This window comes from Sphingopyxis italica, from assembly GCF_011926545.1.
Classification (GTDB): domain Bacteria; phylum Pseudomonadota; class Alphaproteobacteria; order Sphingomonadales; family Sphingomonadaceae; genus Sphingopyxis; species Sphingopyxis italica.
The window spans coordinates 56,704-114,374 of the sequence record NZ_JAATIT010000004.1; the positions used below are offsets into that span (position 1 = coordinate 56,704).

Consider the following 57,671-nt stretch of genomic DNA (forward strand, 5'->3'; position numbering starts at 1 on the left):
CTGCTCTTCGAAGCCGTCGGCGACTTCGATGGCGACGACCGAGGGCCGGCCTTCGGTCAGCGTCCCGGTCTTGTCGACGACGAGCGTGTCAACCTTTTCCATCCGTTCAAGCGCCTCGGCATTCTTGATCAGCACGCCGGCTTCGGCGCCGCGCCCCACGCCGACCATGATCGACATCGGCGTCGCAAGGCCGAGCGCGCACGGGCAGGCGATGATGAGCACCGAGACGGCGGCGATGAGGCCATAGGCCATGGCGGGCGAGGGGCCGAGAAGCGACCAGACGATGAAAGCGACAATAGCAACCACTATGACGCCGGGCACGAACCAGCCCGAAACGGTATCAGCGAGACGCTGGATCGGCGCGCGGCTGCGCTGCGCATCGGCGACCATCTGTACGATCCGCGCGAGCATCGTGTCGCGCCCGACCTTCTCGCTGCGCATGAGCAGGCCGCCCGTCTGGTTGATCGTTCCGCCGATCAGCGCCGCGCCGGCCTCCTTGGTGACTGGCATCGATTCGCCCGTAACCATCGATTCGTCGACCGTGCCGCGGCCTTCTACGACGATGCCATCGACCGGGACTTTTTCGCCCGGACGGATGCGCAGCATGTCGCCGACCGCGACTTCCTCGAGCGCTACCTCCTCGTCGCTTCCATCGCTGCGGACGCGGCGGGCAAGCTTGGGCGTGAGGTCCAGAAGCGCACGGATCGCGCCGCTCGTCGTCTCGCGCGCCCTGAGTTCGAGCACCTGCCCGAGCAGCACCAGCACCGTGATGACCGCGGCGGCCTCGAAATAGACCGCGACGGAGCCGTCGGCGGCGCGGAAGGCGGCCGGAAAGATTTGCGGGGCGATCGCCGCGATCATGCTGTAGCCCCACGCGACCCCCGTCCCCATCGCAATGAGAGTGAACATGTTGAGGCTCTTGTTGCGGACCGAGAGCCAGGCGCGCTCGAAGAAGGGCCAGCCCGCCCATAGAACGACGGGGGTCGCGAGCAGCATCTGGATCCAGTTGCTCGTCTGGCGACCGACATATTGGTGGAGACCCGTCAGATGGCCGCCCATTTCGAGCGCGACCACGGGAAGGGCGAGAAGGAGTCCGATCCAGAAGCGCCGCCGCATGTCGCGATATTCTTCGCTTGGGCCGTCCGATGCGGCTGGCATGATGGGCTCGAGTGCCATGCCGCAGATCGGGCAGCTTCCAGGGCCGGGGCGCTGGATTTCGGGATGCATCGGGCAGGTCCAGATGGCGCCTTCGGGTGCATCGGCTGCGGCGGGCTCGCGTTTTGCGGCATAAAGATCGGGATCGGCCTCGAATTTGGCGAGGCAGTCCGCGCTGCAGAAATAGTGATGCTTGCCGCTATGCGTCGCGGTGTGAGGTGTGGTGGCCGGATCGACCATCATGCCGCAAACGGGATCGGTCGTGCTCCCGCTGCCTTTTTCTGCGCCCTGATGATCGTGCATCGCCGCCGCTCCCGTATGTGTCGGATGCCCGCCTCGCCGCGGGGCGGTCCAAACGCTACCGGTCGAGTTCGCCGCTGGCGTCGTTCCCGGCGGTTCCAGAATGGAGCCGCTTCTATCGATACGCAAGAAGAGCGGTTATCCCTTGGATTTTCTTTGCCCCGTACCGTCAGGTCCCAGGCTTTCGGGCCTCGATGATCGCGATCGCACCGGTTGGCGTGCGGAACGTCTCAAGTTCGCGAACATCGCAGAAGCCTGCCTCTCTCATCAGCACCGGGAGCAATCCATCGGCGTTGGGTTGGGTGTCCTGGACGCCGTCGAGCTGCTGGATCGTCAGGCGGAACAGCAACCGCATGAGGCGGCCGCGCTGTTCCCCATAGTCGGCGACATAGAGTTTGCCGCCCGGCGCGAGCACCTGCCGGGCCTCGCGTAGCAGACGTGCCTTTTCCTTAAGCCCGACCTGATGAAGGACGAGGCAGATCGCAATCTTGGAAGGCGAGGGCCAGTCATCGATCGCCGAAGCCGCGAAAAAGCCAACTCGAAACTCCGGCGGTGGAACAATCTGCGCGGTCTTCGTTCGGGCAATTCGCGTCGCGGCCTCGTCGGGGTCGAAACCAAGATAGCGGACGTCCCGGCTATGGCGAGCGATCGCCAGCGCGAGATTTCCCGTACCCGAGCCGATATCGAGAATGACGTCACCCTCGCCGAGCGCCATATAGCGAACGAGACGGTCGCGCCACACGCGCTCACGCGTCGTCACCGCGACGCCGAAATCATAAAGGGGCGTCAGGATGTGATAGCCTGCCGCTGGCGTATAGGATCTGGCTACGGGTGTCGGGTCGGGCATGACCGTCTCCTTTCGACGCTTTGGCTTGCCGCCGGATTGCGGCCGCAATCGCCGGTCTCGACGAGACGCTTAAGGGCAAACAGGCGCGGCGGTCTTGAATGTTTCGCCGGGGCGACGCGGTGCGAGGCGCATCCGGCTCAGGGCACGATTTCGAACGCGAAGGCGCTGAGGCCAGCCGAAGGCGTCACTCCGAGCCATTGGGCGCAGCGGCGCGTGAAGTGCGACTGATCGGCAAAGCCTCCTGCCGCCGCGGCGTCGGCGAGACCTCCGCCGCCGACCAGCGCCCGCACTGCGCGTTGAAGCTGGAGCCATTGCAGCAATTTGGCCGGAGGCACGCCGAAGTCGCGGCTGACGATTTCGCGCAGGCGCGAGGGTGAGAGGCAGGCAACGTCGGCCAAGGCGCGGGCACTCGACAAATCATCAGGGGCCGCGAGCGCCTCGGACAGGCGTGCATCCACCGGACGCGCCTGCGACCGGTCGAGATAGTCGGACGCCCAGCGCTTCGCGTCCGCGCCGCTTGCGATCCCATCGAGGCCGGCCAACTCCGCCGGCGTCAACAGGACAGGCACCGATCCAACGGACAGGCGCGCATCGGCACGAAAAAGCGGATCGAGATAGAATGACCGCACGAGGGCGCCCGGCGGCCCCAAGCGGTGCCGGACATGCGACGCTATGGCGACGCCTTGCCCGGCAGGGACTATCATGTCGACGTCGCCGGAAATTTTGAGGTCGCGTTCGACGGCGAGGCTGATCTGATGCGCCACATGGCTATGGGGACGGCTGATCCCGATGCGCGCATCGATCAATGCCCAGCCGGTCCCGAGCATGATCGAACCCGACCAGGAGGCGGTGTTGGGCGTCAAACCGGATCGGCGACGACGAACGGCTCGAGCGTCCCGAACCAGGCAACCAGCGCGAGTATGGCGAGCGCGGCCGATGCTTCGATGATCAGGCTCCTGCGCATAGCCGCGAGCGCTGCATCTGGATCGGAATCGACGCTTTCTGCATCGTCGCCTGCGGCGGCCGCCGCGAGCGCAGGCGTCAGTCGCCAACGATTGGCGGCCGCGAGCGCAAGCATCAGTCCAAACAGCGCGAGCTTGGCAAGGAGCAATTGTCCATAAGGTGACCCGAGAGACCGGCCGAGATTCTCGGCGCCGACGATCATCTGGCTATTGATGAGACCGGTGGCGGCAATAACGAGGACGCAGATCGTGCCGACGCGCGAAAATTGATCGAGGCTTCGCGCCCCAATTTGGAGTCCGCCCGGCCATTCGCGGACGCGACGTGGTGAGATCAGGATCAGGAAGGCGCCGATCGCGCCGATCCAGACCGCGGCTGCGATTAGGTGCAAGATGTCGCTGATCCGGTGCACGGTGCCTGCGGCGCCTTCGGTCGCGCCGGCGTGGCCGGACCAGACCAGACTCGCGACGGCCACCGAGCCTGCGGCCGCGAGCACGGCGGCCGAAGTTGTCGGCCAGCGGACCATCCAGATCGCGACTGCCAGCGCGAGCAGCAGCGCTGCGCTCCGGTAGACCCAAGCTGTGCCGACGTCGGTCTCGCGCACAAGGTCCCAGAAAGGCTGGAGTTCCAGGGAGAGGAGCCCCACACCCTGCATCGAAGCCGCGAGCACGCCCATCCCCAAGATGGAGAGTAGCAGTCCGGCGGCGCAGAGCCATCGCTCTGCGCGCCAGATCGAGGCCATCATCGACTGCGGCGCAAGGCGTTCGCTTCGTGTCAGCGCATAGAGCGGGAACGCAGCAAGGCCAGCGATGAGCATCAGGTCCGCATAAAGTGCGAACCTGATGCCGATCAGGACGGGGTCCCCCACCGCTTTACTTAACGGTGAAGCTGAATTCGCTACCCATGCGATGGGTATCGGCGCCGGCCGCCGACCATTTGACCTTGTAGGTTCCGGGCGTCAGCGGCCGCTTGAGCATCAGCATCGCCGACTTGCCCTCTTTGCCCATCATCGACGAGTAGGGCACCTTCATCGGTGCATGATTGGCCATGTCGGGCATGCCGGTCATGACCAGCTCGGTCTTGAGGGTCGAGGCGACGATCTTTTCGTTGAACTGCAGATTGACCGACGTGACCTTCGAAACGGTCGAATTGGCGGCCGGCGTCGAGCTGACGAGCTTGGTGTGAGCGCTCGCTGCGACCGGCGTGATAAGCAGTGCGAAAGCCGCCGCTGCAGAGGGGAGAAGAGACTTGAACATGAACACCTCCAAATGCGTGTCTGTCCTGCTAATACGCAGGATATCGGCATGGCCCTCAAATATTCCGGTATAATATTCCGGTATGAGGGGTGAAGCGCTTCGGCGCGTATGTACAATGATGGAAAGGTTTGAAGAGACGATCGATGGATGAGGAGCTTCGCATTTTGAACAGGATCGATCTGCCCGCAGCGCTCGACGCGCTCGACGATCGCATCATGGGTGCATTGGCGATCCGCCGGCGCGAAGCGGTAGCGACGCGCCGCCTGATGGCGCTCGCGGCCTTTGTCTCGCTTGGCGGCGGTTTTTTTGCGGGGAGCGCGATTTCCCAGCCGGCGGTCGCGGCAAGTCCCCTTACCCCGTTCGGTCCGCCTAGCGCATTGGCGCCTTCCACCTTGCTGGGCGTGCAGTAACGATGCCGTCGCGCCGTCTTCTTCTCGTGGGGCTCATTGCTTTCGCCGCGGCGATTGCCGGCGTGTTCGTCGGCCGTCTGGTGGCTGATGCGCCCAGAGCCAGCGAAACCGAACTTCATGCGCTTCTTCACGGTCAACTTGACCTGACCCCGGAGCAGGAAACGAAACTCGAGCGGATCGAAGCCGACTTCGCCGGTCGCCGCCAGGCGCTTGAACTCGAGATGCGCGCCGCCAACGTTCGGCTCGCGCAGGCGATCGAAGCCGAGCATGGCTATGGACCGCGCGTCACCGAGGCGATCGACGAGACGCATGAGGTGATGGGGACATTGCAGAAGGAAACGCTCCAGCATCTCTTCGCGATGCGCGGGGTTCTCAACCCCGATCAAGCGGAGATGTTCGACAAGAGCGTGGTCAAGGCGCTGACCGCCGATGCGCGGTGAGCGCCGACCTATCGCAATGTAGCGACCAGGATCTGGCGGGGTTTGCGCGCGCGCACCGCGAGGACGCCTATCGCGAGTTGCTGCGCCGTTATAAAACGGGTGTCTACCGGCTCATCGTAAAGCAGATCGGCGATGCCGACGAGGCGATGGATTTGACGCAGGAGACGTTCGTCTCCGGTTTTTCGGCGCTCGATCGCTATGATGGCGATCGTCCCTTCCGCACATGGATCGCCCGTATCGCGCTCAACAAATGTCGCGACTGGGCACGACGGCGAAAGGTGCGGGCCTTTTTCTCCCGCGCGCTCCCGCTCGAAAATGCGCATCACGTAGCAAGCGATGGTCCTGCGCCCGATTCCGCGGCGACCGACAGGCGAGAGCTCGCCAAGGTTCGCGGGGCGATCGATCAACTGCCGCAGAATTTGCGCGAAGTCTTGCTCCTGCGCGGTGTCGACGAGGTCAGTCAGGCCGAAACCGCGGTCATTTTGCGCGTCAGCGAGAAGACGGTCGAAACTCGCCTCTACCGAGCGCGGACCAGGCTCCGGGAATTACTCGCGGGAACATCCGCGAGTACGGAGGGTTGACGGTTCGACCGCTCGTTCAGGCGGCATCTCCTCATCGTCCGGCATTTTTGTTGAGGGGCAGCCGTGCCGCCTGCGTATAGCTTTAGGAACAGTCAGTAACGGTCGGAAAGAATATGCAGATGGAAAGGCGTCGGTTCGTCAGTGGAGCTTTGGGCGGAGGGGCGGCTGCGGCGATGGCCGCATGGTTCCCGGCCTGGGCCCAGCCGGTGTCGTCCGGCATTACCGCGCCCCTCCCGACTGTATCCGGTAACGACATCACGCTGCGCATCGCGCGCCAGACGATGCGCATTGATGGCAAGGTCAGCCGCGCAATCGGGATCAACGGCACCGTGCCCGCGCCGCTCGTCCGGCTGAAGGAAGGCCAGACAGCGCGCCTGACCGTCGTCAACGATCTCGACGAGGAAAGCTCGATCCACTGGCACGGCCTGATCCTGCCGTTCCAGATGGACGGCGTGCCCGGCGTCAGCTTCCCGGGCATCAAGCCGCGCTCGACCTTTGTCTATGAATTCCCGGTCGTTCAGTCGGGGACCTATTGGTATCACAGCCATTCGGGATTGCAGGAGCAACTCGGCCACTATGGCCCGATCGTCATCGATCCCGCGGGCGCCGACCCGATCGGCTATGATCGCGAGCATGTCGTTGTACTCTCCGACCACAGCCAGATTTCGCCCGAGGCGATCTTCCGCAAGCTCAAAGTCAATCCCGGCCATTTCAACATGCAGCGCCAGACGCTGAGCGGTCTCCTTGCTGGCAAGGACCAGTCGCTGAAGGAACGGATCGAGTGGGGTGCCATGCGGATGGACCCGACCGACGTCGCTGACGTCAATGGTTCGACCTACACTTTCCTCGTCAACGGCCACGGCCCGCGCGACAACTGGACCGCGCTCTTCAGCCCGGGCGAGCGGGTGCGCCTGCGTATCGTCAATGCGTCGGCGATGACGATCTTCAACGTCCGCATCCCGGGCCTCAGGATGACCGTCGTCCAGGCTGACGGGCTCAATGTCGTGCCGACCGAGATCGACGAGTTCCAGATCGCGGTTGCCGAGACCTACGACGTCATCGTGACCCCGGTCGAGGACCGTGCTTATACGCTCGTTGCCGAGGCCAATGACCGCTCGGGCATGGGACGCGCGACGCTCGCGCCGCGCGCCGGCATGGTCGCCGAGGTGCCGCCGCTCCGCGAGCGGCCACTCGCGACGATGAAGGACATGGGCATGGGCGACATGTCGGGCGGCTCGATGGCGGGTATGGACCATTCGGGTGGCGATATGGGCGCCATGCCCATGCCGGCGAGCGATCCTTCCTGTCCCCCTGAACATGCCAAGATGGGCCATTGCACGCCAGCGGGAGAAAGCGGCGCGATGGCGGGCATGGATCATGGATCGGGCGGAGGCATGCAGCACAGCATGCGCGACTTCAGTGTCGCGCCGCAGGTCAAGCGCGACCCGAGCGTCCAGACGATCTCGCCGATGCCGATGGATCGCATGGGCGAGCCAGGGCAGGGACTTGAAGACGTCGGGCACAAGGTGCTGACGTACCACGATCTGGTGGCGCTCGAGCGCAACCCTGACGTGCGCGCTGCCTCGCGCTCTCTCGACATCCATCTGACAGGCAACATGGAACGCTTCATGTGGTCGTTCGACGGCGTGAAGATGTCCGACCATCACGAACCCATCCCCTTCATCGAGGGCGAGCGGGTGCGTGTGAACCTCATCAACGATTCGATGATGAGCCACCCGATCCACCTCCACGGCCATTTTTTCGAGCTGGTTACGGGCAAGGGCGATCGCTCGCCGCGCAAGCATACGGTGCTCGTCCAGCCGGGCGGGGTCGCGAGCTTCGATTTCACCGCCGACGCGCTCGGCGACTGGGCGTTCCATTGCCACCTTCTCTATCACATGCACGCGGGGATGATGCGCGTCGTCAGCGTCCGTCCGAAGGGAGACGGCGAATGAGCCGGATCGCGCTTCTCCTCGCGGGTATCGCCCCGCTGACCTTTGCTGTGCCCGCCGCGGCGCAGTCGATGGATCATTCGATGCATGGTGCGGTGCCCGCGCCGACACCCGCTCCCTCGCCAACGCCAACGCCAACGCCAGCGCCCGCGCCGGTAGCGCAGCCCGCGCCCGAAGCGCCGGCCGAAGGGTCGATGGAGCAGATGAACCATGGAAGCATGCAGGGCATGGACATGGAGCCCGAAGCTTCAAGCTGCCTACCCGAACATGCCGCGATGGGTCATTGTACGCCGGAGGCGAAGGCTTCTGACAAGAGCGCTTCTGACATGGGTGCGATGGATCATGGCGCACCGCCGCCGTCCGATCCCGATTGTCCGCCGGAACATGCCAAAATGGGCCATTGCGCCCCGAAGGGCGGGTCTCCGGATCCCATGGCCGGAATGGAAGCTATGGCGACGACGAGCGGCGCCAGCGGCACCGACTTGCCGCCAGGCGATGCCGCCGCACCCGCGCCTCCTGGCGACTGGTATGCCGATCGCATCTACCCCAAAGCCGAAATGGAGCATTCGCGCCACGATATGATGAAAGAGAATGGCGCGCAGACCATCGCTTTCATCAGCTTCAATCTTGCCGAATATCAGGCGCGCAAGGGCCGCGACGGGTTCCGCTGGGACGGTGAGGCTTGGTACGGCGGCGACATCAACCGGCTGACGATCAAGAGCGAAGGCGAGGGCGTGTTCGGTGAAGGCATCGAAGGCGCGGAGGTACAGGCGCTCTACAGCCGGGCGATCGGACCCTATTTCAACGCGCAGGCGGGTATCAGGCAGGACCTCGGACCCGGTCCCGATCGCACTTATGCGACGATCGGTTTCGAGGGGCTCGCGCCCTATTGGTTCGAAGTCGAAGGCGCGCTGTTTCTTTCGAACAAGGGTGACTTGCTCGCCCGGCTCGAAGGTTATTACGACCAGCGCATCACGCAGAAGCTGATCCTCCAGCCGATGGCGGAGGTCAATTTCGCGCTGCAGGACGTGCCCGAGACCGGCGTCGGTTCGGGGCTTTCGGATCTCGAGCTCGGGCTTCGCCTGCGTTACGAGGTCGTGAAGGAATTCGCGCCTTATGTGGGCGTCGAATGGGCACGCAAGGTCGGCGATACCGCGCGTTTCGCCCGCGCGGCGGGCGAGGATGCGAGCGGAGTTAATTTCGTGATGGGGGTGCGGGCCTGGTTCTAGAAGTTTCGCGGGGTGGCGACACGTCGAGGAGAAATGCCGTGAAACCAGCCTATCGCAGCCTCGGGCTGCAGACAATCGTCAGCGGCGTCATCATGTATCTGGTGATGTTCGTCATGATCGACCGCCTCTCGAGCTTCTACAATAATCTCAACATGCTCTACATGACGCTGATGATGGTTTCGCCGATGGTCGTGCTGATGATCGTCGCGATGCCGGGCATGTTCCCGTCGAAACGCCTTAACACGCTCCTGCTGCTGGGATCGGTAGTCGCCTTCTTCGGGAGCTTCGCGCTCATCCGGACGCAGACGACGATCGGCGACACGGCCTTCTTGCGTTCGATGATCCCGCATCATTCGGGCGCGATCCTCATGTGCGAACAGGCGTCCCTCAAGGATGCCGAAATACGCCAGCTTTGCCGTGGCATCATCGCGGGACAGGCGGCCGAAATCGAACAGATGAAAACCATTCTTGCCAGGAAATGACATGAAAAGTCCGATGACGCGCCGTCACCTTCTCGGTCTGATTGCCGTCGGCTCGGGGATGGGGCTTGCGGCATGCAATTCTTCCTCGGGACCGGCGGCAACCAGCGACAAAGACGGCGGGGCTCGCGAGCCCCGCGCCGATGCCGCGAACATCCGGCAGATGCTCGTCTATCGCGATCCCGAATGCGGATGCTGTGAAGCCTGGGCGGATATTGCGCGCGCGGCGGGCTATACGGTGACCGTTGAGAACCGTTCCGACATGCCTGCCGTAAAGGCGCAATATGGTGTGCCCGACGAGCTTGCTTCGTGTCACACCGCGATCGTCGGTGGCTATGCCATCGAAGGTCATGTGCCGATGCCACATGTCGCGAAGCTGCTTCGCGACAAGCCGCGCGACATTCGCGGGATCGCCGTCCCTGGCATGCCGCGCGGATCTCCGGGCATGGAAATGCCGGATGGAAGCACCGACGCCTTCGAAGTGATGGCGTTCGCCGGCGACGGCAAGGTTGCGCAATTTCGCGCATGAGCTGTCGGAACGACAAGTGGAGATTGATATGACGAGATATATTCCCCTCGCGAGCGCCGCAGCGCTGATGGTCGCACTGGCGGGATGCGGCGCCGAGCCTACGCAGAAGAGCGACACGGCGCCGGAACAAAGCGAAGTCCCTGCCGGTGAGGCCCCGGCAATGGTCGAGACCACGCCGGCTGCCGACAAGACGCCAACAGCCCCTGAAGCGGCACCGACAGAAGCAGCAAGGCCGGCGGAGAATTCCAAACCTGCCGCAAAACCTGCTGTTCCGCCGCGAGCGAAGGCCGCGCAGGAAGCGCCGAAGCCCGTAGAACCCGAACCCGATCCGCACGCCGGGCACGATATGGATAAAAAGTAAGAGATCATTTGCCGATGAGGCTTGTCGGCCGGCCGCCCAAGGACAGCCGGCATGAAGCGCCCGCCGGGACTGGAAATCACCGGCGGGACCGGTCGCCTGTTCGTCGCCATGGCGGGCGGCACCCGAAGATCATGCTGTTTGCGCCGGAACCCGTCCGGAAGAATGGAACGGCGAGGCCGCGGATTGGGCGCGGCGCGACGCCGTCCGGCACGGAGCGAGGGATATAACCATACGGAATAACCATCTCGTTTGTAGCGATGAGTCGTGATTATTTCTGGTCATGCCACGGTCGCAAAGATAGCTCGGTGGCGAAGCCGAGAGCTTTCGTAAATGGGAGGGGACCATGAGAAAATTGCTTCGCACCAGTGGCTCGATTATTGCCGTTCTGGTCGCCACGTCGGCCGTCGCCGCTTTCGCACAAGATACCGCCGAAGAGGCGCCGAAGCCGGGAATGACGCAGAGCGAAATCATCGTGACGGGCACGCGGCGAAACGATCTCAAGGCGGCCGATTCCGCTCAGCCGATCGACATCATCACCGGCGCCGAGCTGCTCGAAAAGGGCACGGCCGACATGAACGACCTCCTCCGCACCGAGGTCCCGTCGCTCAACGTCCAGCGCCTCGTCAGCAACGACGGCGCCGTCTTCACCCGACCTTTCTCGCTGCGCGGCCTGCCGCCGGACCAGACGCTGGTGCTCGTGAACGGCAAGCGGCGCCATCGCGGCGCGACGGTCCAGTTCACCAATGTTCCCTATATCCGGGGATCGCAGGGACCCGATCTTTCGGCGATCCCGTCGATCGCGATCGGCCAGCTAGAGGTTCTGCGCGACGGCGCGTCGGCGCTCTATGGATCGGATGCGATCGCCGGCGTCCTTAATTTCGGTCTGCGCCGCGACCGCGAGGGCGGGTTGCTGATCGCTCGCTACGGCCAATTCTACAAGGGCGATGGTGAGGATTTTCTCGTCCAGGGCAATGTCGGGCTTCCCTTCACCGACGCCGGTTTCGTCAACATCAGCGGCGAATATGTGAACGCCAGCACGACGTCGCGCGGCATCCAGCGTCCCGACGCACAGGCGCTCATCGATGCCGGCGTTCAGGATGTTCCGGTCCCGGCGCAGCGCTGGGGAAATCCCGAATCCGAGGCGGCGCGCATTTTCGTCAATGCGGGCATCGATCTGTCGGAGGAGATGGAATTCTACACCTTCGGCAACTACAGCTGGAGCCGCGGCACGACGGCCTTCTTCTACCGCAATCCCAATGCCAGCTTCATTTCCACCTCGATTCCGCTCACCAATACGCCCGGAGGACAGCGGTTCAGCTTCCGCCAGCTCTTTCCCGGCGGCTTTACCCCGGATTTCGGCGCGACGGTGACCGACGCCGCGCTTGCGGCCGGCCTCAAGGGCGAATTCTCCTCGGGCCTGACCTATGACGTCAGCGCTTCCTATGGTCAGAACCATGCTTCCTACCGGATCGACAATACGGTCAATCCGTCGCTTGGCCTCGCGTCGCCAACGTCCTTCAAGCCGGGACAGCTCGAGCAGCGCGAACTCGCTTTCAATCTCGATCTCACTTACCCCATTGCGATCGGCACCTCCGATCCGCTGACGCTTGCCGGCGGTCTCGAGTATCGGCGCGAGACATATGAGATCACAGCCGGCGACATCGCGTCATGGCAGGTTGGGCCTTTCGCGTCGGTTATCGATCCCGATACCGGGAACCGCGTCGGACTGCCGGTCGGCTCGAACGGCTTCCCGGGCTTCAGTCCCATCCAGGCGGGTGAGTTCGCGCGCAGCAACTGGGCCGCCTATACGTCGCTTGAAGGCAATCTCACCGACTCGCTCCAGTTCGGCCTTGCCGGCCGCTACGAGAATTATTCGGACTTCGGCTCGAAATTCACCTGGAAGGTCAATGGGCGATATGATTTCTCGGACGTCTTCGCGGTGCGCGCATCGGTCAACACCGGCTTTCGTGCGCCGACGCCTGGCCAGTCGAACGCCTCGCAGGTCCAGACCAACATCGACTCGATAACCGGGGCGCCGCTGACCGCGGGCATTATTGCGCCCAACAATCCGGTGGCGCAATTCTTTGGCGCGACGCCGCTTCGGCCCGAGAATTCGTTCAACTTCGCGGGCGGCCTCGTCGTGAAGCCCTCCAATCGCATCACCTTCACGCTCGACTATTTCAACATCAAGGTCGAAGACCGGATCGCCGTATCGGGCAATTTCAATCTCACCCCGGCGCAGCGCGCGCAGCTCGCGGCGCTCGGTATTCCCGGCGGGGACTCCTTCCAGCAGGTGAGCTTCTTCACCAACTCCTTCGACAGCCGTACCCAGGGCGTCGATGCGGTGCTCACCGTGGGCTTCGACCTCGGCGGCGGCAAGGCCACGCTCGGTCTCAACGGCAATTATACCAAAACCGATGTCATCAAGGCCTCGCCGGTGATCACTGCGGACCGCGAGCGTCTGCTCGAGCTTGAGGGCTTCGTTCCGAAGTGGAAGGGCAATGCGTCCTTCACCTACGCGGGTGAGCGCTTCGGCTTCGTCGCACGTGCAAATTATTACGACAAATGGACCGACTATGGCGCGGCGCCGGCTGCCGACCAGACGGGCGGTGCCGAACTATTAGTCGATCTCGAGCTGTCCTACAAGGTCAGCGACATGCTCAAGCTTGCGGTCGGCGGCGAGAATATCTTCGACAATTATCCTGACGTCGAGGCGCGGCAATCCCAGATCAACAACGGGATTCGATATCTCCGCTTCGCGCCGACCGGGTTCAACGGGGGCTTCTGGTACGTCCGCGCGACCGCCTCCTTCTGATCGGTGGCCGTGAGGCCCGTGCGGCGACCTGTGTCTTCAGCTGGCGTCGGAGCCGAACATCGCGTCGCGGTGGGATTCGAGCACCGCGATAAAGGCCGCAGCGACTTGGGACATCGGCCTCAACTTCGGCGTGAAGAGCATATATTCGAAATAGACCTCCGGCGCGAAATCACGGACCGTAAGGCCCCGCTCGGCATAATCCGCTGCGGTCACGGGGTTGAGAATCGAACATCCGACCCCCTGCATGACAAGCGCGCAGATGGTCATCGCATATTGGGTTTCGATGACCATCTCGCGGTGGACGCCCGCGTCTTCGAAAATGCGGTCGATGCGGTGACGCACGCCGTCCTCGAGCGCGAGCGAAATGAAGGGCTCACCTTCGAGATCGGCCGGCCTGATGACGTCCTTGGCCGCGAGTCGGTGACCGGCAGGGAGAACGCAGGCGCCAGGGCAGCGCAGGAAGCGCTCCATCCTTATGCCGGGCAGTTCGCGCGCCGGCGTTGCGAGCCCGATGTCGAACTGCTGGTTCGCCATCCATTGCCGCACCGTCGAGGAGCTGCGGGTCTGGAGCTGAACGGTGACGCCGGGATGTGTCTCGCGAAAGTCCGCGATCACGCGCGGCAGGAAACTGACCGCGAGCGCCGGGAGGGCGGCGATCCGGAGCGTACCGGTCGCCATGTTGCGAATGTCTTCCGCTACCCGCTTCAGGGCCGCAATACCCGAGAAACTTCGCTCGACTTCGTAGAAAAAGGCGTCGGCTTCGGGCGTCACGGTGAGCGCGCTGCCGCGCGAGCGCAGGAAGAGCTGAAAGCCCAGCTGATGCTCGAGCTCGGCAAGCATCTTGCTCACCGCGGGTTGCGACAGGTTGAGCGACTGCGCGGCCTGGGTGACCGATCCGGAGAGCATTACGGCTCTGAAGGCTTCGAGGTGACGCAGGTTCATTGGACATCGCTCCCTATAGCTATTTCTTATGGCGCTAGCATCGAAAGTCTCGATTATGAATAGGTCGCACGCACCGCGCCGCTGGCTTCCGGCGCTGCTCGCCGCCGGCGCCCTGCTTCTTGGCGGCTGCGACCGCGAGCCGGCCGGCACTGGCGGATATGAGATTGCCGCGGCGAAGGGATCTACGCTCGCGCGGATTCGCGCGCGCGGAACGCTCAATTGCGCCATTCATACGGGGCAGCTCGGTATGTCCTATCTCGACAAGCGCGGGCGCTGGCAGGGGTTCTTCGTCGATTATTGCCGGGCGCTCGCCGCCGCGGTCCTCGGCGATGCCCGCAAGGTCCGGTTCATGCCGGTCGCCTCGAACAAGCGCTTCACGATCGTGCAGACGGGCGAGGCCGACGTCCTGTCGCGGACGACGACATGGACGCTGACGCGCGATACCGACCTCGGGGTGAATTTCGTCGGCACCATGTATTACGACGGGCAGAGTTTTCTGGTGCCGCGTCGGTCGGGCGTGCGGCTGCCCGCAGATCTTGACGGCGCGTCGATCTGCATCACCAAGGGAACGACCTCTGAACTCAACACCGCCGAATATTTCGAGCGCAAGGGGCTGCGCTTCCAGTCGGTCGTGTTCGAGAATCCCGAGGAAGCCAAGCTCGCCTTCTTTGCCGGGCGGTGCGACGCGATGACCACAGATGCCTTCACGCTGACGGTGATCCGTCTCGCCGATACCACGCATCCGGACGATTATGTTGTGCTGCCCGAACGACTCACCAAGGAGCCGGTAGGCCCCGTCGTGCGCAGCGACGACGAGCAATGGTATGAGATCAACAAATGGGTGCTGAACGCGCTCTTTGCTGCCGAGGAAATGGGGGTCACCCGCGCGAATGCAGCGCGCATGCGCGTGACCTCGCGTGACCCCGAAGTGCGCAAGATGCTCGGCGGCCTGCCCGGATTCGGCAAGTCGCTCGGACTCGACGATGACTGGGCGTATCGGGCGATCGAAGCGACGGGCAATTATGGCGAAATCTTCGACCGGCACATTACGCCGCTCGGCGTCGAGCGCGGGCAAAATAAGCTCTATCGGGACGGCGGGCTGATCTACCCGTTGCCGATGCGATGACCCATACGCAGAGGCGCCTTGTAATCGCTGCGTTGCCCTGGCTGCTTTTGGCGGGCGGAGTTGTGGCCGCCTACGGCCTGTTTGCGACATTGGCTGACAATCTTGCGGACCGAAACATCCGGACGGGGTTCGGTTTCCTGTTCGACCGGGCGGGCTTCGCGATCGGTGAAACGCTGATCGCCTACGCGCCGGGCGATTCCTATGCCGCGGCGCTGGCGGTGGGTCTTCTCAACACGCTTCTGATATCGGCGCTCGGTATTATCTTCTCGACCTTGCTCGGCCTTGCAGTTTGTATGGCGCGCCTGTCGACGAACTGGCTGCTTGCTCGGCTCTCCGGCCTCTATATCGAGCTGGTTCGCAACATCCCGCTGCTGCTCCAGATGTTTGTCTGGTACGCCGCATTGTTGTTCGGTCTCCCTGCTCCCGGCCAGGGTGATGTCGGTGCGGTCGATCTCGACAACCGCGGACTGCACCTCCCGGCGCTCACGCTCGCCGATCCAGTAACGCCGCTATTGCTGATCGCGCTTGCGGCTTGCGCTTTTCTGTTTGTTGCCTATCGGCGCAAATATGTTGGAGCCGGGACCGCGCTAGCCCTGACCGGCATTGTCATCCTTCCGTTTTTGCTGTGGGGCGCGATCGATCTGCCGCGGGCGGGGCGTTTCGGAACCATAGGCGGCCTCTCGCTCTCCACCGAATTTCTGACGCTGGTCGCCGGCCTTTCCGTCTATGCCTCGGCCTATCTGGCCGAGATATTCCGCGGCGCGATCCTCGCGGTTCCCGCGGGGCAGCGCGAAGCCGCGAAGGCGCTCGGGCTGTCGCCGGCTCAGGCGATGGGACGGATCGTGGTTCCGCAAGCGCTGCGCATCGCGATACCGCCGATGACGAGCTGGCATCTCAACACGATCAAGAACAGCTCATTGGGCGTGGCGATCGGATATCCCGAGTTTGTTTCGGTCGTCGACACCGTCATCAGCCAGACGGGCCAGGCGATCGAGGGCGTCGGCCTGATCGTTCTGACCTTCCTCCTGCTTTCGCTGTCCTTGTCACTCGTCACCGGCCTCTACGCGCGCCGGATGGGGTGGAGCGTTACCGGACAGCCCGGCCGGAGCATCCAGACGGCGACCCTCGAACCGTTTCCGCTGCGCTCGATCGCCGCCTGGCCGTCGTGGATCCGGCGCAACCTGTTTAGGGGAGGGCGCCAATCGATCCTGACGGTCTTAATCCTCGCCCTCGCCGCGCTGGCTGCCGGCAAGGGCCTGTCCTGGCTGTTGATCGACGCGACCTATTCCGGGGGCGCGGCCGAGTGCCGCTTGGCCAGCGGCGCTTGCTGGCCTTTCCTCCGCGAAAATGCGCGGCTCATATTGTTCGGAACCTATCCCGAAGCCGAGCAGTGGCGCTCTGCGGCGGCGGCGGCCATACTGCTTTCCTGCCTCGCGCTCTCCTTCGTCCCGCGATTCTGGAGCAGCCGCCTCGGTCTTGCCTGGCTCGGCGCGATCGCGATCGCCATGCTCCTGCTGCGCGGTGGGGTCGCGGGCCTCGCTTATGTGCCGATGGAGAAGTGGAGCGGCCTGCCGGTCACATTGCTGCTCGCGAGCATCGCAGTGGTCGGCGCTTTCCCTCTCGCCATCCTTCTCGCATTCGGCCGCAGGTCGGCGCGGCGCGGCATTCGCTGGCCGAGCGTCGCGTTCATCGAGCTGGTTCGTGGAACGCCCCTCATCGGCGTGCTCTTTCTCGCTGCGGTCCTGTTCCCGCTGTTCGTGCCCTCCTACCTCTCGATCGATAGCCTGCCGCGCGTCCAGCTCGCGCTCATCCTCTTCACCGCTGCCTATATGGCGGAGGTCATCCGGGGCGGCTTGCTGGCGGTTCCCGGCGGGCAGGCCGAGGCCGCGCAGGCCCTGGGTCTCGCCAAGTGGCAGGCGCGGCGCCACATTCAGTTGCCGCAGGCGCTGAAAGTGAGCGTGCCGGGTCTGGTCAACACCTCGATCAGCGAAGTGAAGAACACGACGCTTGTCCTCATCGTCGGCGTCTTCGACTTGTTGCAGACGACGCGCCTTTCCTACGTCGAGGCGCAATGGCGGCCCTATTTCGCCGAAGCCTATCTTTTCACCGGGGCAATCTTCTTCCTCCTCTGTTTCTCGCTGTCCCGGCTCAGCATGAAGATCGAACGGAAATTATACCATGCAGGATAATCACGACCGAGAATGGCCCGCCGGGCCGACGAACCCGAACGGGCGCGCCTGGCAGGATCCGACCCGTGCCGTTCATGCCGGTCCCCGACCGCGCGATCAGCGTGGCCTCATCAATCCGCCCGTCGATCGGGCGTCGACCATCATCTACGATAGCGTCGAAGCCTATATGGACCGGCACCAAGGTCTCTATGACGAGGTCATCTACGGCCTTTACGGAACGCGCACGACTTTCGCGCTCGCCGAGGCCGTGAGCGAACTCGAGGCCGGCTACGCGACGGTCATCACCTCGTCGGGAACGAGCGCGATCGCGCTTGCCCTCACGGCATTCGTCGGCGGGGATGACCATCTGCTCGTCGCGGACTGCGTCTATGGGCCGACCCGCAAATTCCTGACCGATGTGCTCGCGCGCTTCGGAGTCGAGGTGGAATATTTCCGGCCCGATATCGGCTCGGACATCGCCGCGCTGTGCCGTAGCAATACCCGGCTCATCTATATGGAGACCCCGGGCTCGCAGACGTTCGATATGATCGACGTGCCCGCGATAACGGCGGTTGCGCGCAGCCGGGGAATTGTGACCGCCATCGACAACACCTGGGCGACGCCGCTTTTCTTCAAGCCCCTCGCTCATGGCGTCGATGTCTCGGTCGCGTCGGCGACCAAATATCTCTCGGGACACTCCGATTGCCTGCTCGGAACGATGACGGCCGCAAGCGAGACCATCTACCGCCAGCTCAAGGACGCTGCGGCGCGTTGGGGGAATTGCGCGAGCCCCGACAATTGCTATCTGGTCCACCGGGGAATTCGAACTCTCGACACGCGCCTTGAGCGTCATCAGCGCACCGCGATGACGCTGATCGACTGGTTTCTCGAGCAGCCCGAGGTGGTCGCAGTCCGCTATCCGGCCCACCCCGCCGATCCGGGTCATGCGATCTGGAAGAGAGATTTCACCGGTGCGTCCGGATTGTTCGGCGTCCAGCTCGATCGCCTGACTCCAGCTGAAACAAGCAGCTTTTTCGACAATTTCTCGCTTTTCCAGCTCGGCTCCAGCTGGGGCGGCTTCGAAAGCCTCGCGGTCCCGGCATGGCCCGCGCCGATACGCGATTTTCCCAACGGCGAGGCCGACGGCGCGCTGATCCGCATTCACGCGGGGCTCGAGGCGCCGCAGGATTTGATCGTCGACCTCGATGCGGCCTTCGGGCGGGTGCGGGCCATGCGCGGCGGACGGAAGACATCATGACGGATGCTTCGTCTCCAGCGGCTGTCAGCCTTCGGCAAGTCGAGAAATATTACGGCCCCTATCACGCGCTCCGCACAATCGACCTCGAAGTTGCGCCGCGCGAGCGGGTTGTCGTTTGCGGACCTTCAGGCTCGGGCAAGTCGACGCTCATCCGCTGCATGAACATGCTCGAAGTGCCCGATTCCGGCGCGGTCCTGATCGAGGGCACCAAGGTGACGGACGCCTCGCGCGACGCCGCCGCGGCGCTTCGCTCGGTCGGCATGGTCTTTCAGCAGTTCAATCTGTTTCCGCACAAGACGGTGCTCGAAAATTGTACCCTCGCGCCCGTCCTTGTCGGCGGCGTCGCCCTTCCGGAGGCCGAGGCGCGGGCTATGTCCTATCTCGAAAAAGTGAGGATTGCGGATCAGGCGAACAAATATCCGGGGCAGCTTTCGGGCGGGCAGCAGCAGCGGGCAGCCATCGCGCGCGCGCTGGCGATGGAACCCCGGATTCTTCTCTTCGACGAGCCGACATCGGCGCTCGATCCCGAGATGATCAAGGAAGTGCTCGACGTCATGACCGCCCTTGCTGGCGAGGGGCGGACGATGGTGTGCGTGACGCACGAGATGGGATTCGCGCGCGAGGCGGCCGACCGAATATTGTTCATGGACCAGGGGCAGATCATCGAGGATGCAAAGCCTGTCGATTTTTTTGCCGCTCCGAAAAGTGAACGTGCGCGGACGTTCCTGGAACAGATACTGTCGCATTAGGCGGCCCCGTGCCAGCCGCACCGCGTTGCGCCGGCCTACTTATCCTGTCATTTCATAAGTAAGGTGAAGGAAGGGGCAGGTGGCTCCTTGCGCGAAAAGGCTCAGGCCTGGAAAAAAATTTCAAAATCGATGAGGGGTAACGCTTTGGCATGCGTATTTAATGCGTGTCTTGCGCCCCCATTTTCTTGTATAACTAATTGAGATAATTCAAGAAATTCCTATTGACCTGTATATACATTTGATGCTCTCTGAGGGGAATCAGCCAACCATCAGGGGGTTTCGCTATGACCAAGACATTTTTGCTCGCCAGCGCCGCAGTGGTCGCTACCTTTGCGACGCCGGCTTTTGCGCAGAGCGACGCTCCGGCGCAGCCGCCCGCCGCCGAGGATGCCCCGAACGGCTCGGACATCGTCGTAACCGGCTCGCGCATCCGCCGGCAGGATCTGGCGGGGGTTGGTCCGGCAACGGTCGTGTCGGCCGAGCAGATCGAAAATACCGGTGTCGTCAATATCGAGACGGTGCTGCAGCGCTTGCCCGCCAACGCCGGCTTCGCGGGCAACCAGACTTCGGCCTATTGGGCGAACAATGGATATGGCACGGCGCAGGTGAACCTGCGCGGTCTCGGCATCAAGCGCACCCTCGTCCTGCTCAACGGCCGCCGCCTCGTCGCGGGCGGCACCGGGGCGAACTCCTCGCCCGACCTCAACATGATTCCCGTCGCGGCGCTCGCACGCACCGATGTGCTCAAGGACGGCGCCTCGGCAATCTACGGTGCCGACGCGATGGCGGGCGTCGTCAACCTCGTGACCCGCACCGACTATGAAGGTCTTGGCCTCAGCGTGCGTCAGGGCATCACCGAAAAGGGCGACGGGTCGGACTTTACCGCCGACCTCCTCTGGGGCGTCCGCAATGATCGCGGCGGCTTCATGGCGGCCGTCACCTATCAGAAGACCAAGGCGGTCAACATGGCGAGCCGCGCGCCCTGCTCGCTGGCGGAAACCACGCCCGGCATGCTGAGCTGCGTCAACAGCGCCTCGACGATCGGCGGCCGCGCGGTGCTGCCGAACGGCCAGCAGATCAACTTCAATCAGGTGCTGGGCGGCAACGGCAATTTCTTCGAGCCGTACAGCGCGGCGAAGCACAATTTCAACTCGAACCCGTTCCTCAACGCGGTTAGTCCCGTCGAGCGCGTCAGCACGGCCTTCTTCGCCGACTATGATTTGACCGACAATATCGAGGCGTTCGGCGAATTCCTTTACACCTTCCGCAAGTCGAACCAGATCGCGACGCCCGGAACGCTTCGTAACCTCTCGATCGCGGCGAGCAATCCCACCAATCCGACGGGGCAGAATATCGTCCTCGTCCAGCGCCGCCTCGCCGAGCCCGGCCCGCGCCAATTCTTCCAGGAAACCGACACCTGGCAGGGCACTTTCGGCCTCCGCGGCAAGCTCTCGAACAATTGGGGATGGGAAATCGCCGGCGCGTTCGGCCGCAACACCGCGGTCGACGGCTCCACCAACATCGCCAATCTTGAGCGAGTGGCGAATTCCCTCGATACGACCAAGTGCAGCCTCGCGGCGGGGGCTTCGATCCCCTGCGCCGACTATCTGGGTTTCGGCGACCTGACCCCCGAAGTGCTCGACTATATCCTGTTCACGTCGCGCGACCGCGGTGGCAATGAGCTCGCGACGGTGACGGCCGATATCAACGGCGATCTCTTCAAGCTGCCCGCGGGACCCGTCTCCTTCGCGGCCGGTGTCGTCTATCGTAAGGAAAAGGGTTGGCGCGATCCGGACCCGCTGACGGTGCTTGGTATCGCGAACACGAACCAGCAGGATCCGATCTCCGGAACGAGCACGGCGAAGGAAGCCTATCTCGAACTGTCGGTGCCCGTTCTGGCCGACACACCCTTCTTCCAGTCGCTTACTCTCGATGGCGCGGTTCGCTACTCGAACTACGACCTGTTCGGCAGCGACTGGAACTACAAGGGGAGCGTCGACTGGGTCATCAACGACAGCTTCCGTCTGCGCGGCACCTACGGCACCGGCTTTCGCATTCCGAACGTCCCCGAATTGTTCGGCGGCGTCTCCGAGGGCAATCTGACGACCACCGACCCCTGCTCGCGCTATGCGACAAGCGGAAACGCGACGCTGATCGCCAATTGTCAGGCGTCGGGCGTGCCGGCCAATTATGTTCAGCTTGGTACAACGATCCTGACGACGGTCGGCGGCAACGAGAATCTGAAACCCGAAAGCTCGACGACTTGGACGGTCGGGACGGTGATTTCACCGAAGGGACTGGTTCCGGGACTCTCGCTCACTGCCGACTGGTTCGACATCAAGATCAAGGATGCGATCCGTGCTATTCCCGGGTCGACCAAGCTCGGCATCTGTTATGCGAGCCAGAATCTGTCGCATCCCTTCTGCGAAGATTTTACGCGCAGCCCGCTGACCGGCGAAGTCACCTTCCTCTCCGCGCAACCGATCAATACGGGCCGCGAGGAAATGAACGGCCTCGATCTGGGTCTCGTTTACAACAATGACATCGGCAGCATGAACGTCTCGCTTGACGTCAACGTGACCTATCTCAACAAATATGTCGTCCTGCCCTTCCCGGGCGGCGCGCCGATCGACTTCGACGGCTTTATCGGCGGCGGCAATGGCGGTTATCCGAAGTGGCGCGGCTATGGCGTGCTGACCGCCGAAAAGGATGGTGTCAGCGCGACCTGGTCGACCCAGTGGATCGGCAAGGCGACCGACTTCAATGCGGCGCCCGGCGAAATCGGCTACAGCACGCCCAATGTCTTCTACCACAATCTTCAGGTCGCTTTCGAAATCGACGAGAAGACCCGCTTCCAGGTCGGCGTCGACAATCTTTTCGATCGCAAGGCGCCCTATATCCAGAGCTTCACCGATGCGAACACCGACACGATGACCTATGACCTGCTCGGACGGCGTTTCTACGTCGGCTTCCGCACCGCGTTCTGAGGGTAATCGATATGGCGATCCGTTGGCCGCTGCTCGTCCGGCGAACGCATAAATGGCTGGCCCTGGTGGTCGGCGTCCAGGCGCTGCTCTGGACGCTGACGGGCTTCTACATGGTGGTCGTGCACATCGACACCATCCATGGCGACCATCTCGTGCGCGCGCCGATGGTTCAGCCCTTCGACCTCGCGGGCCTCGCGCCGCCGTCGCGGATCGTTGCGGCCGCACCGGGTGCGTCCGAGGTTCGCTTGCAGCGTTTCTTCGATCGCCCCGTCTGGCGCGCTGAAACTCCCGAAGGGGCGCGGCTGTTCGATGCCCGCTCGGGTGCGCCGCTGCCTGCGCTTACCGAGTCCCAGGTCCGCGAGCAGGCGCGGCGCATCTACACCGGCGACGGCAAGATCGTGTCGGTGCGGCTGTTGACCGAAGCGCCACAGGAAATGCAGTCGCGCAAGCCGCCCTATTGGCAGGTCGAGTTCGAGGGCTGGAACCGCCCGATGCTCTATCTGTCGCCGCAGACGGGCGAGTTGATCTCGCGGCGCCACGCACTCTGGCGCGTCTTCGACTTCGCCTGGATGCTCCACATCATGGACTATGACGAGCGCACCGACGTCAACAATCCGCTGCTTCGCGTCGCGACCTGGAGCGCCTTCGCCATGGCGCTCACCGGAGCTTGGTTGCTGATCTGGTCGTTCCAGCGCCGCAAAAGGAAGAAGGCATGAAGAAAATCCGTTTCACGCCGCTCTTCTTTCGGCGCATCCACAAATGGGTCGGTCTGATCCTCGGGCTCCAGTTCCTGCTCTGGGCTTTGAGCGGCTCGGTGATGGCGCTGCTCGACAAAGACAAGGTCGGCGGCCACGGCGGCGGAATGAGCCACGCGCATCCCTTGCCGGCCGGCGAGTATTTTGACGTCGCCGCCTTGCCGCGCGGTGAGCCCGTCACCGGGCTGGTTTTGCGCGATCTTGGCGTCCGACCGATCTACGAGCTCCGCACCACCAAGGGCGTGCGGCTGGTCGACGCTACGAGCGGCGAGAATATTCGTGTCGATGAGGGGATGGCCCGCGAAGTCGCATCGATGATGAACGAGGCACCAATCCGAAAGGTGAGCGTGATTGCGAAGCCGAATCTCGAATCACGCGACCATGAAGGTGCGATGTGGCGCGTCGACTTTGCCGACGCCGATAATAGCAGCGCCTATGTCGCGCTCGACAACGCGCGCTTTCTCGTCATGCGCGGCGACACGTGGCGGACGTGGGATTTCTTCTGGATGCTCCACAATATGGATTATGTGAACCGGAAGAGCTTTAACCACCCGCTGATCATCTTCGTCGCTTTCGGCGCGCTGTGGCTTTCGGGGACTGGTTTCTATCTACTCTTTAAAAGCTTCAGCCGCGCCGATTTTCGCTGGCTGCGCCGTCGGCGCAAGCCCATCGTTACCCGCAGCACGGTCTGACCCGTCAGTCGTCGACCGAAAAAGCTGCGGAAAGCTCGAAGCGCGTGCCGGGATGGGAGAGCCAGGCGTGCGATACCAGCCGACCGTTACTCCAGGTCCGCCGCGTCATGCGCAGAACAGGTTCCCCCTCGTTGAGACCAAGCATGCCGCGCGTGCGCGCGTCGGGCATTTCCGCGCGGACGCGGTGCTCGACCCGCTCGAGCGGCGCAGTGCGCGTCAAATATTCGTTGGGCGTCAGCTGCGTGAAATCGAGCGTGCCGTAATCGGGCGCGGCGGACGCAAGCACGAACCGCTCCTCGAGCTGGATCGGAAACTCGGCCTCGTGATGGACGATGACCGAGTGGAAGATTTTCGTGCCTACCGGAACCTCTAGCAGTGCGGCAGTCTCGGCGCCGGCCTTTTCCTCGAGATTCTGGATGACCCGGGCCCGGTAGTCATGACCGCGTCCGCGAATTTCCTCGGCGATGTTCCGGATCTCGATCATGTGCCCGATTGGTTTGGGTTCGGCGATGAACGAGCCGCTGCCGGCGCGGCGCACAATGATACCGGCGGATTGCAGTTCGCGAAGGGCCCGGTTCGCCGTCATGCGTGAAACATCGAATTGCCCGACCAGTTCCGCTTCCGACGGCACCCGGTCACCTGGCTTGAGGCGGCCATCGCGAATCGCATCATAGATGCTCTGCTTGATCGCGGCATAGCGCGGAGGCGTATCCGGGGAAGCGCCATGGGTGGACCGTTTGGCGTTGTTCGAGGTCATTCCGGGGATGAGATCCATCACCCGTCTATACAGGTGAAACTGCTTAAATTCCAAGCGCTCCGACATATTTCGTTGAAAACGTCGAACCGCATTGCCGAGCGATTCTCCTCACGAAGCTTCGGTTTTCGAGACCTTAGGTATCCACCGTGCATGCCGGGAGAAAAATTTGGTGCTTGGCACGACGTCGGTTGGGGGCAGCGACGGTTTCGACCGATGCGGAACAGCCGGGCACTGATGAAGCCCGGTAGTATAGGCAGACGGGGCATCATCCACTAGTCTGAGTGGTCATTCAGCGTCAGTCCGACCTGCTTAATCGCTTTGTGGTGAGAAATGTTGCGCGCTCCCAGAAGCGGCTGGGCAAGCCCAGCCGAGAGGGAGAGGAGCCGGGTGCCGGGTGGCGAGTCAAGGGCCGAGAGAGTGTCTCGCGGCGCTCGCCACGGAGATGGCAAATGGCCAGAGCACAACCGAAAATCACCCTCAGCCCTTCAAGGGACCTTCCCTTCGACAAGCTGAGGCTTTCCCAATCCAACGTCCGCCGGACGAAGTCCGGCGAAACGATCCCCGAGCTTGCGGAAGACATCGCTCGCTTGGGGCTTCTCCAGAGCCTCAACGTGCGGCCGATGCTTGATGCGGACGGCAAGGAAACGGGCCTGTTCGAAGTTCCGGCCGGGGGCCGGCGCTTTCGCGCGCTCGAATTGCTCGTGACGCAGAAGCGGCTCGCGAAAGACGCGCTGATTCCCTGCATCGTCCAACCGGTCGGTCGCACCATTCTGGCAGAAGACGACAGCTACGCCGAAAACGCGCGGCGCGAAGCACTCCATCCGCTCGATCAGTTTCGCGCGATGCAGGCGATGGCCGACAAGGGTGAGGATATCGAGACGATCGCGGCGAACAGCTTCGTGACGCCGGCCGTTGTCCGGCAGCGGCTGAAACTCGCCTCGGTCTCGCCCACGTTGCACGAAGTCTACGCCGAGGACGGCGTGAGCCTCGATCAGCTCATGGCCTTCACGGTGTCGAACGATCATGGCCGCCAGGAGCAGGTGTTCGAGATGCTGCGGTCGAGCTACAACACCTCGCCCGCCTTCATCCGCCAGAAGCTGACCGAGAACAGCGTCCGCGCGGTCGACAAGCGGGTCCGCTTCGTGACCGTCGATGCCTATGTCGCGGCGGGCGGGAGCGTGATCCGCGACCTGTTCGAGCGCGACGACGGCGGCTGGCTCACCGATCCGGCGCTGCTCGACCGCCTCGTCGACGAAAAGCTCGCGGCTGAGGCCGAACGCATCGGCGGCGAGGGCTGGAAATGGGTCGAAGCCGCGATTGAGATCCCGTGGCACGCAGGCCGCGACATGCGCCGGATCGTCGGCGAGGAAGTGCCGATCAGCGACGCCGAGCAGGAACGCCTGACAATGCTCGAGGCCGATGCGGAAGATCTCAGCGACGAATGGAGCGACGCCGACGAGGTCCCCGACGAGATCCACGCCAAGCTCGAGGCGATCGATGCCGAGATCGGCGCGATCAGCGAGCGGCCGCAGATCTTCGATCCCGCGGAACTGCCAATCGCCGGCGTTTTCGTCTCGATCGAGCATGACGGCTCGCTGCGTGTCGAGCGCGGCTTCGTGCGTCCCGAAGACGAACCCGAGGCGGAGGGCGAGGACGGTCCCGGCGCGGACGCCGACGCCGCCGCTAACGGCGCGGAACACACGGCGCCAGGGGTCGATGGCGCTGCCGGACAGGACGGCGATGCTGCAAGCGGCGACGAGGAAGAGGACGCCGGGCTCAAGCCGATGTCCGATCGGCTCGTCTCGGATCTGACGGCGTGGCGCACGCTTGCGCTCCAAGACGCCGTCGCGCGCTGTCCCTCGACCGCCTTCGCCGCGGTGCTTCACGCTTTCGTCGTTTCCTGCTTCTTCGGATACAGCCGCGAGGGCTGCGTGCAGGTTCATGTGAACGGCGTTGCCTTCTCGAACGCGCCAGCGGGCCTTCGCGACTGTCCGCCCGGACGGGCGATCGCCGAACGCCATGAGGCGTGGCGCGCGCGGATGCCGAAGACCGATCGCGATGCCTGGGACTGGCTCCTGACACTGGACGACGATGAGCAGGCGAGCCTCTTCGCGCATTGCGCGTCGCTCGGTGTCAACGCGCAGGCTGAGATCGTGCCCAAGTACGACAATGGGCGCATCTCGTCGCATACCGTCGCGCGGCGCATCGTGCACAGCCACGTACTCGCGCGCGCGGTGGGTCTCGATCTCATCGCGGCTGGCTGGCGGCCGACTGCCGACGGCTACTTCAAAAGCGTGCCCAAGCCGCGGCTGCTCGCCGATGTTACCGAAGCGCGCGGCGAGCAGTTTGCCGGGATGATCGACCATCTGAAAAAGGCGGACATGGCCCGCGAAGCCGAACGGCTGCTCGAAGAGACGAACTGGCTGCCCGAGCCGCTGCGCACGCCGGACGAGGAAGGGGCCACGCCGTCGCCGGCCGCGAATGACGATGGGGCAGACGCGCTGCCGCCCGGTCTCGCCGACGATGTCAGCGACGCCGCCGACTACGATGGAAGTGCCGACGAGATCGCCGCCGAATGACGCGGGCCGCGCTGTGCGGCTCACCCTTGAAATGAAACTCCCGAAAGCCCGGCCGTCGCGCCGGGCTTTCGGCTTTTCGGAGACTGAAAATGGACAAGCTGAACAATGCAATCGGATCGGCACTCCCAGCCCCTGTCGATGGAGGGCATCATGGCTGATCGCGTTTCCATCTCGATCACGATCGGCGGGCGCGTGAGCGCGGACACCTACGCGGTGCTCGCCGAGATCGTCGCCGCCGAAGATCTCTCCACCGAGTGGGACGGGCCCGCTTTCGAGCCGGGTCATCGCGAGATCGGCGAAGCCCTGTCGCTCTTCGCGCACGAGGTCGCGTGGGGCCGCGTCGAGCCGCTCGAAACCTTCTGTGCCGAGCATGGGCTGCCGTACGCCCGCTGGTCGGGCGGCTATCCCGGGGAATGGAGCGCCGAGCGTATCGTCTTCCGGGCCGAAGGCGAACCCCACTCTTACATGGTCGATGAGAATGACCGTGTGATGATCGACCGGCATCTCGTCGCTGACCGCGACAGCATCGAGGCGATCCTCGCCTATTTCGACGAGGCGGAGTTCGAAGTGCCGCCGCTGATTGTCGAGGGCGATCCCGAGCCAGCAGCGGCTGCGGACGAGGGGAGCGACCGTCATGGCTGACTATTTCTCTCAAATCGTCGTTCGCCCCGACATCCCGAAGATGGCGATGACCGAGCTTGAATATGTCATTCTCGCGAGGATGTTCGACGCGGAGCCCGTCGGCGAGGACGTCTATTTCTCGGCCTCTGACGGTGTGAGCGACTTCGTCTTGCTGGACGTCGCCGAAGTGAAGCGGATGATCGCAGCCGAGGAAAGCATCGCGAGCAGCGTCACCGATGTCGTCCGCGAGGCGCTGGAAAAGCTCGATCCGGAAGCGGCGGAGTTCGAGGTGGACATGTCCATGCTCAGCTTCGAGGGCATCTTTGAGGATGTCGTGAAGCGCTCGGCGCTCGACTACATCGAAATCGAGACAGCGTGGAGCTGTTCGACGATGCGTCCTGACGGCTTTGGCGGCGCCGCCACTCTGATCAGCAAGTCCGGGATGGTCAGCATGTCGACCGCCAGCTTCCTCGAAGAGGCGATCGCCGCGCTGTCGCTCGGCCCACCGCCTGGCTGACAGAACCTTTCCCACCCCCAACTTAGAGCCCGGCCGCAGCGCCGGGCTTTCCTTTATCAGGAAACCCGAAATGTCACCGATGGATATCTATTGCCATGCGCCGCTCGGCGCCAAGATCCGCTTCTCCAACGGCGAGCCGCGTCCGCCCGATCGTTGCACCCGCAAGGTCAAGGCGTGGGAGAATGACAACGGCACCGGGACGCTCATCGAATATCGTCCCGGATGCGAGAGCACGACCTACTCGTCGCCGCCGACCTTCGCGCTGCATCTGGCGACATACAGCAGCGGCGGCGTCCAGATCCTCGTCGTGCGCCGCATTTATTCGGTCGTGAGCCGGCTCGATTTCGAGATCGTCGAGCGCCCGCGACCCGGCATGGCCCGGGTGCTCACGGTCATCGGCGAGGGCGACGAACTGCGTCACCTCGCTGCCGACGAGGCGGCGGCGCAGGCGTGGCTCGGCGAGCATCGCTATCATAACGCGCGCATCGAGCTGGTCGATGATCCCGACGCCCCCAACCGTCCGCTGTTTCGCGGGAGGGCGGCGGCATGAGCGATATGGTCGCCGAATATGGCACCACCGCCGACGGCCATTGGGCGGCGCGGGTCGACTATCTCGCGCTGATCGCGATCCCGATCCGTGACGGCTACCGCCTCGCGACCGCCTCGACGCGATCGAAACCGATCTCGCAATGGTCGGCCGCCGATGGCTTCGGCTTCGACGGACAGGTCGCCGACGAAGCCAGCTTCCGCGCACATGTCGAAGATTGCATGTTGCACTTCCGTCAACGCGCTGCGCTGAGCCGAACGCGCATCGACCTCCTGATGTCGACGCCATGGGGCCCCTCGCAGCTCGCGACGCGCTACGGCGAAGGCATCATCTGTTTCGACACGGCGAGCCACGGCGGCTTCTTCCTCGAACAGTTGCGCAATGCCGCGATGCCTCCCGCCCTTCGGCTGCAGGACGGCTGGTACGAAGAGGATTGCGACTGGGCGCTGGTCGCCACCGGCTATCCCGACCTCTTCACCGACAAGGAAAGGGCGTCGGCGGACAAGACGCTGCGCGACTGGCTCCCCGATGCCTGGGAGGGCTTTCACGGCCCGCAGCTCGAGCGCGCCGAATCCTTCGCGCGCGATCGCGAAGGATTCGAGCGCGATCACGCAGAAGACTGGATCGTGATTGCAGCGACCCAGTCGAAGGCGCATCCGGGCGACGTCATCGGCATCGCGTCGCGCGGCGGCAAGCGCGGCGCTGCCCCCACGCGCAACTTTCTGATCCCGGGCGGCGAGTATGAGCGAGGCAGGCACGGCTTTGTGATAGATCTTTCGAGGCATTTTCGCGCGGATTGAGAGGGAGAGGCGGGGCCGGGACGGGGGAACCGCCGGGCCTAGAGAGAGCGCCGGGCGGCTCGCCCCGTCCCGCTCTCTCGAGGATTCCCACATGCAATTCCTTCCTTCCCGCGCGGCGCAAGGCGCCGCGGTGCACGCGCCTTCGTCCGCCGCCCCGCGCCTCCTCGCTGCCGCCGAAACTATCCTGCCGCTTCTCGAGGCCGGGCAGCCCTTCGACACGGGCCAGCTTCGCGCCGCGATGATCTCTGCCTTTGGCGCCACCGATGCCGAGGGCGGCTGGGACTGGAAGGCGGCTTATGACGCGTGCGAGGGTGCGCAGATCCTCCTGCTGCGCGCCTATGGCCGCGCGCTGATGAGCCGGGCCGGCTCATCCCAGCACCGCCTGACGATGTGGGAGCGGATCGCGCGGCGCGTGCCCACGCACACGCGCCGGTCGGAGACCGGACAGGCGCTCCAGCAATTTTCGACGCCGCTCCCGCTCGCTTATGTCGCGGCTCACGCCGCTTCGATCGTCGCAGGCGATCTTGTTTTCGAGCCTTCCGCCGGCACCGGCATGCTGGCGATTCACGCTGAGCTGGCGGGCGCCAAGCTCGCGCTCAACGAGCTCGATGCCGGCCGCGCTGAATTCCTCGACCTGCTGTTTCCGGCCGTCGGCGTCACGCGACACGATGCCGCTTCGATCGACGACCGGCTGGACCAGAGTGTCCGCCCCGACATCATCCTCATGAACCCGCCCTTCTCGGCCGTCGCGAGCGTCGACCGTCCGATGCGCGATGCCGCGCTCCGACATATCGCCTCGGCGCTCGCCCGGCTGCGCGATGGCGGGCGGCTGGTTGCCATTGTCGGCGCAAACTGCGCCCCCGAGGCGCCCGCCTGGCGCGACGCCTTTATGCGCTTGCAGGAGCATGGCACGCTTCGCTTCTCGGCGGCCATTGCCGGAAAGGTCTATGCGAAGCACGGAACCACGACGAGCACGCGTCTGCTGGTGTTCGACAAGGTTCCGGCGAGCGACCCGGCCTTGCTTGTCCCGAGCCGTGGTGAGACGCCCGACCTCGCTTCGCTCCTCGCATGGGTCGAAAGCGATGTGCCCCACCGGCCGGGTCCGTCAGAGCCGCCACCGGCGGCGACGGCAACATCATCCCGGTCGGCGATGCCCGGCTTTGGGCGCGCGGCCGCCGCAGCTCCGGCGGCCCCTGTCTTCGAGCGTCCGGCGCACGAAGCGCCGCCCGAACTTGCCTATGTGACGCGCGACTGGAAGGCGCCCGAAGGCCGCCTTGGCGACACGATATACGAACCCTATGCGCTGCAGTCTCTCTCTATCGAGGGCGCACACCCGCATCCGACCGCGCTTGTGCAGTCAGCAGCAATGGCATCGGTCGCGCCGCCGAAACCCTCCTATCGGCCACATCTTCCCGCGCGGCTGGTGACGGGAGGCATCCTCTCTGACGCGCAGCTGGAATCGGTGATCTTTGCGGGTGAAGCCCATGGCGGTCATCTTTCGGGCGCCTGGATGGTCGACGAAACCTGGGACATGCTGTCCGCGGTCAGCGATGACAATGACGAGGCGGTTCGCTTCCGGCGCGGCTGGTTCCTCGGCGACGGCACCGGTGCCGGCAAAGGGCGGCAAGTCGCGGGGATCATTCTCGACAATTGGCTCAAGGGTCGGCGCCGCGCCGTCTGGCTGTCGGTGTCGGACCGGCTGCTCGAAGATGCACAGCGCGACTGGTCGGCGCTCGGGCAGGAACGGCTGCTCGTGACGCCGCTCTCGCGTTTGCGTCAGGGCACGCCGATCAAGCTCGCCGAAGGCATCCTGTTCACCACATACGCAACGCTGCGCAGCCAGGCGCGCGAGGGCAAGGCGAGCCGCGTCGAGCAGATCGTCGAATGGCTGGGCCGCGATTTCGACGGGGTGATCGTTTTCGACGAGGCGCATGCGATGGCGAATGCCGCCGGCGGCAAGGGGGCGCGCGGTGAACAGAAACCGTCGCAACAGGGGCGTGCCGGTCTGCGACTTCAGCATGCGCTCCCCGATGCGCGCATCGTCTATGTGTCGGCGACCGGCGCAACAACGGTCCAGAACCTTGCCTATGCGCAGCGCCTGGGTCTCTGGAGCGGCACCGACTTCCCCTTCGCGTCGCGAAGCGAATTCGTGGCGGCGATCGAGGACGGCGGGGTCGCGGCGATGGAGGTACTCGCGCGCGACCTGAAGGCGCTCGGTCTCTATGCGGCGCGGTCGCTTTCGTTCGATGGCGTCGAATATGAGCTGCTCGAGCATGCGCTGACCGATGAGCAGCGGCGCATCTACGACAGCTATGCGGGGGCCTTCCAGGTCATCCACAACAATCTGGATGCTGCGATGGAGGCTGCCGGCGTGACGAGTTCGCTCCACGGCACGCTCAACGCGCAGGCGAAGTCGGCGGCCCGCTCGGCTTTCGAGAGCACCAAGCAGCGCTTCTTCAACCATCTCATCACCGCGATGCAGACGCCGAGCACGATCGCGAGCATCGCGGGCGATCTCGAGGCGGGGCATGCCGCGGTGGTGCAGATCGTCTCGACCGGCGAGGCGCTGCAGGAGCGTCGGCTTGCCGAGATCCCGACCGAGGAATGGGGCGATGTGTCGGTCGACATTACGCCGCGCGAATATGTCCTCGACTATCTTGCGCACAGCTTTCCGGTCCAGCTTTACGAGCCCTGCACCGACAGCGAAGGCAATCTCGCGTCGCGCGCCGCGTTCGACGGCGACGGCAATCCTATCGTCAATCGCGAGGCCTGCCGCAGGCGCGATGCGATGATCGAAAAGCTTGCATCGCTGCCGCCGGTGCCGGGGGCGCTCGACCAGATCGTCCAGCATTTCGGGACCGACGTGGTCGCCGAAGTGACCGGGCGCTCGCGGCGCATCGTGCCGGTCAAGGCGGGCGACGGCTCGACGCGCTTTGCGGCCCAGAACCGGCCCGGCGGCGCCAATCTCGGCGAGACCCACGCCTTCATGGACGATGAGAAGCGCATCCTTATCTTCTCGGAGGCAGGCGGCACGGGGCGATCCTATCATGCTGACCTGGGGGTCAAGAATCAGCGGCGGCGCATTCACTATCTGCTCGAACCCGGCTGGAAGGCCGACACCGCGATCCAGGGCTTCGGGCGCACCAACCGCACGAACCAGAAGCAGCCGCCGCTTTTCCGTCCCGTCTCGACCGATGTGAAGGCGCAGAAACGTTTCATTTCGACAATCGCACGGCGTCTCGACACCTTGGGCGCTATTACGCGCGGCCAGCGGCAGACGGGCGGTCAGAACATGTTCCGTCCGCAGGACAATCTGGAATCCTCCTATGCGCGCGACGCTCTGCGCCAGCTCTACCAGTTGCTCGCCGACGGCAAGGTCGAGGGCTGCTCACTGCTCGCCTTCGAGGCAGCGACGGGGCTGTCGTTGGTCGACGACTGCGGCCTCAAGGACGAGCTGCCGTCGATCACGACGTTCCTCAACCGCATGCTCGCGCTGACGATCGGCCTCCAGAACATCCTCTTCGAGACCTTCGAGGGCCTGCTCGCAAGTCGGATCGAGGGAGCGATCGTGTCGGGGACATACGAGATGGGACTCGAGACGCTGCGGGCAGAGAGCTTCCTCGTGACCGGACGCGAGACGATCTACACGCATCCCGGCACCGGGGCCGTGACCCAGTTGCTCACGATCGAGCGCAAGGACCGCGTCGCGCCGCTTCTCCGCGCGGACGCGCTGGAGCTTGTCACGTCATGGGGCGGTCAGCTCGTCGTCAACGCCCGCTCGGGCCGGGCCGCGGTGCAGCTTCGCGCGCGCAGCCTGATCGACGACGATGGCGCCGTTCATCGGCGCGTGGCTCTCCAGCGCCCGCTCGAGAAGATGCATATGCTCGCCGAGGATTTCGAGCATTCGCACTGGCAGGCGGTCGACGCCGAGGCATTCGGCTCGGCGTGGGATGGCGAACTCGCCGAGCTTCCAAGCCATGAGATGTCGACGCTTCATATCGTCGCGGGGTTGCTGCTCCCGATCTGGAAACGCCTGCCCAAGGAATCGACACGGGTGTATCGCCTGCAGTCCGATGGCGGCGAGCGGATCATCGGGCGCAAGGTCTCTCCCGCATGGGCGGCGAGCGTCACCGGCGATGCGCCGGGACGGCTTGCCGTACCCGAAGCTTGGCGAATGCTCCTGGCTGGCGACATCTCGCTGTCGCTTGCCGAAGGCCAGACGCTGCGGCGAGTTCGCGCCATGAACGACTGGCGGATCGAGCTTTCGGGATTCAACGATCTAGGGGTCGAGCGCCTGAAGACGATCGGCTTGATTTCTGAGATCGTCTCGTGGCAACTGAAGCTCTACGTGCCGGCAGGGGCTGCTGGCGCCGACGTGTTCGCTGCGCTCGTCGATCGGTTTCCGATCCAGCGGGTTCAGGATCGCAAGGCCGCCTGAAGGAGCCCCGCATGACCAGTTCAGCATCAGATATCGCGCGCCGTCTCGGAGAAATTGCCGAGGCGGTGTGCCGACGCTATCTTTCCAACGGCCGACGCGAAGGCCAGTATTGGATGGTCGGCGACGTCCGCAATACCCCGGGCCGCAGTCTCTATGTACGGCTTGCCGTCAACGGCGATGGCGGCGCTCCGGGAAAATGGACCGATGCCGCGAGCGGCGACCATGGCGACCTTCTCGACATCATCGCCGCGAGCTGTGGTCACACGGGCTTTCGCGAAACATTGGACGAAGCGCGGCGCTTTCTCAGTCTGCCGCCATCACTTGAGGGACCACGAAACCCGGCACCGACCAAGGCGCGGAGGGGTTCGCGGGAATCGGCGCGAAGGCTGCTGGCTGCTACAAAACCGCTCAGGGGCAGTCTCGGCGAGGCCTATCTCGCTGGCCGATTGATCACCGATTTTCATGCCGGGGATCCCGTGCGATTCCACCCGCACTGCTTTTACCGGCCGTCCAGCGATGACGCGCCCCAAGGGCGGCCGGCGTGGCCGGCGATAATCGCGGCTGTCACTGACCTCGCCGGGATCGTCACAGGCGTGCATAGGACCTGGCTCGATCCCGACACCAAAGACAAAGCGCCGGTCGCCTATCCCCGTCGGGCTATGGGTCATCTCCTCGGCAATGGCGTCCGCTTCGGTGCCTCGGGCGCGGTCATGGCAGCGGGCGAGGGCCTTGAGACCATCCTCTCGCTGCGGCAGGTAATGCCGACCCTGCCGATGATCGCCGGTCTATCGGGAGCGCATCTTGCCGCCATCGCTTTTCCGGAGCGTCTCAAGCGACTCTATGTTGCGCGCGACGATGATCCCGCCGGCGACACCGCTTTGGCGAAGCTCGGCGAGCGTGCGTCGGAATGCGGTATCGAGGTCTGCCCGCTCGAACCGCAGCATGGCGACTTCAACGGCGATCTGCGAGCGCTGGGCCGAAGCGCGATGGCGGCTTCGCTTCGCGGTCAGCTTATGTCCGCCGATCGCACGGAATATCTCTGAGCGCGTCGGGATCGCCGGGACGGGCAGGAGATGGCGGGAGCTGCGCTAGCTTTCCGCTGCAGGCGCGCCCCGGCCTTCGTTAGAGGGCGACTGCGGCATGCAGGGCAGCACCGCAATGGCGGGCGCGCGGCTATTTTCCGCCGGGGCCACGCGGCCCCTTTGCATCGCGAGGCAAAATAGCCGCGCGCCCGCCATCCTCCGCTGCGCTCCAGTCGCGGCAAGCCGCGATGCGGTCCCGCCCCGAATGCCGCGAGCCGTCGCCACGAAGGCCGCGCGAGGCGCGGCTCAGACAGACGGAGACCCAAGATGCACGGCGATGCCACCTCCCAAGACCAACCCGCCGAACCCGGCACGACTGCCTATCTCCTCCAGGAAATGCAGCTCTTCGGTCACCGACCCTTCGAGGACGAACCCGATCCGAGGCCGCTTCCCGACGCTCGCCTCGCCGGCGGCGCGATTGCTGATATGTTCGACGCGCTGGCGGGCTGCCTCGCGGAAACGCGTATCGAACCTGACCTCGACGACCTCCTCTGGAACCTCGTCAACCTCTTCCACCGCGCCGGCGACCGTGTCGAACGCGCGCTGGACGACAATGAGCAGCTGCAACGGCGGCTCCAGCGCGAGCAGGACGGCAGCGAGATACGCTCGGTCGAGCTTGAGCGGGCCACGCGCGAAGGAATTTCGCTGATCGAACGCCGAGACACGATGGAATTCTTCCGCGAGGGGGCCGCCGAGCAGTTCCGGATCCATTGTCGGAAAGCCTGGGCACCCCGCAGCGGATCGCGGGCGCAGCACCGGTCGATGACCGCGGCACTGATCGACGGCCGCGATTTTCTCGACGCGCGGTTGCGTCAGAAAGCGGCTGCGCTCCTCCCCGAGGGCACGCGCATATTGTTCACCGGCGGCGCCGACATCGACGATCACCGGGCGATCTGGGATGCTCTCGATCGCGCACGCGACCGTCATCCCGATATGATCCTGCTCCATGGGGCTACGCCGACGGGGGCCGAACGCATCGCCGCCTGCTGGGCCGAAACCCGCAAGGTGACGCAGGTGGCATTTCGGCCCGACTGGAGCCGGCACGGCAAATCCGCGCCGTTCAAGCGCAACGACCGGATGCTCGAAGCACTGCCGGTCGGGGTCATCGTCTTCCCCGGCACGGGAATCCAGGACAATCTCGCCGACAAGGCTGCGAAGATCGGCCTTCCCGTCTGGGATTTTCGCAAGCGGGGCCGATGACGGCCGTCGGGGCATTCGGAGGCTTTCGGCAAAATGGCCCCAATCTGGTTCTATCTCCCGAATATAATTGAAATATATTCGTAACATCCGCAAATTTACATCACTGTAGATCGCTATGACCAGCGGCGATCGCCCGTCGCCGGCGGGACGGCCCATTGAGAGGGCATCGCTCGCAGGCCATGACGAGGAGCAGGGACGGTCGGCCGACTTGGCGACGACTGCCGTCTGCTGCCATGGGTCGCAATGCCGACGATGGACGCTGCGCATGCTTTTGCGCTCGACGTCACGCGGGTGAAGGATGCGGCGGGTCTGGCCGATCTGCTCGAGGAAGCCTGTGCGCGCATGGGCTGTTCCTGGTTCGCGCTGAGCCACCATGTCGATTTCCTGGCGGCTCCCGACAGGGGCGTTCGCGTCCACAACTATCCCGAGGATTGGGCCCGCTGGTTCGACGAGCGCGGCCTTGGGCTTACCGATCCGGTGCATCGCGCCAGCCACCGCAGTCTCGAGGGCTTTTTCTGGCGCAACATGAAGCCGCTTGCGGGCGAACGGCCTGAAGACGAGCTGATCCTCAGCGAAGCGCAGCGGCACGGGATCGGTGACGGTCTGACCATCCCGGCACACATCCCCGGGGAGGCGCATGGTTCGGTGTCCTTCGCCTGGACGCCGGGAATCGCGGCCAACGACAGAGCGCTGCTCTTCGCCCGGATGATCGGTGGGCCGGCCTTCGAAGCTGCGCGCCTGCTCGCCAATCCCGAGCTCGCGCAGGTCGGGCCGCGACTGACCGATCGGCAGCGCGAATGCCTGATCCTCTCGGCCAAGGGCAACAGCACTCCGAAGGTCGGACGGATCCTCGATCTCAGTCCCGACACGGTTCGCGAACATCTTCGCAACGCGCGGCAGCGCTATGAGGCGAATGGCGGCATCACCCTTACCGTGCGCGCGCTTTATGCCGGCGATCTCAGCTTCGAGGATATTGCCAGGCGCTGAACTTTTTTCGTCGACACCCCCCGATCGTGCTATGGTGCGGGTCCCCAAAGCGGTTCAATTGGATGGTCTCTTTCGAAAAGGAGACACATCCATGCTTTCGGTAATCGACCATTCCAACCGCGCACACGAGCATCAATTGCTCCGCGCGATGTTCGAGGCGCGCAAGCGCGTCTTCATCGATCTTCTGAAATGGGACCTGCCGGTGCTCGCCGACCGGTTCGAGATCGATCATTTCGACGATCCCCACGCGACCTATCTGATCGTCGGCGATCAGGACGGCGGGCATCTCGCCTCGGCGCGCCTCCTTCCCACCACGCGCCCGGCTCTTCTCGATGGTCTTTTCCCCGGCCTCGTTAACGGCATCCCGCCGTCCGGTCCCGACATCTTCGAGATCACCCGCTTCTGCCTGTCGCCGGGGATCGGTGCGCGCCAACGCCGCACCGCGCGCGATACGCTTCTCATCGGGCTCGTCGACTATGCGCTCGCCAACGGCATCCGCTCCTACACCGGCGTCGCCGAGCTCGACTGGTTCGCTCAGATCCGGACCTTTGGCTGGGACTGCAAGGCGCTCGGCGAACCCGGCATCTATGACGGCCGCGCGCTGACCTCGCTGCGGATCGAGATCGACGCCGATACCCCCGCAAGGCTCAAGGCGGCGGGGATTGTCTCGGGCAGCGCTGCGACGCCGGTCGCGGCCAATGCAGCGTGAAAGGAGCGGGGCCATGAGTACCAATATTGCTGCGGCAGAGAGCCATCAGCCGCCCTCCGCCTCGATGCGGGCGCTCAAGGAAGACGGTTATGCGATCGTCCGCTCAGCCGTTCCCGCCGAGCTGATCGCGGCGATCGATCGCGACCTCGATCCGCGATACGCCGCGACGCCCTTTTGCGAGGGCGGCTTCTATGGCGAGCGCACCAAGCGCTTCGGCCGCCTTCTCATCCGCTCGCCGCACGTCGGCGCGCTGGTCATGAACCCGGCGATCCTCGCCCTCGCCGAAGCCGCGCTCGGCGACTGGTGCGAGCGAATCCAGCTCAATCTCGCCCAGGCGATCGAGCTGCATCCGGGAGCGTTTCCGCAGTTCCCGCATCGCGATCAGGAGATGTGGCAGGGTACGCTCGGAGAGGTCGAATATCTCGTGAATGTAATGTGGCCGCTGACGCCCTTCACGGCCGAGAATGGCGCCACGATCATCTGGCCGAAAAGCCATGGGCTCGAGGCGCTCGTCGAGGAGCCGGCGGAAGAGCCCATTATAGCCGAGACGATGCCGGGCGATGCCATCGTCTTCCTGGGTTCGACGCTGCACGGCGCCGGCGGCAATTGCAGCCCGTCGGTGCGGCGCGGGATCATCATCAGCTACTGCCTTGGCTGGCTGAAACCCTATGAGAATCAGTGGCTCGCCTATCCACCCGACGTCGCGAAGGACTTTCCGCCTGAGTTGGCGGCTTTGACCGGCTACGTCCAGCATCGCCCGAACCTCGGCAACTTCGAGGGTCAGTGTCCGTCGATCCTGTTCCGCGGCTATCCCCCCGACCCGATCGCAGCCGTGGATGCGCTCCGGCCCGACCAGCAGGCTCTTCTTGCCGACTATATCGGCGACCAACGATCGGCGGGCGGGGATGGGACGCTCGCGGCATGAGCCCGGGCACCACGATGGAGCGGGTCTATCTGGACCTCAAGGCGCGTATCCTGTCGGGCACCTATCCGCCCGGTACGCGCCTCGAGGCGGCGCAGCTCGCAAAGTCGCTGGCGGCCAGCGCTACCCCCGTTCGCGATGCCCTGTATCGCCTGTCGGGCGAGCGGATCATCGAGAGCTGGCATCAGGAGGGGTTTCGGCAGCCCCTCCTCAATGAGGCGGATTTGGTCGAACTCTATTGGTGGACGGGGGCTCTCCTTTCGCTGGCGTTGAAGGGGAGGACGCCGAGGCCCGATTTGCCCGGCGGACTGATCTCGCTCGCGAATCACCAGGCCTATCCTGAGGGACTCGATGGCCTCTTCCGGACCATTGCAATCGGCAGCAGCAATGGCGAACTTCGCGCTTCCATCATCAATTGTGTCGAGCGAAGCATGACAATCCGCATATTGGAGGCTCGCGTCGACGCGTCTGTGGGCGACGCGCTCACGGCGATGGCGGACGATTACCGGTTCGGCCGGTGGAGCGCATTACGCAGCAAAATCACGCGCTTCCATCGCCGCCGCGCGTCATATGCCGGCCGTGTCGCGGCCGAGATCCGGCGGCGGTCCGAGCCACTGGATAATATTCGGAGAATATGAGTCGTATTAAATTCTTATACGGCGCGCCCTCCTTAGCTTCGAAGGGGCCGTAATTCCGCGGCACCATCAGAGGAGGTTCATATGAACCGCAATGAAACCGTCGAAGACGGCATCGAAGAACTGGGCGTTGCCAGCGTCGTCACGCTCGGCCCGGCGCCGCCCTATCCCGAGGATCATCTCCTCAGCCCGATCCCCGTCGGCGGCGGCATCTCCGCCGATTGACGGCCCCGCGGACGCGGCGTCCTGCGTCGCGTCCGCTCCTTCGCCATGACATACCATCTCGCACCTCATATGAGCTATGGACTGCTCGGACACCGGGCCGTTCTGCTTGATCTCGCTGCTGACCGCTATCTGTTGCTCGGCGACCGCGAAGCTGCGGCTCTGACCGCGCTGGGTTCTTCAGAGGCGCCGTACTCGTCGCCCTTGGTCGAAAAGCTCATGGCCCGACACCTGATTTGTACCGGTCCAAGAGCAGCAATCTCCCCTGTCCACCAGCCCGCACCGCTCGCAAGTGCCCTCGAAATGGACGGCAGCAGCAGCAGTGTTTCATCTTTGGAAGCGATCGGGTCCGTCGCCCGCGCCCGGTTCTCACTTCGCTTCTCGGGCCTTGCAAAGACAGTGATGCGGTGGCGCAGCCTCCGGGCGCAATGCACCAAAGGTATTGGGGGACGTGAAGGCCTTGCTGAAGATGCCGAACGCGCCGCCTCTGTCGCGCGAGGCTTCGCCGAAACGCGGATCGCAGTTCCAGCACGCCGGCTTTGCGTCCCGGACAGCCTCGCACTTGCCCGCTGCCTCTGGAAGCGTGGCATAGCGGCAGATGTCTATTTTGGTGTCCAGCTTGATCCGCTCCTGGCTCACAGCTGGGTCCAGAGCGATAGCCTTGTCCTGTCGGACCCGCTCAATATTGCCGCGGATTACACGCCGGTGTTCAAGCTTTGAGTCTGCGTCTCGCCCTCGTCGATGGCGTTGCCGCGCTCCGGCGGCTGCCGTCGGGCCTGTTACCCCTTGCTTCGGTCGGAACCGCGCGCCTTGTCGGAGACGGTGCTACTCCGCTGACCGTCGCCGGAACGGTCGCTTTGGTTGGCTGGGCCTTTCTTCGCGACGGCTTTGCTCCATGCACAGATCTGTCCGAGGAGCAGGCCGCACAGATCGTCGCAACACGCGGCGCCTGGGCACTTTCGTCGCTATGGGGTCATTACATACTTTGCTGGTCGGATGAGGCGGGTACGGTCTATCTGCTCCGATCGCCGGTCGCCGGGCCGCCGATCTTTCATACGCGTGGTCATGAGGGTCAGCGGATCGACGTTAGCGGCGCGGCAAGCTACTGCGCCTTCACCGATCTCGCCCTCGCCCATTCGCTCGGCTTCGGCCGTGGCGGACCCGATCCAGCACGCGTCGACGCGGCGCTCCGCTACCCCTTCTTTCGTGGACCAGCCACCGAGATCGTTGGGGTCAACGAGATTGTACCCGGTGAAATCGTGGAGTTTGCGACCGGCCGCCGTCAGGTCGGTAGCTGGTCGCCGTGGGACCACAGCGTTCAGCCCCCGCGTCGGGTCGCAGCCTACGAACTCCGCCAGCTTGTCGGAGCCGTTACCGGGGCGTGGGGGCGCCGCTTCGATCGCATTCAGCTTGAGTTGTCTGGGGGGCTCGACAGCTCGATCGTCGCAACCTGCCTTGCGGGTAGCGGGGTGCAATGGCGCGGGATGACATTGGCGACGAGTGAGCCGGATGGCGACGAGCGACCCTATGCACGCGCGGTCACTGATCGCCTCGGCGCCGAACTAGCCGAGCGATGGCGGCCGGCTCCCGGCGATCCCTTGGCGATGCCCGACCGGCTCAGGGTGCGTCATGGCGGCTTTGGCCTGCTCGCGCCGAGCGACGCTGTTTTTCTCGAAACCGCACGCGCCTATGGCGCCGATGCCATTTTCACCGGCGCTGGCGGCGATAACGTGTTCGGCTATATTACCTCGACGGCACCGATCCTCGATGCTCTTCGCTACGCTGGTCCGCTCGCGGCGTGGCGCGCCGCTGGCGATCTCGCCCGGATGGCCCACGACAATAGGTGGAAGGCGCTCGTCTTTGCCGCGCGACGCGTACTTACTCCGCCGCCGGCCTGGCCGATCGACGCCACGCTTCTGTCACAGCGCTACGCGGGGCCGATGCCGGCACACCCTTGGACCGCCGATGCCGGCCGCGCTGCGCCAGGCCAAAGGGTGTATGCAACGAGCCTGTTCCTGACGCAGTCATTCGTAGATGCTTACGATCGGGCTCTGGCCCTACCGATGATTGCGCCCTTGCTGTCGCAGCCGCTCGTCGAGTTCGGGCTAGGGATAGCGAGTTGGCAGTGGGGTGAGGGCGGACGGGATCGCGCGCTGGCACGTCGCGCTTTTGGCGCTGAGCTTCCTCGCGAAGTTCTCACGCGGCGTAGCAAGGGCCGCATATTGTCGATTTTCCTGCCGGCGTTCGTCGAACATCGCGAGCGGCTCAGGCCCTTCCTGCTAGATGGCTGGATGGCGGGCGCCGGCATCCTCGATCTGGACGCGATGAGGGGAATGCTCGATGGCGGGGCAGCCGATCCTGTCACGATTCTACGGATACTCGAAATCGCGGACATGGAAGGATGGGCGCGTTCCGTTACCGCTGCACCCAGGCCTTGATTACCGGGCGGTCGCCGAGACTGGTCCGCGTCGATCGACCGTGCCGGGCGCATGCCGGGGTGCGTGCGCCCGGCACGATCCTAGCGCGCGGAGACGGGCAAGGACTGTCCCGCGCGATAGTGGCGCCAGCGTCGGTATTGCTCGGCCTTTTCGGGCTCATCATCTTCCTCGCCCTTGAGCCAGAAGCGATACCAGTCGAGGTTGCGCTCGTAGGACGCGCGCTTGTGCGCGGGCTGGTATTTGATGTGCAGTTCATCGGCAAACACGACCATCTCGGCAGGCCTGCCCGCACGCCTTAGCCGCGTGTGGAGCTCGACGTTTGACTGCGCCTCGGATTCGGGGACCTGCATCAGAAGCGGCGTGGCGAGGGATTCAATGTCCCAGAGGGGTGTGACGGTCTTCCAGCGATCGGGAGTAGCTTCAGGCGGGCCGAGCCCCCAGATTTCTTCAAGGACGGAGGTGAAGCCGCGATCGGGAAGGGCATTCATCCAGTAATAATGCGGCGAGATTTGTCCCGAGGCGATCGTGGCTGCGGCGAATCGCCTCGACTTCCGAATCGCCCAGAGCGCGACCGACGAGCCGAAGCTGAGCCCGCCGATGCCGACGCGCGAGGGGTCGATCTTCCCCTGCGCTGCCAGTTCGTCGAGTGCCGAACCGATCGTCTTGAGCGCAAGATTGTAGGAGCCTTCCATCCCTGCCGCGCGCGGGGCACGAACCGCGTCGATGCACAGCACCGCAATGCCATGTTCGGTGAGTGGTAGCATCGGGATCTCGTCGCCCGACCCTCCTTTCAGGAAGCCCTCGCACGTATAATAGTGCACGACGACTGGTAGCGGGCCATTTGTATCGATCGGCTTCAGAAAATAGCCGGTAAAGCCGCCAGGCCACGTCATCGGTTCTGCCTTCGCTGCGATCCGGGCCGCGAGCGCACGATTGGGTTCGGCCAGCACTTGCGTTCGCCCGGATGCAAAATCGGTGCGAACGAGACGCGGTGGCACGAGCGGCTGCGCGTCGGCACAGTATAGTGCATCTTCACCAACGGCGCAGCGCGGCGGCTGGCCGGGCACGCGGAGCGCCCCGCTGGTGACCGTCAGCCGCTTCGCTTCGGATTCTCCAACAGTCCACAGCCAGACAGTCTCTCGTTCGCTGCTGTCCTTCACGAACAGGAGGAGCGCATCGTGGTTGCCGCGCCATGCGACAGCGCGAAGCTTGCCTGACCGGCATGGCGCCGCGACGCAGGCGACGACGCGTCCGTCTGCACGCGTGACGCGAAGTCGCTGCTCGCTCCTCTCTTCGACGATCTCGGCAATGTCGCCGTTCGCGGCGCGGCTCTCGAGGCCCTGTCCGGGTGCGGATGGCGCAGGACGATGCGCCGGATCGCGCGGCATGAGCGTCTTTTCGGTTGCCTCGACGTTCCAGAGAATGCGGCGATTGTCGAACCAGGGCGAGGAAAACCGACGCATCACGCGTCTGCCGTCCTCTATTACCCCGCCAGCGATCGGTTGGTTGAGATTGATGCTTCCGTCGACGAGAACCCCGTCGCGGTATGCCGAAGACTCGGCTTTCGCGATTGCGGAACGCGTGGCTCCGATGCTGTATTTTAGTTCGCGGCCATCGCCGGACGGCCCGAATTCGGTGATGTCGGCTTCGTCCACGACCTCTCGTTCTAACGGCATGTCGTCGCGCCAGTGCCAGATACCCTGCACGCCGTCCTTTAGCGCGAGGTAACGAAACCCGCCGCTGTCCGCATCCCAAACAGGTGCTGTCTCGGCGAGGGCGCCGCTCGCGTCAGGGCGTGCTACGCCGCCGTCGAGGAGAACCGGGGTGCTCCGTCCGTCAATATCGGCGACGTGCCATCGCAGCTTCACGACATTTTCGTCGACCGACGGAAGGCTCAGGCGCCAAGCTATTCGGCGACCGTCGGGCGAGAGCGTCGGCGCAGTGATGTCCGAAACCTCGACGAGGTCGCGTGTCGTGACCGGCGCACGGACGCCTTGGTCGGGCCCGGCGGCGGCGGCCGCGGCAAGCAGGCCGGCGAACACTACCATGCGAGCACCGCCTGGAGCGCCATCGTTCGCCCGAGCGCGTTCGCCTGCTCGGGATCGTAGCCGATCGCCGAGCCAATCGCCTGGAAGCGCGCGTAGGGAGGATCGCGGTCGAAGAGATTGTTGATGCTGAGCGCCAGACGGAGTGATCTGCCGCCCTGATCGCCGCCGCCCGCGATCCGGGCGCCGAGCTGGAGATCGACCGTTGTCCAGCATTTTACCCGTTCCTCGGGGGTGACCGTTCGGTTGCGATAGCTGCCGACATGGTTGATCCCGACTCCGCCGTCGAACGCGCCGAGCGTGAAGCCCGCGCGTCCGCGCAAGCGCAGTTTAACCGGGTTGCCGAGAGTGCCGACGACATTGTTCGGTGCCGCGGTTTCAATCAGCCTGTTGTCGATCTCGAACAGTCGGCTGCCGCCGAAGGAAAGGTCCAAGTGACCGTTGCCGATGGAGCGGCTGTAGCCAAGGTCAAAATCGAGCCCGCGGACGCGCGACGATGAGAGATTGCGCGTGCGAACGTCAATGATTGCGCGCACGTCGCTTGGTGCGGCACCGATCGCATTCGAAAAGCTTGGATTGGCGAAGTAGGCGGCAACGGTCGCGGGATCGGGATTGTCCTCGATTAACGGCGCGTAGATTTCGCGCGCAACGAGGAAGTTGCGGAACTCGGCCGACCCCGAGGCAATGCGGCCGCGGTAGTCGATGTTGAACCAGGTCAGCGCAAGCTTTGCGCCGGGGAGGAACGTGGGTTCGAAATCCATTCCGGCGGTCCAGCTCGTCGCCTTCTCTGGACCGATGTCCGGTCGGAAACCGAACAATGCGAGCACGACTGACTGACCTGTAGGCGACGCCGGGTCTGCAACACGGATCGCTTGGTAGCGGGCGTTTGCAGTGCCGACGAGCTCGTCGAAGAACGGAGCGCGAAACGAGCGGCCGTAAGAAGCGCGAAGCGTGAGGCCTGAGAATGGCGTCCAACGGATGCCCGCTTTTGGATTGGCTGTGTCGCCGACGTCCGAATAATCTTCGTAGCGTCCCGCGATCGAGAGTGCGAGTTCGCCGGGGAACGCGCCGCTCGAATCGAAGATGGGCAGTGCGAGCTCGGCATAGAGCGAACGCACGACCCTCTTGTCGGGGAGCCCTGGGATGCCGTCGGTGCGCGGCGCGGCGCCGACGAGGTCGCTTGTCTGAATATATGTGAGTCGATCGCGGCGGTATTCGGCGCCGAACGCGAGCTTGGCTTCGCCGGCAGGGACTTGGAAGAGCGGGCCGTCGGCACGCAACGCGCCTGTCCACACGCGGTAGCGCGTATCAACCGCGAGGCTGCCCCGAAGTCGGTCGATCAGCGCTGGATCGTTCACCGCGCCGTCTCCGAAAGGGTTGAGCGCGGTCGCGAGCGACGCCGCCGACGCCGCCTGAGGCAGACGCGTGAAGTGGATCAGATTTACACCGTCATAATGTTCGCGCTGCAGGCCGTATCCGCCCGCGAGTTCCACCTCCCAGCTGCCAAGAGCTGCCCGCGCACCGAGCGCGGCGTTGAGCGCGCGGACGCGGCCGCGCACGCCCTCGGGCCCAAAATCGGCCGAGGGGTCATAATAGACTGTAACCGGCTGGCCTGTACCGATGGGATCGACATAGTAAGGGTTCGCCGGTGTGACGGTGAGCGGCATAGTGCCATTGAGCCGTCGACGTGCTTCGAAGCGTCGGTCGGCATAAAGGCCCCGTGCGAACAGCGTAAAATTCTCGCCTATCGCCTGTTCTGCGCTCCCATAAATGCTGGCGTTCTTCTGCTTCGGTAGGATGTCGATGTTCCGCCGAGCATCGCCGCGCTGGAAATCGCTGCTCGGGATGAGTTGCGCGGGCGTGAGTGCGGTGCCGTCTTGGCCACGCGGAATCTGGAATCGTTGGCCGTTGGCGGCGACGATCGTGCCGGGGTTGTTGTAGTTGGATCGGAGATCGGGGCCGCCGAAGGGCCGGAGATCCTCGGTCGCAAATGCGCGTTGCGTCGAGGGCAGATTGCCGCGCTGGTAGTATTCGACCGCGACCACAACGTGGCCCGTGGACCACCCTGTCCCGACTATCTGGCTGAGCTGGACTTCGCCATATGCGCCGTCAGCGGTTCCAGCGCGCAGCCTTGTCTCGGCGCCTTCGAAGCGGTTACGGAAGCGGACGTTGACGACGCCCGCGACTGCGTCTGACCCGTAGATTGCCGACGCGCCATCGGTGAGGATTTCGACCCGCTCAATCGCCGCGGACGGCACTAGCGACAGATCGGCAAAGGCGCCCGATGCGCCGCCGAGCGATGGGCGAGTAGCGTCGAACAAGGTCAGTGTCGCGCCGGGGCCGAGTCCGCGGAGGTTGATCGACGAGCCGAAACCGATGTTGCTGAGGCTGTTACCGCGACCGCTCATTCCAATATTGGCTTCAGTGGGTCCGCCCGAGAAATTCTGCGGGATCGTTTGGATGAAATCGGCGAGTGTCGCGCGGCCGCTGCGATCAAGTGCATCGCGGTCAATTGTCATAAGCGGCGACCCGACGGGGCCCGCACCGCGAATGCGCGAGCCAGTAACGATGATGGCTTCGCTCGAAGGTACCTCAGTCGAACTGAGGCCCACCGCATCGACGTTTCCCGATCGAAGCACCCAGGCCCCTTCGACAAGTTCAATCGTCAGGCCCGTGCCGGACAGGAGCCGCGAAAGGGCTTCGTCGGGAGAGAGCCGCCCGCGGACCCGGTTGCTGCGTCGGCCTTCAAGCAGGCTCGAAGCCGCGATGACCTCGCGGCCGGAAATGTCCGAATATTTGCGCAGCGCGTCGCTAAGGCGCTGTGCCTCGATATTGTATGTCTGCTCGCCCGTCTGCGCACACGCGTTGGGTGCGTAAAGTGCGGTCGCCGATACGCCCGAAGCCAGAACGGCCGCGAAAAATTTCATCGTCATTCATCCCTCCCGTGCGGCCGATTTTGGCCGTGTGAAGGGAAAAAATGACGGGTGCTCCGAACACCCTATGGGTTTTTCTTGGGTGTGCCCTACTCGGATTTCGCGCCGAGAATCGGTCCGTTCGCACCGAACTCGACCTTGAGATCGAGCGCGGCGCCGAGCTTCAGCGCAAGCTTCCGGGCATCGGTCACGTCGAAGCGCCCCGTCACCTGCAGCGATGCCAGCGCCGGATCGGCCAAGCTGATCTTGACGCCATTCTCGCGGCCCGCGCGGTCGAGGATCGCACCAAGCGGGAGATTGTCGGCCCACAGCGATTTGGCCGGCGCGTTGGCCTGCTCGTCCGCTATCGGCTGGGGGCCGGTCGACCTGACCTCGGCGCGTTCGCCGGGACGGAGGCGAAGCGCCTTTCCGCCTTCAAGGCGCCGCACCTCGACCGAGCCTTCGACCAATGCGATGCGCGGAACATCCGCGCGGAGATCGACCTCGAAGATGGTGCCGAGCGCGCGCGTGACTGAATCTCCGGCCTCGACGAGGAAGGGACGCGATGCGTCGTGTGTGACCTCGAACCTGGCGCGGCCGTCATGCAGAATGACGCGGCGTTCGCCGTCCGAGAAGCGCGTCTCGATGCGGGCGCCGTCCATCAGTGTCACGCGCGTCCCGTCGGCGAGCTGGCTCTCGCCTTGCGCCGAATTGGTGGCGATGATCGGCTGATCGCTGTCGCGGCCGACCAGATACCATGCGAATCCGACTGCGATCACCGCAGCGAGGAATGTGGCGAACGCCCATCGCCGCCCGCCGGGTTCACGCTCCCGAGCGTCGGCCCGCACATCGGCCGCGATCCGCGCGGTCGACATGTCTCCAGCCCAGGTCCAATTGTCGCGCGCTTCGTCATAAGCCTTGGCATTGCCCGGCTTGGCCAGCCATTCGTCGAACGCTTCCCGGTGCAATTCGGCATCGGGTCCCATCATCTTGTCGAGCCAGGCGGTGGCTTCGCTATCGGCGCGGCTCACTGCTTACCCCGCGCGCGCTTGATGGCGGCAAGGGCTTTGGTCATGTGGCTTTCGACCGTCTTCACGCTGATTCCCTTGATTCGAGCGATCTCGGGATAGCGTAGTCCTTCGAAGCGATGCATCAGGAAAATCTCGCGCGTGAGCGGAGATAGCCTCGAAATGGCTCTTTCTGCCCGGCGAAGGACGTCGCGCGCTTCGAGCGCCGCGTGTGGGTCACTCGCTCCCTCATGCTCGTCACTGAAACTGTCGTGCTGCGACCGGTGGCGGCGCCCGTCGGCGCGACCATATTCGGCGAGGAGCATCCGGGCGCTCTTCACGAGATAGGCTCCGGGGCCTTCGACCAGCGCAGCGAGGCCGCCGCGCGCACTCGCAAAGCGGCTGAAGACTTCCTGCACAAGGTCGCCGACATCTTGGTTCGGGGCGCGTCCGCGGAAGAAGCGGGTGATGTGCGGCCGGTGCTCGGAGTAGATCGCCTCGATGCGCGCCGAGCGCCCGACCCGCTCCCAATCCTCTGGCGGCAAGGGGTCGCCGCCGGCAATTCCCGGTCGCTCGCTGTCCTTGTCCTCGAAGTCCATACCTGCCGCCTTCCCGTTCGGGACGAAGGCGGCAAGCCGGGCGTTGAGAACTTGCTTAGCGAACAAGCGCCGCCGCCTTTAGCCCGAGGGCTTGGACATGCGCAGCGGCCACCCGGCAGGATGGATCAGGAAAAATCAAACTAAGCAGGTTCTCACGCCTGGCACCGTGCGCCTTGCCCGATGCGGGACAAAGCATAGCCCCGAGCTTGCCGCTTGCAAGCCGGCAGTGCGGGAGATGGATCCAGATCGAGTCTAATTTTCGCGAGGACCCGTCGCGGGACGCGCCGTTTGCGTGGATGCCGAGGCGGGCGCGCCGAGCGTGACAAAAACATGTTCGCCGGGCGCCGGAGGCGGCTCCTGCTGCCTGATCGAAAAGGCAAGCGCCCCGCTTTCCAGATGGATGCGATAGCCGTTGCCGACAAAGCGAACGGCCATGACGGTGGCGGGAGCGCCCGCTGGCCCGATGCTGAGCGCCTCCGGGCGCAGCAGTATCTCGGCGGGGCCGTCCGCGGCGCCTGGCACCTCGACCGCGCCAAGCACCGTCTGCGCCACGCCATTCCGAGCCGACCCGGAAAGGACGATCACCTCGCCCAGCAGGCGCGCTGCGGCGGGAGAGGCGGGATATCGATAGCAGTCTTCGGCGGTTCCCGTCTGCAGAATCCGGCCGTTGGACATCAGGATCAGATCATCGGCCAACGCCATCGCTTCCTCGGGATCATGGGTGACGATCATCACGCTGGTTCCCATCGCGCGGAGGTCGGCGAGCAGTGCGTCGCGGATCGCGCCGCGCAGATGACCGTCAAGGCCCGAAAAGGGCTCGTCGAGCAGAAGCAGCGCGGGCTCGCGCGCCAGCGCGCGGGCGATTGCGACGCGCTGCTGCTCGCCGCCCGACAGCATGTGCGGCCAGGCGTCGGCGAGATGGTCGATGTGCAGGCGGGCAAGCAGCCCCGCGACACGCTCGCGCCGCGCTGCGGCGCCCAGCGACTGGATCCCGAACCCGATATTGCCCCGGACGTCGAGATGCGGGAACAGCGCATTGTCCTGGAAGACCAGGCCGACGCCTCGCTGCTCGGGCGCGGTCGTCGCGCCGGGTTCGGACATGATGGCACCATGGATGCGAATTGCGCCGCGATCGACGGGCTCAAGCCCGGCGATCATGCGCAGCAGCGTACTCTTGCCGCAGCCCGAGGGACCAAGCAGGCACGCGACGCGGCCGGGCGCCAGCGTAAGGCTTGCCGCCTCGACAGCGGCTCGGCCAGGATAGAGGCGCGCGACGTCGGCGACCTCCAATATGGGGGCGCTCGATGCGGGGGAGGCCGACGGAGAGTTGGACGATAGCGGAGCGGAGGGCGACATGCGGCTTGTCCTAGGTCCCCGGCCGCGCATCGGCAATTCGCCCGCTCAGCCAGACCACGACGGGCATCGACAGCGCGACGATCAGGACCGAAGGTAATCCGGCCTGGCCCAGCCGTTCGTCGAGCGCATAATTGTTCGCGATCACCGCCAGCGTGTCGAAGTCGAACGGCCGCAGGATGAGGGTCGCTGGCAGTTCCTTCAGGATGTCGATGAAAACGATCAGACCCGCGGTCAGCATCGCGCCGCGCGCGACCGGCAGGTCGACGGCCAGCGCCGCCCCGGCTTCGCCGCGGCCAAGCGTGCGCGCGGCATGGCGCATCGAGGGCGTGACGCGCGCCAGCCCGGCGTCGATCGGCTCGAGCGCGGCCGCCATCAGGCGCGCGGCATAGGCGGTGATCAGCAGTAGGATGGCGATGACGGCGCCCGATCCCGGCGCGAGATTCCAGATCACCCCTGCCGGGGCCAGCAGGCCGATCGCCATCACCGCACCGGGCGTCGCATAGCCGAGGCTGGCAATCCGCCCGGCGAGCGGCAGGTGGCGCGTGCCCAGCGCGAGCATCGTCGCGAGCGCGACGGTGACGAACGCACCTGCGACGCCCAGGAACAGGCTGGTGCGCGTCGCCGCGACGAGGCGCGGCCAGTCGGCATTGGTCTGCGCGAGATTCCAGAGGAGCCAGCCGACCGGCAGCAGCAATCCCGCGGTGAGCAGCGACAGGCAGAAGGCAAAGGCCGCCCATGCGCGCGCGCCGCCGATCTGCTGGACGTTGATCGCGCGCCAGCGCGCCTTGCCCCCTTCATGCGTCCGGCCCCGGCGGCTCGCGCGCTCGAGCCACAGGAGCAGCGCGGCGGCAACGAGCAGCGGCAGCGCGAACCGCGCCGCGCTGACCGTCGAGCCATAGACCGACCAGGCGCGCACCACGCCGGTGGTCAGCGTCTGGACACTGAGGAACTGGACCGCGCCATAGTCGGCGAGCGTTTCCATGACCGCGAGCGCCACCCCCGCGGCGAGCGCCGGGCGCGCCATCGGCAGCGCGACGCGCCACAGCGCGCCGGTGCCGCTGCAGCCCAGCATGCGCGCCGCCTCGAGCGTTCCGACCGACTGGTTGATGAAGGCGGCGCGCATCGCGAGATAGACATAGGGATAGAAGGCGGCAGACAGGATGAAGGTCGCGCCGCCGATACTGCGCATTTCGAACGGCAGATCGTACCCGGTCGCCCCGCGCAGCCCCGTGCGCAGCGTCCCCGCGACATCGAACAGATCGCCATAGCCGTAAGCGAGCGCAAAGGCGGGCACCGCCAGCGGCACGGCGAGCGCCCAGGCGAACAGGTCGCGGCAGGGAAAGCGGTACATCGCCACCAGCCAGGCGGCGAGAGTGCCGACGAGCGCGGTGACGATCCCGACCAGCAGCGCAAGCCACGCCGAGGTCGCCGCATAACGCGCGATGTCGCGCGCCGCGATGTCGGCGGTCTCGGTCCCGAACGCCGCCAGCACCACGCCGGCGATCGGCAGCGCCACGACCAGCCCCGCGACGGCGGCGAGGCTGGTTATGGGGGAAATGCGGAGCCGGGACGGGGAGGCGGCGGGCGGTGTCAGCGCCAGCCCGCCGCACTCATCAGCGATTGTGCCTCGGGCTGACGCCTGGCGAAGGCCGCCGCACTCATCGGGTGGGCGGTAAAGGTCGCATAGGCGTCAACCGGCTTGGGCGCCGGCACGTCGGGCGAGGCGGGATATTCGCCGTTATTCGCCGAAATATGCGTTTGCGAATCGGCCGAGGCGAAAAATTCGAGGAGCTTGATCGCATTGGCCTTGTTCGGGGCATTTTTGGCCACGCCGCCGCCCGAGACATTTACATGCGTGCCTTGGCCGTCGAGGCTGGGAAAGCCCAGTTTGACCTTCTGCGTCACGTCGCGATCCTTGGCGTCGTCGCCGGTCGCCATGCGGACATAATAATAGCTGTTGGTAATCGCGACCTCGCACACGCCGGCCGCGACCGCGCGGATCTGGTCGCGGTCGCCGCCCTCCGGCGGACGCGCCATGTTGGCGACGACACCCTTGGTCCAGTCGGCAGCCTTCTGCGGCCCCCAGGCTTCGATCAGTGCGCCGACAAGCGAAAGATTATAGACGCTGTCCGACGAACGGACGCAGATCTTGCCCTTGAAGCGTGGCGTCGCGAGCTTGGCATAATCGTCGATTTCCTCGGGCTTCACCTTGGCGGCATCATAAGCGACGACGCGCGCGCGGCGTGTGAAACCATACCAGTTGCCCGCGGGCTCGCGCAGGTTTGCGGGAACGCGCGCGGTCAGCGTTTCGGATTCGACCGGCTGGAACAAGCCTGCTTCCTGCGCGCGCCAAAGCGCGCCGGCGTCGGCGGCGATGAACAGGTCGGCGGGGCTGTTGGCGCCCTCGCTCTTCATGCGTGCGACCAGTTCGTCGGGCTTGCCTTCGATGCGGTTGATCTTGATTCCGGTTTCCTTGGTGAAACGGTCATAGAGCGCCTGGTCGCTGTCATAATGGCGCGCGGTGTAGAGGTTGACCTCCTGCGTCCCCGCTGCCTTTTCTCCACTCGAACATGCCGCCAGCAGCGAGACTGCCGACAGGGACGCGACCAAAGCAATATTCCGCACAACTGGCTCCTTTTCCAATCCTCAGAGACCTGGACCTAGCATTGTTGCGAACGACTCTCAACTCTGCCCGGGGCGATATGGCAGCCGGATGGTCACCACGAGTCCCCCCGCAGGCCGGTTTTCCAGTTTGATGTGTCCCGTCATGCGGCGGGAAAGCTGCCGTGCGACCGCCAGCCCCAGACCTGCGCCGCCCGTGCTGCGGCTCCGCGAATTTTCCACGCGCGTAAAGGGTTCGAACACTTCGGCCAGTTTGTCCGCGGGGATGCCTGGCCCGTCGTCATCAATCGTAAAGACCAATTCTCGACCCTCGCGGCAGAAATTGAGGCGAGCATTACCGGCATGGCGCACGGCATTTTGCACGACATTGCGCAGGAGCCTTTTGAGCTTGAGCGGCCGCATCATCGCTTCAAGCCTGTCGGGACCCGCGTAACTGACGTCGCCGCCCGCATCGGACGCCTCGTCGACGACGGTCATTGCGATCGATGCGATGTCGATGGGCTGCTCGGGCTCGGGATCGTCGCCGCGTAGATAGTCGAGTATCGAGGTAACGAAGGCTTCCATCTCTGCGATGTCTTGCTCGAGGGCGGCGCGCGTGTCGGCATCATCGACGGTCGATGCGTTGAGCCTGAGCCGAGCCAGCGGTGTTCTAAGGTCGTGCGACATGGCGGCGAGCGATTGCACCCGTTCGCCGATATGATCGAGCAGCCGTGTCTGCATGCGATCGAAGGCGGCCGCCACCTGGCGCACCTCGAGCGGGCCATCGATTTCGACTGCGACACGCTCGTCGCCGCCGACGCGTTCCGCCGCGACAGCGATGTGCTCGAGCGGCCTGCCGATCACGCGGCCGAAGACCAATGCCAGCAGCAGCACGATCAGGACGAGGAGGATCAACGAGACGGAGTAATGATATAAGAGCGACGAGCCCTGAAAATAGTCTTCCGACCGAAAGCTGAGCCATCCGCCGCCGGTCAACCTGATCGTTCCTTCCAGAGCTTCCCCATCGCGGTCGGCACGGAAGTCGAGTTCCCGAAGCCCCGGCTGCAGCGCTACAATGTCGGCCGTCGCTTCGCCGCGGCTGCTTGGGGGCGGCGCATCTCGCCGCGCAACCAGCAGGCGAGGTTCCCACATCGCGTTCATTCGTTCGACGGCGTCGGGCCGCGTGTCGAAAAAGGCGTCGGCGAACAGGAGCCAGTCGGCCAGACGCTGCGAACGGCCGCGTTCGATGCGCGTCTCTTCGGCCTTGGCAAAGATGATCTCGCTACCGACAAACTGCACAAGCACAGCGGCGAACAGAGCGATCGCGATCCGGCCGCGCAGCCCGTCCAGAAGCCGGAACCGCCGCAGCATCAGCGCCGTTCTACTTCCGCCGTGAAGATATAGCCGATGCCACGGACGGTACGGATGATCTCGCGTCGTTCCTCGTCACCAAGCTTGCGGCGGAGCCGGCATACCAGGACGTCGATCGTGCGGTCGGAAGCGTTGCCGAGACGCGAACGCGACATTTCGAGGAGCGGTTCGCGGCCGATCACCCGCTGCGGGTTTTCGAGCAAGGTGACGAGTAGGTCATATTCGGCTCCCGACAGCTCGACACGCGCCCCCGATGGCGCGAAAAGCTGGCGCTGTGGGAGATCAACCCGCCACGCGCCGAAGCGCAGTTCGCGCAGCCGCACCGCCGGAGCTGGCGCCACATGCCCGCGACGTAACATCGCGCGGACGCGAGCAAGCAGCTCCCGATCGCCGAAGGGCTTCGCAATATAGTCGTCGGCTCCGAGCTCGAGGCCCGTCACCTTGTCGCTTTCGTCGCCGCGCGCGCTGATCATGATCACCGGCGTCGCATTCCGGTCGACTTGGCGCAGGTTCCGGCAAAGATCGAAGCCGCTGATCCCGGGCATCATCACGTCGAGCAGGATGAGATCGACAGGATGGTCGGCCAGCACGTCGAGCATCACATAGCCGTTGGCGGCGCTCAGGCAGTGAAATCCGTTGGCACGCAGAACCTTGAGCAATGCCGCGCGCATGCCGGCGTCGTCGTCGACGATCAGGATTGTCGGCGGTCCCGCACGCGTCGAAGGCGTATATTCCGCCCCCGGATTATTGCTGATTTGTTGCGTGATCATTTTCAATTTTTGCAGGACTTCCGCCGCCGTTGACAGCCGGTCCCGCTCCCTCCCTTAGGCGCGCTTGAGATTGCGACTGATTATCAATTTCCAAGGGGAATGCAACGTGACCGACAAATATCCGACCGATCGCCAATCCAAGGAAGCGACCGCCTCGGCCTCGCCGAGCGCCTTGCTTGCGCTGGCTGGCATCGGCCTGATGGCCGGTACGACCCCGGCGATGGCCCAGGAAGAACCGCGCCTCGGCGGAGTTACCGTTACCGATACGGCGATCGACGAGAGCTACAGCCGGACCGAGAGCAGATCGGACAAGGCGACCGCGCCTTTGCTGGATACGCCGCAGACGATCAGCGTCATCCCGCAAGAGGTCATTCGGGACCGTGGCGCCCGCACGCTTGCGGACGTCTTGCGCAACACGCCGGGTATCAGCTTCGATGCCGGTGAGAATGGCTTCGGGACCTCGAGCAACAATTTCACAATGCGCGGCTTCGACAGCAGCGGCAGCGTCTTCATCGACAATGCGCGCGATTCGGGGAGCTATGCCCGGGACGTCTTCAACGTCGAGTCGGTCGAGGTGGTGAAGGGCGCCGCCGCCGATAACGGCCGGGGCAGCGCCGGTGGCTACGTCAACATCAACACCAAACGTCCGACGCTCGACGGGTTCATTGCAGGCGATGTCAGCGTCGGCTTCGACCAATATGGCGGCCGCGAGCGCAAACGCGGCACGATCGATATCAACCAGCCGTTCGGCGACACCATCGCTGTTCGCCTCAACGCCGTCGCAGAGGACAGCGGCGTTCCCGGCCGCGATCTGGCGCGCAACAAATTCTGGGGCGTTGCGCCGTCGATAGCTGCCGGCCTGGGCACGAACCTCCGCGTTTCGCTCGCATGGGAGCATCTGGAACGTAGGGACACGCCCGACTGGGGCGTTCCCGGCGCGACGATCGAAGGGACATTCCGCTATAACGCCGCGACCGCAGGCGCTCCGCGCGATGCCTACTATGGCCTTGCGAGCGACTTCGACGATGCCACCGCGGACGCCGTGATTGGTCGCATCGAATATGAGCCCTTCAGCGGCTTCGTCCTGTCGAACCAGACCCGCTGGTCGCGCGTCGACCGGCGTTCGCGCATGACGGCGCCGACCGGCTTCACCGCCCCGGCGACGGTCACGACCCAGACCTGGCTCTATGATCGCCGGAACACCAGCCTCAGCAACCTGTTCGCGCTCAATGCCGCCTTCAACACCGGCGGCATCGGCCATTCGGTCGCGGCCGGCGTCGAGCTGAGCTGGGAAAAATCCGACGCCCTGCGTTTCGCAACCGCGAACGGCGGCAATGCCGACCTGTTCGACCCCAATCCGGCGCGCACTGCCGCGGTCGCCTTCGTCCCGACCGAGCGCGCCGTCGCCGACATCGAAACTTTCGCGGTCTTTCTCTACGACACGATCTCGCTCGGTGAGCAGTTCGAGATTAGTGGCGGCATTCGTGGTGAGGGCTACCGCGTCGATATCGACAGCAGCACCGTGGCGGGCGCGCCGACCGGGGCCTTCGATAGCTTCCGACGTTCGCCCTTCACCTGGGGCGGCAAGGTCGGTCTGACCTGGAAGCCGGCCGACAACGCCAGCCTCTACGCCTCGTTCGGCAGCTCGGCGCTGCCTCCGGGTTCATATCTTTCGAACCCCGACATCTCGCGGACCGGCGATAACGCCTTCCCGGGCCTTATCGCGGGCACGAAGACCGTGCGTTCGATCAATTATGAGATCGGGGGCAAGCTCGACCTGTTCGATGGCGGCCTTTCGCTGACCCTCGCGGGCTTCCGCGGCGAAAAGCGCAACGTGCCCGTCGTGGGTCGTCCGGCAGCGGCCGGCACGAACAGCTTGCAAGGTTATCAGAAGCTCATCGTCGAAGGTGGCGAGTTCGGTGTCAGCGGCCAGATCACACCCGACTGGAATATCTATGGTGGTGTGCTCGTGATGGACAGCAAGCGCCAGCTCAGCGACGCGATGGAGACCGCGCTCGGTTTCGGCAACCCCGGCGATTACAGCGCTGCCTTTCCGGCATCGGGTCTGAGCGGCGATCGCCTTGCGTTCACGCCGAACTTCTCGGCGACGCTCTGGACCAGCTATCGTCTGCCCTTCGGCCTGACCGTGGCCGGCGGCGTCCAGCATCAAGGTTCGTCATTCCTCGGCCGTCCCGACGATGCGCTGCGGGTGATCCCCAACGGTATCTTCGGGAAACTGCCCTCCTACACACTGGTCAACGCGATGCTGTCCTATGACCTGACGGACAACATCGATATTCGGCTCAACATCGACAATATCGCTAATGAGAAGTATGCGCTTACCACCAACTGGAATGGCACGCGCGCCAGTCTGGGGGCGCCGCGCAGCTATCTCGTCAGCGCCGGCTTCCGATTCTGATGGACGGATGGCGCCTTCGCGCCGCCCGGCGAAAGCAGGCGGCGCGGGGGCGGAGACAAGATATGCTGATCGAGATTCCGGCCGTATTCTCTTCCGAGGAGGCGGCCGGACTCCGTTCGCGGCTCGAAGAGGCGAATTGGCGCGAT

Annotated in this window: 49 protein-coding genes (2 of these 49 only partly in view); 33 read left to right on the forward strand and 16 right to left on the reverse strand. The window is 64.6% G+C overall.

Translation table 11 applies throughout. The annotated features are described in order from the left end of the window. The 5 genes from GGR90_RS14680 to copC all read right to left on the reverse strand — a co-directional run. Positions 1 to 1,458, reverse strand: the 5' portion of a protein-coding gene (locus tag GGR90_RS14680) for a heavy metal translocating P-type ATPase (RefSeq protein ID WP_054731766.1). The gene continues 864 nt to the left of window position 1, outside the view; the window shows 1,458 of its 2,322 coding nt (coding positions 1-1,458); the start codon lies at positions 1,456 to 1,458; its stop codon lies off the left edge, out of view. A 166-nt stretch (positions 1,459 to 1,624) separates the two neighbouring features. Continuing rightward, positions 1,625 to 2,350: a class I SAM-dependent methyltransferase gene (locus GGR90_RS14685; RefSeq protein WP_245198715.1), complete on the reverse strand. Its 726-nt coding sequence runs from the start codon at positions 2,348 to 2,350 to the stop codon at positions 1,625 to 1,627. 89 nt (positions 2,351 to 2,439) lie between these two features. After that, entirely contained in the window at positions 2,440 to 3,165 is a 726-nt protein-coding gene (locus GGR90_RS14690) for a helix-turn-helix domain-containing protein (protein WP_234715993.1), read from the reverse strand. Further along, the gene (copD, locus tag GGR90_RS14695; RefSeq protein ID WP_054731764.1) at positions 3,162 to 4,130 is read right to left on the reverse strand and encodes a copper homeostasis membrane protein CopD; all 969 of its coding nucleotides are present in this window, start codon (positions 4,128 to 4,130) and stop codon (positions 3,162 to 3,164) included. Before copD ends, GGR90_RS14690 begins: the two co-directional genes overlap by 4 nt. A gap of 4 nt (positions 4,131 to 4,134) precedes the next feature. Beyond that, positions 4,135 to 4,518, reverse strand: coding sequence for a copper homeostasis periplasmic binding protein CopC (copC, locus tag GGR90_RS14700; RefSeq protein ID WP_054734089.1), 384 nt, complete (start codon positions 4,516 to 4,518; stop codon positions 4,135 to 4,137). Between the two features lie 164 nt (positions 4,519 to 4,682). On the opposite strand from copC, the gene GGR90_RS14705 reads away from it, so the two are divergent. The 9 genes from GGR90_RS14705 (at position 4,683) to GGR90_RS14745 (ending at position 13,314) form a co-directional block, all read left to right on the forward strand. Then, on the forward strand, positions 4,683 to 4,928 hold the full coding sequence (locus GGR90_RS14705) for a hypothetical protein (RefSeq protein WP_156344056.1): 246 nt from the start codon (positions 4,683 to 4,685) through the stop codon (positions 4,926 to 4,928). Positions 4,929 to 4,930: 2 nt separating this feature from the next. Further along, entirely contained in the window at positions 4,931 to 5,368 is a 438-nt protein-coding gene (locus GGR90_RS14710) for a periplasmic heavy metal sensor (RefSeq protein WP_054731762.1), read from the forward strand. Continuing rightward, positions 5,365 to 5,949 (forward strand): RNA polymerase sigma factor, encoded by a 585-nt coding sequence (locus GGR90_RS14715; protein WP_054731761.1) that lies wholly within the window; start codon positions 5,365 to 5,367, stop codon positions 5,947 to 5,949. The genes GGR90_RS14710 and GGR90_RS14715 overlap by 4 nt, the downstream gene beginning before the upstream one ends. 119 nt (positions 5,950 to 6,068) lie before the next feature. After that, positions 6,069 to 7,904: a copper resistance system multicopper oxidase gene (locus GGR90_RS14720; RefSeq protein ID WP_381448614.1), complete on the forward strand. Its 1,836-nt coding sequence runs from the start codon at positions 6,069 to 6,071 to the stop codon at positions 7,902 to 7,904. Then, positions 7,901 to 9,130: a copper resistance protein B gene (locus tag GGR90_RS14725; protein WP_167922186.1), complete on the forward strand. Its 1,230-nt coding sequence runs from the start codon at positions 7,901 to 7,903 to the stop codon at positions 9,128 to 9,130. Before GGR90_RS14720 ends, GGR90_RS14725 begins: the two co-directional genes overlap by 4 nt. A gap of 92 nt (positions 9,131 to 9,222) precedes the next feature. Next, positions 9,223 to 9,612: a DUF305 domain-containing protein gene (locus GGR90_RS14730; protein ID WP_234716201.1), complete on the forward strand. Its 390-nt coding sequence runs from the start codon at positions 9,223 to 9,225 to the stop codon at positions 9,610 to 9,612. Positions 9,613 to 9,625: 13 nt separating this feature from the next. After that, positions 9,626 to 10,138, forward strand: coding sequence for a DUF411 domain-containing protein (locus GGR90_RS14735; RefSeq protein ID WP_245198716.1), 513 nt, complete (start codon positions 9,626 to 9,628; stop codon positions 10,136 to 10,138). 28 nt (positions 10,139 to 10,166) lie between these two features. After that, positions 10,167 to 10,499 carry a hypothetical protein gene (locus GGR90_RS14740; RefSeq protein WP_209023786.1) on the forward strand — a complete coding sequence of 111 codons (333 nt, stop codon included), beginning with the start codon at positions 10,167 to 10,169 and terminating at the stop codon, positions 10,497 to 10,499. Between the two features lie 343 nt (positions 10,500 to 10,842). Continuing rightward, positions 10,843 to 13,314, forward strand: a complete 2,472-nt coding sequence (locus tag GGR90_RS14745) for a TonB-dependent receptor plug domain-containing protein (RefSeq protein ID WP_054731756.1) — start codon at positions 10,843 to 10,845, stop codon at positions 13,312 to 13,314. Between the two features lie 36 nt (positions 13,315 to 13,350). On the opposite strand, the gene GGR90_RS14750 is transcribed toward GGR90_RS14745, so the two are convergent. After that, on the reverse strand, positions 13,351 to 14,256 hold the full coding sequence (locus GGR90_RS14750; RefSeq protein ID WP_054731755.1) for a LysR substrate-binding domain-containing protein: 906 nt from the start codon (positions 14,254 to 14,256) through the stop codon (positions 13,351 to 13,353). A 55-nt stretch (positions 14,257 to 14,311) separates the two neighbouring features. Between GGR90_RS14750 and GGR90_RS14755 the strand changes: the two genes are divergently transcribed. From GGR90_RS14755 to GGR90_RS14785, 7 genes are all read left to right on the forward strand, one after another. Then, positions 14,312 to 15,382: an amino acid ABC transporter substrate-binding protein gene (locus GGR90_RS14755; RefSeq protein ID WP_234715992.1), complete on the forward strand. Its 1,071-nt coding sequence runs from the start codon at positions 14,312 to 14,314 to the stop codon at positions 15,380 to 15,382. Positions 15,383 to 15,444: 62 nt separating this feature from the next. Continuing rightward, positions 15,445 to 17,571, forward strand: coding sequence for an ABC transporter permease subunit (locus tag GGR90_RS14760; RefSeq protein WP_342449948.1), 2,127 nt, complete (start codon positions 15,445 to 15,447; stop codon positions 17,569 to 17,571). After that, positions 17,561 to 18,808, forward strand: a complete 1,248-nt coding sequence (gene metC / locus GGR90_RS14765) for a cystathionine beta-lyase (RefSeq protein WP_054731752.1) — start codon at positions 17,561 to 17,563, stop codon at positions 18,806 to 18,808. The genes GGR90_RS14760 and metC overlap by 11 nt, the downstream gene beginning before the upstream one ends. Beyond that, entirely contained in the window at positions 18,805 to 19,557 is a 753-nt protein-coding gene (locus GGR90_RS14770) for an amino acid ABC transporter ATP-binding protein (protein ID WP_054731751.1), read from the forward strand. Before metC ends, GGR90_RS14770 begins: the two co-directional genes overlap by 4 nt. 284 nt (positions 19,558 to 19,841) lie before the next feature. Then, positions 19,842 to 22,544 (forward strand): TonB-dependent receptor domain-containing protein, encoded by a 2,703-nt coding sequence (locus tag GGR90_RS14775; RefSeq protein WP_054731750.1) that lies wholly within the window; start codon positions 19,842 to 19,844, stop codon positions 22,542 to 22,544. Positions 22,545 to 22,555: 11 nt separating this feature from the next. Next, positions 22,556 to 23,260, forward strand: a complete 705-nt coding sequence (locus tag GGR90_RS14780) for a PepSY domain-containing protein (RefSeq protein ID WP_054731749.1) — start codon at positions 22,556 to 22,558, stop codon at positions 23,258 to 23,260. After that, positions 23,257 to 23,991 carry a PepSY domain-containing protein gene (locus GGR90_RS14785; protein WP_054731748.1) on the forward strand — a complete coding sequence of 245 codons (735 nt, stop codon included), beginning with the start codon at positions 23,257 to 23,259 and terminating at the stop codon, positions 23,989 to 23,991. The genes GGR90_RS14780 and GGR90_RS14785 overlap by 4 nt, the downstream gene beginning before the upstream one ends. 4 nt (positions 23,992 to 23,995) lie before the next feature. On the opposite strand, the gene hutC is transcribed toward GGR90_RS14785, so the two are convergent. Further along, positions 23,996 to 24,766 carry a histidine utilization transcriptional repressor HutC gene (hutC, locus tag GGR90_RS14790; RefSeq protein ID WP_082395996.1) on the reverse strand — a complete coding sequence of 257 codons (771 nt, stop codon included), beginning with the start codon at positions 24,764 to 24,766 and terminating at the stop codon, positions 23,996 to 23,998. 431 nt (positions 24,767 to 25,197) lie between these two features. Here hutC and GGR90_RS14795 point away from each other — a divergent pair, with 431 nt between their 5' ends. The 15 genes from GGR90_RS14795 (at position 25,198) to GGR90_RS14865 (ending at position 42,445) form a co-directional block, all read left to right on the forward strand. Next, complete coding sequence (locus tag GGR90_RS14795) at positions 25,198 to 27,327, forward strand: ParB/RepB/Spo0J family partition protein (RefSeq protein WP_167922188.1); 2,130 nt, start codon at positions 25,198 to 25,200, stop codon at positions 27,325 to 27,327. 150 nt (positions 27,328 to 27,477) lie between these two features. Then, positions 27,478 to 27,969, forward strand: a complete 492-nt coding sequence (locus GGR90_RS14800; RefSeq protein WP_054734083.1) for a hypothetical protein — start codon at positions 27,478 to 27,480, stop codon at positions 27,967 to 27,969. A gap of 40 nt (positions 27,970 to 28,009) precedes the next feature. Beyond that, on the forward strand, positions 28,010 to 28,465 hold the full coding sequence (locus GGR90_RS14805) for an NUDIX hydrolase (RefSeq protein ID WP_054731746.1): 456 nt from the start codon (positions 28,010 to 28,012) through the stop codon (positions 28,463 to 28,465). Positions 28,466 to 28,535: 70 nt separating this feature from the next. Continuing rightward, the gene (locus tag GGR90_RS14810) at positions 28,536 to 29,015 is read left to right on the forward strand and encodes a hypothetical protein (RefSeq protein WP_054731745.1); all 480 of its coding nucleotides are present in this window, start codon (positions 28,536 to 28,538) and stop codon (positions 29,013 to 29,015) included. After that, positions 29,012 to 29,812 carry a DUF7007 domain-containing protein gene (locus GGR90_RS14815; RefSeq protein ID WP_054731744.1) on the forward strand — a complete coding sequence of 267 codons (801 nt, stop codon included), beginning with the start codon at positions 29,012 to 29,014 and terminating at the stop codon, positions 29,810 to 29,812. The genes GGR90_RS14810 and GGR90_RS14815 overlap by 4 nt, the downstream gene beginning before the upstream one ends. Positions 29,813 to 29,903: 91 nt before the next feature. Continuing rightward, positions 29,904 to 34,250 carry a strawberry notch-like NTP hydrolase domain-containing protein gene (locus GGR90_RS14820; RefSeq protein WP_167922189.1) on the forward strand — a complete coding sequence of 1,449 codons (4,347 nt, stop codon included), beginning with the start codon at positions 29,904 to 29,906 and terminating at the stop codon, positions 34,248 to 34,250. 11 nt (positions 34,251 to 34,261) lie between these two features. Next, positions 34,262 to 35,293, forward strand: a complete 1,032-nt coding sequence (locus tag GGR90_RS14825) for a DUF7146 domain-containing protein (RefSeq protein ID WP_054731743.1) — start codon at positions 34,262 to 34,264, stop codon at positions 35,291 to 35,293. Between the two features lie 306 nt (positions 35,294 to 35,599). After that, positions 35,600 to 36,532, forward strand: a complete 933-nt coding sequence (locus GGR90_RS14830; RefSeq protein ID WP_167922190.1) for a DUF2493 domain-containing protein — start codon at positions 35,600 to 35,602, stop codon at positions 36,530 to 36,532. Between the two features lie 243 nt (positions 36,533 to 36,775). Then, a complete protein-coding gene (locus GGR90_RS14835) occupies positions 36,776 to 37,519 on the forward strand; it encodes a helix-turn-helix transcriptional regulator (RefSeq protein ID WP_054731741.1) in 744 nt (247 codons plus the stop codon). A 91-nt stretch (positions 37,520 to 37,610) separates the two neighbouring features. After that, complete coding sequence (locus tag GGR90_RS14840; protein ID WP_167922191.1) at positions 37,611 to 38,228, forward strand: acyl-homoserine-lactone synthase; 618 nt, start codon at positions 37,611 to 37,613, stop codon at positions 38,226 to 38,228. 13 nt (positions 38,229 to 38,241) lie between these two features. Then, on the forward strand, positions 38,242 to 39,153 hold the full coding sequence (locus GGR90_RS14845; RefSeq protein ID WP_167922192.1) for a phytanoyl-CoA dioxygenase family protein: 912 nt from the start codon (positions 38,242 to 38,244) through the stop codon (positions 39,151 to 39,153). Continuing rightward, on the forward strand, positions 39,150 to 39,788 hold the full coding sequence (locus tag GGR90_RS14850; RefSeq protein ID WP_167922193.1) for a GntR family transcriptional regulator: 639 nt from the start codon (positions 39,150 to 39,152) through the stop codon (positions 39,786 to 39,788). Before GGR90_RS14845 ends, GGR90_RS14850 begins: the two co-directional genes overlap by 4 nt. 81 nt (positions 39,789 to 39,869) lie before the next feature. Continuing rightward, positions 39,870 to 40,010 carry a hypothetical protein gene (locus tag GGR90_RS14855; RefSeq protein WP_167922194.1) on the forward strand — a complete coding sequence of 47 codons (141 nt, stop codon included), beginning with the start codon at positions 39,870 to 39,872 and terminating at the stop codon, positions 40,008 to 40,010. 69 nt (positions 40,011 to 40,079) lie between these two features. Next, entirely contained in the window at positions 40,080 to 40,727 is a 648-nt protein-coding gene (locus GGR90_RS14860) for a lasso peptide biosynthesis B2 protein (protein WP_167922195.1), read from the forward strand. After that, positions 40,724 to 42,445 (forward strand): asparagine synthase-related protein, encoded by a 1,722-nt coding sequence (locus GGR90_RS14865; RefSeq protein ID WP_167922196.1) that lies wholly within the window; start codon positions 40,724 to 40,726, stop codon positions 42,443 to 42,445. The genes GGR90_RS14860 and GGR90_RS14865 overlap by 4 nt, the downstream gene beginning before the upstream one ends. A gap of 80 nt (positions 42,446 to 42,525) precedes the next feature. On the opposite strand, the gene GGR90_RS14870 is transcribed toward GGR90_RS14865, so the two are convergent. The 9 genes from GGR90_RS14870 to GGR90_RS14910 form a co-directional block, all read right to left on the reverse strand. Then, positions 42,526 to 44,487 carry an Atxe2 family lasso peptide isopeptidase gene (locus GGR90_RS14870; RefSeq protein WP_209023787.1) on the reverse strand — a complete coding sequence of 654 codons (1,962 nt, stop codon included), beginning with the start codon at positions 44,485 to 44,487 and terminating at the stop codon, positions 42,526 to 42,528. Continuing rightward, positions 44,487 to 47,423, reverse strand: a complete 2,937-nt coding sequence (locus tag GGR90_RS14875) for a TonB-dependent receptor (protein WP_167922198.1) — start codon at positions 47,421 to 47,423, stop codon at positions 44,487 to 44,489. Before GGR90_RS14875 ends, GGR90_RS14870 begins: the two co-directional genes overlap by 1 nt. A gap of 89 nt (positions 47,424 to 47,512) precedes the next feature. Continuing rightward, on the reverse strand, positions 47,513 to 48,433 hold the full coding sequence (locus tag GGR90_RS19515; RefSeq protein ID WP_167922199.1) for a FecR domain-containing protein: 921 nt from the start codon (positions 48,431 to 48,433) through the stop codon (positions 47,513 to 47,515). After that, a complete protein-coding gene (locus GGR90_RS14885; RefSeq protein WP_209023788.1) occupies positions 48,430 to 49,074 on the reverse strand; it encodes an RNA polymerase sigma factor in 645 nt (214 codons plus the stop codon). Before GGR90_RS14885 ends, GGR90_RS19515 begins: the two co-directional genes overlap by 4 nt. Positions 49,075 to 49,260: 186 nt before the next feature. Then, on the reverse strand, positions 49,261 to 50,364 hold the full coding sequence (locus GGR90_RS14890; RefSeq protein ID WP_167922201.1) for an ABC transporter ATP-binding protein: 1,104 nt from the start codon (positions 50,362 to 50,364) through the stop codon (positions 49,261 to 49,263). A gap of 10 nt (positions 50,365 to 50,374) precedes the next feature. Then, entirely contained in the window at positions 50,375 to 51,880 is a 1,506-nt protein-coding gene (locus GGR90_RS14895; RefSeq protein WP_167922202.1) for an ABC transporter permease subunit, read from the reverse strand. A gap of 74 nt (positions 51,881 to 51,954) precedes the next feature. Beyond that, a complete protein-coding gene (locus tag GGR90_RS14900) occupies positions 51,955 to 52,989 on the reverse strand; it encodes an extracellular solute-binding protein (protein WP_209023789.1) in 1,035 nt (344 codons plus the stop codon). Between the two features lie 57 nt (positions 52,990 to 53,046). Beyond that, a complete protein-coding gene (locus GGR90_RS14905; protein ID WP_167922204.1) occupies positions 53,047 to 54,336 on the reverse strand; it encodes an ATP-binding protein in 1,290 nt (429 codons plus the stop codon). Beyond that, a complete protein-coding gene (locus GGR90_RS14910; RefSeq protein ID WP_167922205.1) occupies positions 54,336 to 55,106 on the reverse strand; it encodes a response regulator transcription factor in 771 nt (256 codons plus the stop codon). Before GGR90_RS14910 ends, GGR90_RS14905 begins: the two co-directional genes overlap by 1 nt. A gap of 106 nt (positions 55,107 to 55,212) precedes the next feature. Between GGR90_RS14910 and GGR90_RS14915 the strand changes: the two genes are divergently transcribed. Further along, positions 55,213 to 57,525: a TonB-dependent receptor gene (locus tag GGR90_RS14915; protein ID WP_342449949.1), complete on the forward strand. Its 2,313-nt coding sequence runs from the start codon at positions 55,213 to 55,215 to the stop codon at positions 57,523 to 57,525. A 62-nt stretch (positions 57,526 to 57,587) separates the two neighbouring features. Then, positions 57,588 to 57,671: the start of a Fe2+-dependent dioxygenase gene (locus GGR90_RS14920; protein ID WP_167922206.1), read on the forward strand. 597 nt of this gene lie beyond the right edge of the window; the window shows 84 of its 681 coding nt (coding positions 1-84); its start codon is at positions 57,588 to 57,590; its stop codon lies off the right edge, out of view.

Excerpts from the sequence above, each read along its gene's own strand:
- GGR90_RS14845 (WP_167922192.1), top strand. The coding sequence starts at position 38,242 with ATGAGTACCAATATTGCTGCGGCAGAGAGCCATCAGCCGCCCTCCGCC.
- GGR90_RS14800 (WP_054734083.1), top strand. The coding sequence starts at position 27,478 with ATGGCTGATCGCGTTTCCATCTCGATCACGATCGGCGGGCGCGTGAGC.
- GGR90_RS14805 (WP_054731746.1), top strand. The coding sequence starts at position 28,010 with ATGGCGATGACCGAGCTTGAATATGTCATTCTCGCGAGGATGTTCGAC.
- GGR90_RS14750 (WP_054731755.1), bottom strand. The coding sequence starts at position 14,256 with ATGAACCTGCGTCACCTCGAAGCCTTCAGAGCCGTAATGCTCTCCGGA.
- GGR90_RS14710 (WP_054731762.1), top strand. The coding sequence starts at position 4,931 with ATGCCGTCGCGCCGTCTTCTTCTCGTGGGGCTCATTGCTTTCGCCGCG.
- GGR90_RS14725 (WP_167922186.1), top strand. The coding sequence starts at position 7,901 with ATGAGCCGGATCGCGCTTCTCCTCGCGGGTATCGCCCCGCTGACCTTT.
- GGR90_RS14745 (WP_054731756.1), top strand. The coding sequence starts at position 10,843 with ATGAGAAAATTGCTTCGCACCAGTGGCTCGATTATTGCCGTTCTGGTC.
- copC (WP_054734089.1), bottom strand. The coding sequence starts at position 4,518 with ATGTTCAAGTCTCTTCTCCCCTCTGCAGCGGCGGCTTTCGCACTGCTT.
- GGR90_RS14835 (WP_054731741.1), top strand. The coding sequence starts at position 36,776 with ATGCCGACGATGGACGCTGCGCATGCTTTTGCGCTCGACGTCACGCGG.
- GGR90_RS14860 (WP_167922195.1), top strand. The coding sequence starts at position 40,080 with ATGAGCTATGGACTGCTCGGACACCGGGCCGTTCTGCTTGATCTCGCT.
- GGR90_RS14890 (WP_167922201.1), bottom strand. The coding sequence starts at position 50,364 with ATGTCGCCCTCCGCTCCGCTATCGTCCAACTCTCCGTCGGCCTCCCCC.
- GGR90_RS14740 (WP_209023786.1), top strand. The coding sequence starts at position 10,167 with ATGACGAGATATATTCCCCTCGCGAGCGCCGCAGCGCTGATGGTCGCA.
- GGR90_RS14830 (WP_167922190.1), top strand. The coding sequence starts at position 35,600 with ATGCACGGCGATGCCACCTCCCAAGACCAACCCGCCGAACCCGGCACG.
- GGR90_RS14855 (WP_167922194.1), top strand. The coding sequence starts at position 39,870 with ATGAACCGCAATGAAACCGTCGAAGACGGCATCGAAGAACTGGGCGTT.
- GGR90_RS14815 (WP_054731744.1), top strand. The coding sequence starts at position 29,012 with ATGAGCGATATGGTCGCCGAATATGGCACCACCGCCGACGGCCATTGG.
- GGR90_RS14825 (WP_054731743.1), top strand. The coding sequence starts at position 34,262 with ATGACCAGTTCAGCATCAGATATCGCGCGCCGTCTCGGAGAAATTGCC.
- GGR90_RS14720 (WP_381448614.1), top strand. The coding sequence starts at position 6,069 with ATGGAAAGGCGTCGGTTCGTCAGTGGAGCTTTGGGCGGAGGGGCGGCT.
- GGR90_RS14850 (WP_167922193.1), top strand. The coding sequence starts at position 39,150 with ATGAGCCCGGGCACCACGATGGAGCGGGTCTATCTGGACCTCAAGGCG.
- GGR90_RS14775 (WP_054731750.1), top strand. The coding sequence starts at position 19,842 with ATGACCAAGACATTTTTGCTCGCCAGCGCCGCAGTGGTCGCTACCTTT.
- GGR90_RS14875 (WP_167922198.1), bottom strand. The coding sequence starts at position 47,423 with ATGACGATGAAATTTTTCGCGGCCGTTCTGGCTTCGGGCGTATCGGCG.
- GGR90_RS14795 (WP_167922188.1), top strand. The coding sequence starts at position 25,198 with ATGGCCAGAGCACAACCGAAAATCACCCTCAGCCCTTCAAGGGACCTT.
- GGR90_RS14840 (WP_167922191.1), top strand. The coding sequence starts at position 37,611 with ATGCTTTCGGTAATCGACCATTCCAACCGCGCACACGAGCATCAATTG.
- GGR90_RS14735 (WP_245198716.1), top strand. The coding sequence starts at position 9,626 with ATGACGCGCCGTCACCTTCTCGGTCTGATTGCCGTCGGCTCGGGGATG.
- metC (WP_054731752.1), top strand. The coding sequence starts at position 17,561 with ATGCAGGATAATCACGACCGAGAATGGCCCGCCGGGCCGACGAACCCG.
- GGR90_RS14730 (WP_234716201.1), top strand. The coding sequence starts at position 9,223 with ATGTATCTGGTGATGTTCGTCATGATCGACCGCCTCTCGAGCTTCTAC.
- GGR90_RS14780 (WP_054731749.1), top strand. The coding sequence starts at position 22,556 with ATGGCGATCCGTTGGCCGCTGCTCGTCCGGCGAACGCATAAATGGCTG.
- GGR90_RS14755 (WP_234715992.1), top strand. The coding sequence starts at position 14,312 with ATGAATAGGTCGCACGCACCGCGCCGCTGGCTTCCGGCGCTGCTCGCC.
- GGR90_RS14810 (WP_054731745.1), top strand. The coding sequence starts at position 28,536 with ATGTCACCGATGGATATCTATTGCCATGCGCCGCTCGGCGCCAAGATC.
- GGR90_RS14770 (WP_054731751.1), top strand. The coding sequence starts at position 18,805 with ATGACGGATGCTTCGTCTCCAGCGGCTGTCAGCCTTCGGCAAGTCGAG.
- GGR90_RS14820 (WP_167922189.1), top strand. The coding sequence starts at position 29,904 with ATGCAATTCCTTCCTTCCCGCGCGGCGCAAGGCGCCGCGGTGCACGCG.
- GGR90_RS14905 (WP_167922204.1), bottom strand. The coding sequence starts at position 54,336 with ATGCTGCGGCGGTTCCGGCTTCTGGACGGGCTGCGCGGCCGGATCGCG.
- GGR90_RS14910 (WP_167922205.1), bottom strand. The coding sequence starts at position 55,106 with ATGATCACGCAACAAATCAGCAATAATCCGGGGGCGGAATATACGCCT.
- hutC (WP_082395996.1), bottom strand. The coding sequence starts at position 24,766 with ATGGATCTCATCCCCGGAATGACCTCGAACAACGCCAAACGGTCCACC.
- GGR90_RS14785 (WP_054731748.1), top strand. The coding sequence starts at position 23,257 with ATGAAGAAAATCCGTTTCACGCCGCTCTTCTTTCGGCGCATCCACAAA.